This is a genomic window from Bradyrhizobium sp., assembly GCF_035570375.1.
GTDB lineage: Bacteria > Pseudomonadota > Alphaproteobacteria > Rhizobiales > Xanthobacteraceae > Bradyrhizobium.
The window spans coordinates 1-57,671 of record NZ_DATMLW010000030.1 but is presented as its reverse complement, the minus strand read 5'-3'; the positions used below and the strand labels follow the sequence as shown (position 1 = coordinate 57,671).

Here is a 57,671-nt window from a genome sequence, read left to right as displayed (position 1 = left end):
TCTTGGGCAAGAATCCCGACTTTCGGATGACTGGGACGTGGTGGCGATACCTGGCGGCCGCCGTCTTGTTCATGACGCTGGAACCCATGTTGTGGGGGTACGAATGTTCGGACCAGTTCCCCTCGGGAATTTCGTACCACAGTATCACTGCGGCGCTGCTGTTCACGACGTCGATCACCTGGGCAATGGGGCCCGTGGCCTTCTTGATTGCCCTGCCGCTGGCCCGGCGATTCGAATGGTTCTGGGCGGATATCCCCGGTCGTGTCAGAGAACGCGCGATTGGGAGCAGCGAATGGGTCTGGGAATCAGGTCGTGGCGAGGCGCCGGGAAACGCCGGCCCAGTGCAGGAAGGCCTGCCGATCCGGATCTTCATCTTCGCGCCGTTCATCGCACTGGTGCTCGTGATGGTTGGTGCCACGGCGATTGTCGCGCTTCAGACCGCAGACGACGACGCGCAGATGCTGGCGACAAGGCTCCATCAGGCAATGTCTGCGAACATCCGCTTGCAGCTCGACGATTACCTCGCACGTTCGCCGCCGCCGGCGGGCGTCCAGCGCGAAGACGCTCTCGACTCCCTGCTGCGAAGCCAGGCCGTCGGCACCAACGGTCGGGCTGTCATCCTTGACATGACCGGCAGGACGGTCGCCTCGTCCGCTTCCGCCGGCGATCCGGTGGTAGCGAACGCAATTGCCGCTCTCGCGAAGCGCACCGGCCCATCGGGGCTGTCTGCAGGGACGACCGAGTTCCAGTTCGATCACGTCACGGCGAAGCCGCTCTCGCGCGAAACGTGGTTGACCTATGCGACCGCCTATCGCGATCACGGCGCCGGCCATGATTGGATTCTGATGACGGCCATGCCTGAAGCGTTCTATCTGGCAGGCTTGCGCAAAGCCAACAGCCGATCCGCGATGGTGCTCGCCCTCGCGCTGGTGCTCTCCCTTGTGCTGGGCGCGGCCCTGGCGTCCATGGTGACTGCGCCACTCCGGCAGATGGCCCACGCGACGCGGACGATGGCCGGTGGGGATCTGAGCGTCCGGGTACCAGGCACCAAACTGGAGGAGCTGGATGCCCTCGCGGAATCATTCAACGCCATGGCGGCCAAGCTCAAGAAGTCGTTTGACGACCTGATCGGAGAAAATTCAACGCGGAAGAGTCGCGAGCAGGAACTGAAGGAAAGCGAGACCCGCCTGCGTTTGAGCGAAGAGCGGCTAAAGCTCGCTATCAACGCGGCGTCGCTCGGTATCTGGGACTGGAACGTCGAACAGGATCGGCTGGTTTGGGACGACTCGATGTTCCGGCTGTACGGCGTTCGCAAGGAAGAGTTCAGTGGCGCTTCCGAAGCCTGGTCGCGCTGTCTTGTTCCGGAAGACGTCGCGCGAGCCAAAGCGGATGTCGTGGCGGCGCTTCGTGGCGACCGCGAATTCTCGTCCGAGTTCAAGGTGCGGCGGGCCGATGGCGCCATCCGCATCATTCGCGGCGTGGCGCAAATCATCCGAAACGCGGACGGCAGGCCCGTGCGCATGGTCGGCATCAATCGGGATATCACGGACCTCATTAACGCTGAGCGGGAACGCGTCCGCGCCAACGAAGCCGTGCACGCGGCCCAGGCGGAGCTCGCGCAAGTGGCACGGCTGACGACCATGGGCGAACTCGCAGCATCTATCGCCCATGAAATCAGCCAACCGCTCGCTGCGGTCGTCAGCTTTGGAAATGGGGCGCTCCGATGGTTGGCCCAGGACCCACCCAATCTCGGGGAGACCAAAGCGGCTCTCAAAGGCGTCGTCGAGGCGGGCAATCGCGCAGGAGAGGTGTTAGTGCGCATTCGGGAGCTGCTCAAACATCGCAAGCCGGAATACGCTTCGCTCGATGTTAACGAGGCGATCCGGGATGTGCTGGCGCTGACGGGGAGCGCGCTGCGGAGCCGCTCGGTGGCGGTTCAAACGATACTGGCCGCGGACCTTCCTCTCGCGTTGGGCGATCGCGTCCAGCTGCAACAGGTCATCATGAATCTGGCCATGAACGGGGCGGACGCCATGGGCTCCGTAACGGATCGACCTCGCGTGCTGCGGGTCGAATCGAAGGTTAACGGCGAAGGCAGCATTGTGGTGAAGATCGAGGATTCGGGCACTGGCATCGAAGAAGCGATCCGTCATCGCATCTTTGATCCACTGTTCACGACCAAGCCCGCGGGCATGGGCGTGGGGCTGTCGATCTGTCGAAGAATTATCGAGGCACACGGCGGCCGACTCTGGGCTGCGTCGGGCACGCCGCACGGCACTGAATTCCAGTTCACGATTCCCGGTTCGAATCGGCCCCCGATGCCTGCATAACCGGTGGGGAAATCAGGACTGCTCTTCGCCTGCTTATGCTGTGGACGTGGCCGACGGCTTACCGTGGAGCCTTGCGAACGATATAGTGCAGTGTTCAAGGTCGCTCTACCGTTCTAGCGCCAGGGGCCTGTCGGAATGAAGAACGATAATTCCGGGAAATCGATCGTATTCGTCGTTGACGATGATCCGTTACTACGTGGATCTGTCTCAAGTCTCCTTCGATCGTTCGGCTTGCAGGTACGGGTTTTCGCCTCCGCGTCGGAGTTTTTGCAGGAAAAGCGGCCGCCGCTCCCGAGCTGTTTGGTGCTCGACATCAGACTTCCTGGCGAAAGCGGACTGGATTTTCAGGCCGAGCTGTCGAGCCGCAATATTCATATCCCTATCATTTTCATGACTGGTCACGGGGATATCCCGATGTCGGTAAGGGCCATGAAAGCCGGCGCGGTGGAATTTCTAACCAAGCCTTTTCGCGAACAGGACATGCTGGATGCCGTGAAGCTTGCGCTGGAACGGGATCAAAGCCGAATCGAGTCCGAGAATGCTTCCTCCGGATTGAAGTCGAACTTCGAGACCCTGACCCCGCGTGAGCGGGAAATCATGGCCCTGGTTGTGTCAGGACTGATGAACAAGCAGGTCGCCGGCAAAATCGGGCTCAGCGAGATCACGGTGAAAGTCCATCGCGGTCGCATCATGCAAAAGATGGGAGCCAGGTCGCTGGCGGATCTCGTGCGGATGGCTGAAGCCCTGGGCATCCGCCCTTCGACGTCGTAGCACGATACTCAAGTATAATTACCTCGGCTTTCTTTTTCACAATGATAGTGTTCTCGTACCAAGGCTCGGTCAATTTGGCAGAGGTTCCCCTGATCTCAATCGTCGACGATGACGGATTCGTTCGAGAATCCACAAGTGGTCTCATTCGATCGATGGGGTATGCTGCGGAAACATTTGCTTCCGCCGAGGAGTATCTGCGGTCGAATCGCGCTGCGGACACAGCTTGTTTGATCTCCGACATACAGATGCCCGACATGGACGGTGCAGATCTGCAGGATCGGCTGATTGCCGCCGGGCTTCACACGCCGATCATTTTCGTAACCGCCTTCCCTGACGAAGGTATGCGTGCGCGCGTCTTGAAGGCCGGCGCCTATGGTTTCCTGACCAAGCCGTTCAGCGACGAAAGCCTGATGGACTGCCTGGACAGGGCGCTGCTCGGCAGCAGGACTGATCCAGCCCCATAATCATAGCTCTCCGATGACATACCCATTGCGCTTTCTGAAGCGGCGCGAAGGCGCGTGCTCGGCCGGGTTCAACAAGCGGACTATACACAAGTATCGCGTTATATCTCTTCAGACAATGAGAGTTGCCGAACGTGCGATATACGCTCGCTCGCATAATGCACCTTTGGCCCAGGGCTTCGTAATAGCCCGCTTCGCTTGGGGAAGAGATCATGCCTCATGCCGCCTCGATCTACAGCAACGGCTACAACGAGCCAATCACGCCCGAAGTTCTCCACGGGATTTCGCGCCAGCAAGGACGGCTGCCCGGCACGATCGTGAACCCCGCGCCATCTCAGCGTGAGATTGACGCCAAACTGATAATGGATCGGCTCTTGCGCGAATGCCTCACACGCAAATCGCCGTGGGAGTAAGCACAGCTTCCTGGCGCCGAGTGTCTTTTCGCCAGGGGCACCGGTTTGAATAACACGATGGGGTAATGTGAAGGGGCGTGGAGGGCATATGCCGGGCTTGGTGCATGTTATCGATGACGATGTGTGCTTCCTGACGGCGATGGAGCGTCGCTTGAAGTACGCCGGTTACGAGGTGGCGACCTATGTTTCGTCCCGGCACTTTCTGGATCGATTGCCGAGCGAGAGTGTCCCGAGCTGCGTTCTCCTGGACGTGCAAATGCCCGGATTGGACGGTCCGGCACTGCAGTCACGGCTGAGTGAAGCCGGCTCGACCCTGCCAATCATCTTCCTCACTGGTCATCCTGATATCCCGACCACGGTGCGGACCATCAAGGCGGGTGCGAATGATTTTCTCACCAAGCCCGTATCATCGGATGAACTGCTTCGTGCAATTGAGCGAGCGATTGCGCATCATGAAGTGACATTTGGCCGGAAACGCAAGCTGGATATGGTTCGCGATCGTATCGCAACATTGACGCCGCGCGAGCGGGAAGTCTTCGAACTTGTTATTCGCGGCGACACCAACAAGCAGGCCGCCCGCGCGTTAGGTTGTACCGCACGAACAGTCAAAGCGCATCGCCACAGGGTGATGGAGAAAACACAGGCCCAATCGCTGGTGGAACTCGTGTCCCTTGCCGAGCGGGTCGGCGTTTTCGAGTCAACCGCACCTCGCTCGTTGATGGCTGGTCCCGTAAATAAAGCCGTCACCGAAAATTTGCGGAATTTGCATATTGCCCGGTGTCCGGCCGGCGCAGGCAAGTTCGAGAAGGTTGCGCCCGCGCGTGAGCAGAAGGACGAGTTTGAGCTCCTTGCTGCCGGTCAGAGCAGCCAAGGGACGTCCATTTTGGCCCGACACATCATAACCGTTCGTCGCTAACACCACGGCGATTTAGGACCTATGCCACGCAGACCAAAACGTTCGCGACGGAGGGCGAGGCCAAGCAATTTGCGAAGGCGATGTTGACCCACGAGTAAGACGCTAACTACTCTGACTTAATTTCCGTTCCGCAAGAGACGGGCAAGCTCGTTGATGTAGCGCGAGGCGCTTGTGGCTTCTTTCGTCCGACCGCCATGCCGGAAATTGCCGTTCTTCTTTCCTTTCGGCGCGCCGCCGCGGGCGCCGTGCATCCTACAAACACGATAGCCCCTCACAGCCGGCGATCGGCAGGGCAGACCAGTCCGTTTCGATTTGGCTGCGCACCGAGGCGCGTCGTGGGCGCTTTGCATGGAGTTGATGGTCAATTCGATTTGGTACCTCCCCCCACCCCAACTGGATCAGGCTGCCTTGCCTCGCCGAGGATCGGCATAGGCCCCTCTGAATTAGCTGCCAGCAGAGCAGGAGCCGCGACATTGCGAGCGCCGCCGGTGGTGACGCTATCGGCAATGATCGCCTGATCCGCGGTGACGTTGTTCGTGGTGACGTGCTTGACGGTGATTTGTTGCTGCCCTCGGCCTCGGTGGTGATCGAGCCGTTCCGTCAGCATCATAACGGTGCGGGCAGCCTTATCCGCCAGCTGCAAGTATTTCGTCCGCGTCTCGAAAAACTCCGGCGGCTGCCCCCAGCCCTTCCGATACATTTCGAGCGCAGCCTCGTTGGCTGCCATCAACTGCGCAATCAATATTCCCTCGATCGGATCCGCAGGCGAAATATCTGCAACTCCGTACGAAACAGCCAAAGCAGCTTCGGTGATTTGATCCCCATTCGAGCGAGGTAGCGCATTAATGGTCAGGTTATTGAGCCTGCCGTTCCATTCGTCCGCCTGGCTTCCGCCAAGCTGCTTAAACTCGCCCTTTGACGAATTAGGATCGAATGTCAGCAAGATGGCTTCCGACGCGTTGTTAGGTTTCTTCGCTTTCTTCTTCAATTTAACATCCTCGCGCTATTGTGATTGTGGTTCGCCGCTAGGCCCTCTTTGAAGGGCGCGCTTCGCTCCACTACGCCTATGGTAAACTATATGTGTGCCCTGAATTGATACCGCGACCATGAGCTTTCGGGCCCTCACGGTACCAATCGACGGCACCGTGAGGTTCTTTTCGGGTTGTTTCACGCGGCGCGGTGGATCTGATTTGATACCGCGACGGGATATTTTGATACCGCGTTTTGTTTTTCGCGGCCCCAGCTCATGAACTTCTTGCTCGGAAGTTCTCCGGTGACATCGCAGCCCCACCACGTCAAACGCCATTCGGTGGCGTGCAGCGCCTTTCGGCTGAACGCTCCCTTCGACATGCAGTCGATAAAGCCGCGCTCCTGCAATTCGGCAAAGGCGCGCTGAGCGGTGCCTCGTGCGATATTGCACCGTTCGGAAGCCCGACGGATCGAGAGCCCCAGCCTGCCGTTGTTGGTGCCGTCATGGCCCCTGGCGATTTCGACCAGGACGGCGCGGGCTTGGCAGGTCAGGGACAGATAGGCGGGCGAATCCAACATCCACCGATACAGCCGCACGTGGGGGGCATCGAGGCGCTTATTCATTCTACGGCGCTTTGGCATGACATTCCCCTACAATGGCCAGAACCCCGTTCGTGATTGTTCGCGACATTGAGAGGGCTGTGATTTGTAGGCCAGCAATCGCCATCACGATCCGCCGCCTTTCTTTTCGAGGATGCTAATCAGACTTCGCAGCACATCGCGCGCGTGCTGGCCGGAAAAGGGGCCACCGTGCTTTTCCCGGATAGTCTCGACGATGATGCCCGCCCTGCGAAGTTTGTGCACGTAGCCACTCCAGCGAGGTCCCGGATGATCGATTGGGGTGCATCCGTTCTCGTTGGCGGCCTTCAACTCCAGCAATGCCCATGCGTCACGTCCGCGCACGGTCACCACCGGTCCGGTTTCGCCGATTTGAGCTTTCACAACGAGAATCATTGGCGGCCCTCCCCATCAGAGAAGCCAGCGTTTGCAATGATGGCTTCTGCGGCGGCGAGGGATACGCGGCACCGACTGACAACCCATCTGACGCGGAAGTCGGCAAGGGCAATCGCGCCACTAGCGGTCCGGTTAGAGAGCTCCGGGAGGTGGTTTTGTTTCCGAGGGTGTGTTAGAGACTTCACTGTCAATTTTCCTTTGCAAGAGGGGCTTTGGCGATAGCTGCGGAGCGGTGCCGACCACCGCTCCGCAGCTTTTTCGTTTCATAGCGTAAACTCATGTGGCACCTGGGAGTGCCGCCAGGAATTCGCGGAGGTCTTGACGCAGGACGAGCGTTCGCTTCCCGCACTTGCGGGCCTTCAGGCTTCCGTCGCTTATGGCTTGGTAGATTTTCGTGCGGCCGATGCCGGCTATAGCGCAGGCTTCCGCAATCGAAAGCCCTTCGCGCTGCAGTTCGATAATATTTTCGAGCATTTTGTCATTCTCCACTTTCGTTCACGGTGAATCGTGCGAACGGATGAAGAATGGCTGGTAAATTCCGACACTAAAACCTAATGGCTTAATTTCGTCGCCGACGAAAATTGGATGCTATGAGTTTTCGTCGGCTCTCAGCGAACCGATCGCGCCCAATAAACCGGCGCCCATGACTGGCGTTGTGCCGGTGTTGGCAAGGGCCTTTGCCAAAAGGCGACGTTTGGCCTCTGCCCGCCGGGCCTCACGATGACGCGTTATGAGGTTTGGCAATGTGTATCGTTTCCAAATCTTGGATTTGTCCGCTCTCAGTTCCCTTATTGCAGCTTCATAGCTATTGTGGCCCGGCCGGAGCGCCTTCACCTCGTTCAAAACCTCATTAGCAAGGCCATCTTTCCAACTTGGTTTGCGGCCACGCTTACCTTTCGGCTCGTGAATTACTTGCATTCCTGGCACGTGGGTCAGCGCCAGAAAGATTGCTAATTTCTCCCAAGCATTTGGAGCGTCAGGGTCGATTTCATACCAAACGAAAAGTGATTGAAGCTTTACGAGTCGCTGTTCATTGGCTCGTTTCTCAGCTTGCGGCCTCGCCAGTTCGGACAGGAGGCCGCCGAATATCGGCTCGTAAATAGGATTGGCGAGTTTACCGGTATATTTTCGGTGACTGAAGGTCTTTCTCTTTTTTGGTTTCATCGACACAATGGACCCCCGAAGCACCCCAAGGCACCTCGATGGAATGCGCGGAAACCGGTGGTGCTGCCGGCTTGTCGGATGGCCGTCCTTATCCGCGCTTGCCGATCTTACAAGCGAGTCGGCAAACTAGCGCAGCTTACGTTTACGCGCAGCTGCCTTTGCCGACTCAAAACCCCAAACTTCGGAATCCAGCAGTCGAGTATCTACATGAGGGTACTCGGCCTGAAGTATACGCGCCGCACCTATGGTAGCTTCCTTGGCCTCTCGCGGAGAAACACTATCTACACCAGCAGCCTCAGCGACGAACCGCACAATCATTCGATCTGCCTTGACCATTTGGTTCCCAGCTAAGAGCGTAAAATAATCAAACGATATTCCTGATGACTGGCCCTTGATTTTCCTGATCCGGGCCTCTGCCATTTCAAGGTGTTCTGATTTTTGAATGTCCGAAAAACGTTCAATACCGGTCTCCCGCAAGGCTAGTGCGAATTGTCTGACGGCCTCAGCTTTCAATATCCCGCCTTTGGTTGAAGTCCTTTGCCTGTTCTCAAAAATAGTTTCCGCGAGCGCTTCGGCGGTAAAAGGTCGCACAGCCTCGACGAAATCCGAAACGGTATGTTCAAAGGACACACCTCGCTCGTACAACGGCCATTCTGGATTTTGCGCCTTAGCCCAACGGATTACAGTTTGGGTCGTACCCGTGTACTTCACACCTATCGAAAACACGGCGTCCACTATGCATAGCGGCAGGCTTGCGTAGAAATGCTCGGGCCGCAATTTAGCTTTAGCAAGATCAAGTTTATCTCGGGCGGACTCCGCCACCAGCTCGCTTAAACTCGCCATCCCTTCTCTTTCCACCTTTCGCGATTACCCCAATTTTAATCGGCCGCCACCGCAACTGCTTCATGGTAGTCTTTCAATATTTCTTCTCCGGATTGCTTAGAAAAGGCGGCAGCTCCCATCGCGGTGACGCAAAGTATCGAAGGCGCCGACTGCCACTCGGAACATATTGGCAATTTGTATTGGAGCTGCGGTCACTCCCTCCACGTTTACAGCCCATCGCCAAATAAAGTTTCCGCTGTCCTGAATTGCGAGATTGCCGTAACCCATAGCGTTGTTAAGGCCATTCACCAGGAAGGATGCCTCTTTCCCTCGTGATTTTGGAACAACTATCGGAGAAGTCATCGCAACTCGCATCACATGATTATTTTCATCAGTCAAAAGCATCAAGGAATGTATTTGCCCATCTATATAGATTTGAGTATCAACGAAATCAGTGTCGTCGGAACTGTCGTGATAAATCTCGTCTTCCCATTCTTCGATTTTCAAAAATTCCTGAAGTACCTCTTTGAGGCTCATGTCTTGTCCCTTTCGGTCGGATTATTTGTCGGGGGCGGGATCGAAGTGTCGATTTGAGAAAAGCGCATTCTAAGATTGCGTTTTTCTCGAAATTAAGTCTAGTGCCCTGGGCGGAAATAGGCTCAGCTAGTGGTTATGAGTTCCTGCGGCTTTTCTTCCGCAACTGCACAACGTTTGCCGTTGCGTTCGGCTCGCAATAAGCGGCCCACGCATCCATTAGTTTGCGCCGCTTATCCAGCGCATCGCTACGTCTGTACGCTTGCTCCGCCTTGTCGCCGATAACGTGAGCCAAGGCAGTCTCCGTTACTTCGCGCGGGAAGCTGGTTACGTTTCCGGCCCAGTCGCGGAAGCTGGAGCGGAAACCGTGCACCGTTGCATTCTCAATCTTCATCCGACGCAAAACCATCTCCATCGCCATGTTCGACAGCGGCTTATTGCGAGTTTGACCGGGAAACACGAACTCGCCCGTCTTCAGCTTCTCAAGTTTGCGGAGAATAGCAAAAGCGCGCGGCGACAACGGTACGCGATGCTCCCGGCCTGCCTTCATCCGGTCGGCTGGGACAGTCCAGATTTTTCTATTAAGGTCTACTTCAGACCACCGTATCCCCAATATTTCCCCGGATCGGGCCGCGGTCAGGATGCAAAGTTCAAGCGCCAGCGCCGACGTGGCGTCCCGCTCCCTTAGCTTGGCAATGAATGGCGCTACATCCTCATAGGGCATCGCGGCATGGTGGCCCCGTGCCAGCTTAGAGGGCCTGGGCAACAGATGATCCAGATGCCCGCGCCAGCGAGCGGGATTCTCGCCGTCGCGAAAACCCTTTGCTTTGGCCGCGTCCAAGACCTTTTCAATCCGACCGCGCAGCCGTGAGGCGGTTTCTGCCTTCATCGTCCAAATTGGCTTTAGTACTGCCAGCACGTCGTCGGTGGCGATGGTATCGACCGGCTTGGCGCGCAAGGGCGAGGCGTAGGTCTCCAGCGTCGATTTCCATTGAGCCTTGTGCTTCTCGTTCCGGAAACCGGCAGAAAGCGTCTCCCGGACGTCGTCGGCCATCTCGCCGAACGTGGGAATGCCGCCGTCGCGCTTGCGTTCATCGATGGGGTTGAGGCCCTGAGCAATCTTCCGCCGGGCACCGGCGGCCTTCTCGCGGGCATCCGCGAGCGGAACGCTGGACGCGCTGCCAAGCCCCATCTCTTTCGCCCGGCCGCGCCATGTGAACCGAAGCACCCATTTGCGGGCACCGGTTTCTGAAACGATCAAATAGAGGTTGCCACCGTCGCTGTATTTCCCCGGCTTGGCAGTTTCGACTTTACGCGCAGTCAGTTTGCTTGCCACGTCGGCCCCCGATCTGGCCCCCAAGTCAGTCCCCAAAAATAGCACGGCTTGGGGCGGGCGGGAATAGACGGTGGCGAACAAGAGCGAAAGATTAGTCTATATTTAAAGCGGAGTTGGAATTATAGGCGGGCAGTGGCGAACGTCAAAAATCAATAGTTAGTCGGACACTCTCTCCGCCAGATAGCGACGGCACGTCAGATTTGCGTCGCAGGAGAGGCTCCCGCCCATCCCGCGCCGCAGCCCATGCCGTCTGCTATGTCATGACCGGAACACGAACGAGTAGGGGTCCCTGAAAGGGCCAGTTGGCAGGCCATCAATGCCTGAATCGGTGCGCAAATCCGTCGACGCCACCCGGGCTTTATGGGCGATGAAACATTCATGGTCGCAGTAAAACCGCCGCGGCCGAATTTCATGCAGATAGCCGACGCCTATCGGTTTGGCGCACTGCGCACATTTTTCTGCGTGGGCCACTCTATCATTAACGATCACGAATTTCATGGACCATCTCCGATTTTAACGTAAGCACACTTTGCGCGAATCGAGCCTGCAATTGCGTATTCGAACGACACTCCTCACCCGGATCGAGCCTCTGGCCGGCTACCTGTTGTCAGATGTTGCGCGGACAAGTCAGTGAGCACCCCCGGCACTGGATCCCTGGGGTTTCCCCGTCAACATGATTGCGATGCCTGCCAGAACCAGTACCAGCGCTATCACGGCAAAGGCGTCGCTGAAGCCGATCACCAAGGCCTGGCGTTTGACGGCGTTGCCGAGTGCCACGATCGCCTGGTGCCGGGCATCGTTCGGGTCCGGCACGCCATGGGCCACGAAGTAATCGGTCAATCGTGCAATTCGTTCGCGAACTTCTTCGCGGCCAAGATGAACGGATTGACCGATGATGTTGGAATGAAATTGCTCGCGCTTGGTGACGATCGTGGCCAATACCGCCGTACCGATCGCGCCGCCGAGATTGCGGATCATGTTGGAGATGCCGGAAGCGGCGGCTGCATCCTGCGGCGCGACGCTCCCGAGACTGAGGGCGCTCAGCGGCGCCAGCGTCAGCGCTTGCCCGACGGCGCGGATGACATTGGGGATAAAGAACTGATCGCCGGAATAGTCGAGCGACATCGTCGTGTTCATGAATGAGCTATAGGCGAACAGCATCAGGCCGGTGAACGCAATGTAACGGGCGTCAAATCGCTGCATCAGCTTCGGCACCAGTGGAATCAGGATCAGTTGCGGTAATCCCGTCCAGGCCAGAACGCTGCCGATCTGCTCGGCATTGTAGCGCTGCACCTGACCGAGATAGGCCGGCAAGAGATAGACCGAACCGAACAGGGCAAAGCCGAGAAAGAATGCGGCGATGGTGCCGATGCCGAAGCTGCGCTGAACCAGCAAGCGAAGCTGGAGCAGCGGCTTTTCGACCAGGAGTTCATTTGCGATGAAAAGCGTGAGGCTGATGGCTGCGATGACGGCAAGCGTCACGATGAAAGACGAGCCGAACCAGTCATTCTTGTTGCCCTCCTCCAGCACCGCCTGGAGCGAGGAAAGGCCGATTGCCATGGTCAGGATTCCGAACCAGTCGGCCTCCCGTAGCAGTTCGAGCCGCACCGGATTGCGCTCGAGTGTGAAATAGAGTGCGCCGACCATCACGGCAGTCGGGATCACGTTGACAAAGAAGATGGTCTGCCAGCCGTAGTTCTCGGTGAGATAGCCGCCGATGGTCGGGCCGATCGCGGGCGCGAAGGTGACGGCAAGCGCGAACATCGCCAAGCCAATCGGCTGCTGCGGCTTCGGCAACTTGGTGAAGACCAGCGTAAACGCCATCGGGATCAGGACGCCGCCGAAATAGCCTTGAAGGCCGCGCATCGCAATCATGGTTGGAAGATCGTGGGCGAAGGCGCAGGCGACCGAGAAAGCGGCAAACAGCGTTGCATGCGCTTGGATGAGTTTGCGGAAGGAAAAGACCCGGCTGAGATAATCGGTCAGCGGAATGACCACGATTTCCCCGATCAAGTAGGAAGTCGAAATCCAGGAACCGTTGTCGACGCCGGTGCCGATGCCGCCTTCGATGTCGAGCAGTGAGGCGTTGGTGATCTGGATGTTGAGGATCGCCATGAAGGCGCCGATCATCGCCGCCATCACCGAGATCCACACCGCGACGCTGGCGCGATTCGGAGCGGCAGAACTTACGGCAGCGGCTGCAGTGCGGCGCGGGGAGGTTGCGGGAGAGGTCGAGAGCGCGAGGTCTGGCATGGCATCACCTTTGGTCTCTTTTTTCACATCCTCTTTCATCACTTCTGTGATTCGAGCAGCGCGATGCTGGACCGCGTGCCGGGATGCGGCACAGTTACGGATGCCGGCTGACGCTTTTGCGTTTGAATAGTCGGGATCACCGACATGCCCGGTCGAAGCTCGACGCTCGATGCATCCAGCGTGATCTTGACGGGGATGCGTTGCACGACCTTGGTGAAGTTGCCGGTAGCGTTGTCGGGCGGCAGCAGCGCGAATTCCTGGCCGCTTGCAGGCGCAAGGCTGTCGACATGGCCGTGCACGGGCATGCCAGGAAACATATCGACGTTGATGTCGACCGCTTGGCCGGCCTGCACGTTTGTGAGCTGCGTCTCCTTGAAGTTCGCAATCACATAAGCGCCGCTCGCGGGCACCAGCGACATCAGCTGAGTACCGGCTTGCACGAACTGGCCAGGACGAAGCGTCCGGTTTCCAACCACGCCATCGATCGGTGCGATGATCGTGGTATAAGAGAGATTGAGTTCGGCCTGCTGTCGCAGCGCGTTGGCGCGCGAAGCGGCGGCGATCGCTTGCGCGATTTCAGCCTTGAGCAGGTCGACCTGCTTCAGCGCCGAGGCGAGGTTGGCCTTGTCGCGCTCGATCGCAGCGAGCGCGCTGGCATCGCGTGATTGCGCGGCCTGGGCGTTCTGGACGCTGCCGTAGCCGGTAGCGGCAAGGTCGCTATAGCGCTTGTTCTCCTGCTTGGCGAAGGTCGCGGACGCCGTGTCGACGTCGAGCGTCGCCCTGGCGGCTTCGATGATCGACTGCTGCACTTCGAGTTGAGCCCGTTTGCTTGCAAGCGCGGCCTCCGCGGCCGCCACATCGGCTTTCGCCTGATCGAGCGCGACCCGGTAGTCGCGATCATCGATGCGGGCGAGCACCTGACCGGCTCTCACGCGCTCATTGTCGCCGACCAGGACTTCGTGAAGATAGCCGGAAACCTTCGGCGCGACGGTGGTGTTGTCGGCCTTCACATAGGCGTCATCGGTCGAAACGAGGAAGCGGCCGACCGTCCAATAATCCCAGCCGTACCAGGATGCGCCGGCCAGCACCGCAACGGCGACCCCCGCCAGCAGCAACCGGCGGAATCCACCGCTTTTTGGGGATTTTGCTGCCGGTAGAGCGGCTTCGGGCGCTGAAGGTGGCGAGGGGAGCAGTTCCTGGAGCGTGTCGGCGGGAAGCGCCGTTTCGGCTTCGAATTCAGTGGAATGACGGGTCATGGCAATCCTCTTCGGCTTAACCCCCTGCCGTAACTGCGAAATTCCCTTCGGCTCACGGCAAAGTGAATTAGGAAACTTGACGTTTTCCAAAATACAGCGCATATTGGGACTGTCAATGGAATGACAGTCATCATCTAAAAGCATGGCTCGATATGACGACGATGAAGAAGACCGAGGCAGAACATGAGAAGCCGTGCGCCGAGGTGCGGCGCGGCCGCGGACGGCCGCAGGCGCGATGCGACGAGGAAACGCGCGCCATCATCTTCGAGGCGGCAAGGCGCGAATTTGCGGCCGGCGGCTATGCCGCAACCAGCATGGACGGCGTGGCGCGGCGCGCCGGCATTTCTACCAAGACGCTGTACCGGCTGATCCCCAACAAGGCCGCGTTGTTCGAGGCGATGGTGACCGATCGCCTGGACAAATTTGTTTCAAGGATCCGGCTGCGTCCCTGCCAGGGTGCCAAAATCGAGCTGGCGTTGAAAGAGGCGCTGCTCGCCTGCGCAGAGCTGGTGCTCAACAGTGACGTCGTTGCGCTTCAGCGCATGGTGCTTGCCGAAAGCGAGAAGTTCCCGGAGATCGCACAAACCTTTTACACCAAGGCCATGCGTCGAACGGTCGCGACACTGGCAAACTGGCTCAGCATCGAAAAGGAGAGGGGATTGATCGCGATCGATGATCCCGAGATCGCTGCCGGTATTCTGCTGGGCATGCTCGCTTTCGAACCCCAGCGCGCCGCCATGTTTGGCCAAAAGCCATTGCCGGGCCGGAACGATCTCGAGAAGCGCATCCAGATCTGCGCGAAGCTTTTCCTGGACGGTGCGCTCGCGAACGGAGCGGCACCTTGTTTGGAAGGGCAACCGGTTCAATGATGGACAAAAACCGCGCGCGACGTCCCCGCGGGAAAATAGTTGTTAAAACAGCCGCGCTATTTGAAGACGTTCCTGTGCCACTTCGTCAAAAGGGAGGGTTTTGGCGCGCACGCTGTTCCTTTGCTGCGTCTGCCCACCAGGCAAGATCATCGGCAAAGCGTGGAAAGCTTCGTTCAAGCAGCGCTCCGCCGTCTCCGGTGGGCTTGCCGAATTCATCCAGCGCTTGCGAAATCTGTCCTACCGAAATGATGCTCGAGATCACGATCATCCCCATCTCCGACAATGTTCCATGCCAGAGCAGGCCGGCCCTCGCGCCGGCGAACCGACCGGCGGAGTAGCTCGCAATCGCGGCCGGACGCCAGAACCACTCTTCGAGAAAATGATCGGTGAGATTCTTCAGGCCAGGCTGGACACCCCAGTTGTATTCGCCTGTGACAAACACGAATCCGTCGGCGGCCCTGATCTTTTTCGCGAGCTCTTCAAGCACTGCCGGCGCTTCACCTTTCGGATATTCCTTGAACATTCGATCAAGCATCGGCAGGTTGATCGCCTTGGCATCGATTAGCTCGACGTCGTCGCCACGGCGCCGCAGCCGATCGACAATGAACTCCGCCAGGCGGATGCCCATTCGATCGGAACGATAGGAGCCGTAAAAAACAAGGATACGATTGCTCATCTAAGCCGCTCCATGACCAATCCAGGCGTCTGCGGTTCGCCTGCCCGGCGGCGCAAGAGTGAAAGGCGCCGCCGCAAGCTTACTACGGCAACGCCTTGCCTGCCTGCTCGTTGACGTGTATCCGGCATATCATTCCGCCCACTCGACGATCGGCGGGGCCGGCCGATGAACCGATCAAGACATGGGGGATTTCGGGGCTGGTTTGCCGAAGGACGTCGGCGTCGAACCTCGAATAGGGTTCCCCAGTTTTTTCTGCAGGGGAAGCTTTTGAAAAGACGCGAATTTGTTTTCGTCGGCGGCAAAGTTGCATCGTGGCCAGGCGTCTTTCGTGGGCAGCAGCCGAGCGGTCCACACCGAAACGCAAGGGTCAGCAAAGTCTGGTTTCTTGGCCTCGCTCCGAACGTCGCAGTGCCCTGGAACCCGACGACACCGTCGCACGCCCAGGTCGGGCTATTGCCACTTCGAGCATCGGCGGTCATGCTCATCGCCAACCCGTCGCGCGCTGGCTCTGACCCGGTGGTGGGCCAGGCCCGGCGCGTGCTTACGAAACGCGACCGGGCTGCCCGTTACCGAGGGATTGGTGCTGCTTTCGATGAATGACTTCGCGCGATCGCTCGGCGCCGCTCTCTCCCTCATCGGCTCTCTCGATCCAGAACTGCTGAACGTTGTTGCCTTGTCGCTGCGTATCAGCCTGAGCGCAAGTGTCGTCGCTCTCCTGATCGGCGCGCCCATCGGCGCCTGGCTTGCGATCTCCCGCTTTCCGGGGCGGCAGGCGATGATCGTTCTGACGAACGCGCTCCTTGGACTCCCACCCGTGGTGGTGGGTCTCGCGCTTTATCTCCTGCTTTCGCGGTCGGGACCCCTTGGGTCTGCTGGCCTATTGTTCACGCCGACAGCCATGGTCATCGCACAGACCCTGCTCGCTGCGCCGATCGTGATCGCGCTGGTGCACCGGCCGTCCACGCTGCTATGGGCGGAATACGGCGAGCTCGCACGCACCGACGGGTTGTCAACCGTACGCAGCATCGCGCTCCTATTCGCGCTCGGGCAGACGTCGCTGCTAACCGCCTTTCTCGCCGCCTTCGGGCGGGCCATCGCAGAAGTCGGCGCAATCATCATCGTGGGCGGCAATATCCGCGGCTTCACGCGGACGATGACGACGGCGATCGCGTTGGAGACCAGCAAGGGGGATTTGCCGCTGGCGCTCGGACTCGGACTGATCTTGCTGGCGCTGAGCGTGGCGGTCTCTGCCGCCGCCTTCCTGCTAGCGGGACGCGTTGGGGAAAAATAGCTGCTCGCCGCCGATCTTATAGCCAGCGATGGTCTCCTGGCCTTTCGGCGAGATCAGCCAGTCGATGAAGGTCTGGCCGTCCTGCGACTTCACGTTCGGATGCTTCGCCGGATTCACCAGCATGACACCGTATTGATTGAATAGCCGCTTGTCGCCTTCGGTCAGGATGACCAGATCGCCTCGATTCTTGAACGACAGCCAGGTGCCGCGGTCTGATAGCAGGTAGGCATTCGTTGATGAAGCCATGTTGAGCGCCGGCCCCATGCCCTGACCGATCTCTCGGTACCAGCCGCCTTTCGCAAGCCCGACATCGATATCGGCCTCTTTCCACAGCCGCAGTTCGGCTTCATGCGTGCCGGAATGATCGCCCCGCGAGATGAACGGCGCCTTCGCTGCCGCAATCTTGCGTAGCGCGTCGACGACGTCCTTGTGGCCGCCGATATGCGCGGGATCGCTCTTTGGCCCAACGATTACGAAGTCGTTGTACATGACGTCGAAGCGCCTTACGCCTTGCCCTTCGGCCATGAACTTATCTTCAGCGGGCCGATCGTGAACCAACACTACGTCGGCATCGCCCCGCCGTCCAATATCGAGTGCTTGGCCGGTGCCGACGGCCACGACCTTCACGTTGATGCCTTCAGCCTTCGAGAATTGCGGCAGCAGGTAACCGAACAGACCCGACTGTTCCGTGGAAGTCGTCGACGCGACTATGATGGTGCGGTCCTGTGCAAGGGCTGCGGCCAAGCAGATCAGAAATGTCCCGATTGCGACGATTCTTTTCATTCGCGGACCTCAAATCAGATGGCCAATAGAGCACAACCTGTTGCGCATCCGACAGATTTCCACCGCTGAGGGCATCGGCCAGTTGTTTGAATAGTTGTCTGAAATTCGACGGATTGGCGCTGGTCTCTGGCCAAGGGGGCGTCACGTCACCCGCGTCGTCGAACTTCCAGTAGCCTCCTCTCTCACCGACATTTGTAAATATACTTTAACTGTTACGTAACCATAGCGCAGCCATGCTCCAGCAAACGTCTAGGTTGAATAGTGGCGGGGGAACTACCTTGCTGAAACACCTGAAAATCTCGCAACGTCTGGCTCTTGTGGTCGCGATGCCGCCGCTAGTCCTGCTTGTGGGCCTTGCGGCATATATGGTTGAGGCAGCTTGGGCGGAGCGCCAGGAAATGGAAGTACTGGGCGAATTCGTCGGCGACGTCGCCAAAATCAGCCGGTTCGTTCATGAATTGCAGATCGAGCGCGGCCTATCCGCGATTTTCCTCAGCAGCAAGGGAGCGCAGATGCGCTCCGAGCTACTGGATCAGCGCAAACGTACCGATAGCGAGCATCAGGACACGGTAGCCGCCATGAAGTTACTTGCGGCAGTGGAATCCCGCGAAATACGGGACGCTATTGCGAATATAGAGGTTGTCCTTAAGTCTCGCGATAGTCGTCGAAATGCTGTCGATGGGCAGACAACGGCAGTCGGCGATTCGTCTGCGTATTATACGGACACAATTGCAAAGCTGCTCAGTCTAGCGAAAATGGCGGTCAACATGAGCAGCAAAGGTGATGTAACTACGGCGCTGTCGGCTTATCTGAATCTGCTTCAAGGCAAGGAGCACGCGGGGCAGGAGCGCGCGCTCGTCGCAGCTGGCATCTCAGGTGGACGTTTCGATTTACTCTCTTATCGAAAAGTTCTTGGGCAACAAACCGCGCAAGATATTTATTTGGCGGATTTTCTGTCTGGTGCGAAGGCTGAGCAACGCGATTTTTACAAGAGAACGCTGTCAAGCGAGGTTGTCGAAAGCGTCAATAAAATGCGGGACGTGGTAGTCAACGGAAGCCTCTCCGGCAATATGCCGGGCATCGACAGTTCCGCCTGGTTCCGGGCTGCGACTGGGAGAATCGACCTTCTCAAGAAAGTCGAAGACAAAATCGCTAACGATCTATCGTTATTGACATCCGCAAAACATCAGGAAGCCACACGAACATTGATCCTGCTGGCGTCAATCATTGTGGTTGGAACCTTGCTCACCGCCGTAGTCGTCCTTCGCATGGCCCGCAGTATCATACGACCCGTAGCCGTGTTGTCAGGTGCAATGAGGCTTCTTGCGAACGGAAACATGTCTGTGTCGATCGAAGGAGCAGATCGCCGCGATGAGATCGGCGGTATGGCCGCGGCAGTCGAGGTCTTCAAACGCGCCATGATCGAGGCGGACAAGCTGCGCGCCGAACAGGCTGCGGCCGAATCTCGCCGGGCCGCTGAACGGAAAGCTGACATGATGAAACTGGCGGACCAGTTTGAACAGGCCATCGGCGGCATAATCAGCTCGGTGTCGACCGCGTCGAACCAGCTCGAAGCTTCCGCGCGAACGCTCACCGCCACCGCCAATCGTGCCGAAGAAATGACGACGACGGTGGCTGCGGCATCCGAAGAGGCATCCACGAACGTCCAATCTGTCGCTAGCGCAACGGAGGAGCTGTCGTCATCCGTCAACGAAATCAGCCGCCAGGTGCAGGAATCGGCGCGTATCGCCGCCGACGCCACCGGCCAGGCGCGCTTCACCACAGAACAGGTCGGCGAGCTCTCGCAGGCTGCGGGCCGGATTGGGGACGTCGTCGAACTGATCAATGCAATTTCCGGTCAGACCAATCTGTTGGCCTTGAATGCGACGATCGAGGCAGCCCGGGCTGGTGATGCCGGACGTGGATTCGCAGTCGTAGCGTCCGAAGTGAAAGCTTTGGCCGAACAAACGGCCAGGGCGACTGGTGAGATTAGTCAGCAAATCGCGGGCATCCAGGCCGCTACCGGAGAATCGGTCAATGCGATCAAGGCAATCAGTGGTACGATTGAAAAGCTGTCGGAAATTTCCTCGACGATCTCAGCCTCTATAGAGGAGCAAGGCGCGGCAACGCAGGAAATTTCTCGCAACGTCCAGCAAGCGGCTCTTGGCACGCAGCAGGTCTCGTCCAATGTCATCGAAGTTCAACGTGGGGCAAATGAGACCGGCTCGGCCTGCTCGCAAGTTTTCTCTGCCGCCCAGTCGCTCTCAGGCGAAAGCTCGCGGCTGAGGGACGAAGTAGGCAGGTTCCTGACAAATGTTAGAGCGGCATGAAGCTTGATGGCGCTTGAACGAGCTGCCGCGCGTAAAGTCCCAACGCCAGCGAGCTTAAAATCTCAAGCAAATCAAAGGCAAAGTACGAGACTGGGGCTCGTTCCCACTCTCCCTCCGCATCATCCTTATCCCATTCAAATATCTAAAGTCTTCGTCGAAGCATCTGGCCTCGATCCGCAGGCTTCGCGCCAAGCGCGTCTGGGTTGAAGGTCAAGAAGTCTTAGACTCAGGTTGTATCCAGAAATAGACTCGCCGCAAAGTTGAGGAGGGCTGGTCATGAAACGCTGCGCGGCTGCGGTCGGAATTCTGCTGGGTACGATTTTGGCGAACCCGAATGCAGAAGCCGCCGGGCCCTATGGTTCGATCAATGTTGGAAACTGGAAGGGCGGGGCATACACAAACGACCAAGGGGATTTTTCGCATTGTGCCGCAGGCGCTTCATATCTCAGCGGCATCTATTTTGTGGTCGCGATCGACAGCAAATCCGGCTGGAGCTTGAGATTCGCCCATGAAAAATGGAATCTGGCGGCCGGACGAGCCTTCCCGATTGAGCTGACGTTTGACGGTCAGTCGCCCTTCAACGTCCATGGCGTTCCGGTCAACGACAAGATGGTCGTGGTTCCCATGCCGATCAACTCGGCGCTCATCGCCCAATTCAGAAAAGCGAAAGCCATGACTGCCTTCACGCAGGGGCAGCTGTTTCAGGTCAACCTGGACCAAACCGCACAACTGTTGCCAACCTTGGCAAATTGCGTGGCCAAGACCAAACAATTCGGCATCACCAATGCCGGTGATTTTGCCGTTGTCCTTCCCAAGCCACCGACCAAGCCGGTAGTCGCGGCCACAACAGCGCCATCAGCTCCCTCGGATGCAAAGCCCACCAAAACCATCGATCAGGCCGGGACCGGCTTCGTGGTCAGCAGCAACGGGCATATCGTAACAAACCAGCACGTGGTGGAAGGATGTGTCGGGGATATTCAGGGCAACTTGACCGGCGAGGCACCCGTCAAGCTGCGACTCGTTTCAAGCGACGAAACCAACGATCTTGCTTTGCTTCAGGCATCCGGCTCGTTCAAGGACGTCGCCACCATCAAGGACAAGGCGGTTCACTCCGGCGACAACGTCGTGGCGATCGGCTTTCCATACCATGGGCTGCTCACATCTGATTTTACGGTAACCACCGGAAAGTAAGCTCATTGAGCGGTATCTTTAACGACACGCGTTTTTTGCAAATAAGCGCGGCCGTCCAACCCGGCAACAGCGGCGGGCCGCTCTTTGCCTCCAGCGGTGAAGTCGTAGGAGTGGTTGCGGCAAAATTGAATGCGTTAAAAGTTGCCAAGGCTACGGGCAGCATACCAGAAAACATCAATTTCGCGATCAAAACGGGAGCGCTGAGAGACTTTTTGGATAACAGCGTGGTGCCGTACCAAACCTCTGACTCGAAGAATGACTTGAAGACCACGGACATCACGCGCAACGCGAGAGCATTCACCCTGTTGATTTCCTGCAAGGCAGAAAAAAAAGAGAGTGCGAAGAATTAGACCCAAGAATTGAGCAGGCCTCGGTCTTGCGCATGAAAGCATCTGCTTCTTTGCCGGCGAGTTTTTCTAATTTGATCTAAATCAAAACCCGCAACCCCAATCGATCCCAACCTCACGATGCCTCGTTCGGCAGGATGCGCTCCTTTTGGCCGAATGAGGGCAGAAGAATATTGGGTCGACGCGCAATTGCATGACCGAAAGGGCAACGTGTCTGCCTGGTCCCATTCAGCCTGTCCCAAAGCTTCGGTCGCAGCGAGTCCTGAATATGACGGCATTCGGTCGAACGGTACTGGCGCTTGTTCTTGCTCTGACATCATTGAGCGCCATCTCCCAGCGGGCCCGCGAACAAGGCGTGACCGACACTGAAATCCGCATCGGCAATATCATGCCGTATACAGGGGCGCTGGAGACCTTCGGCGCAATCGGAAAGGCCGAAGCTGCCTATTTCGAAATGATCAACCAGCGAGGCGGGATCAACGGCCGGAAGCTGCGCTTCATTTCATACGACGACAATTCCAACCCTTCCACCGCGCTGGATCTGACGCGCGAACTGGTCGAAAAGGATGGCGTGCTGTTGCTGTTCGGCTCCTTCGGAACGCCCGGCAATCTTGCGGCGCGCAAATACCTGAATGAAAGGCAAATTCCCCAACTTTTCGTTGCCTCGGGTGACGAGCAGTTCAGCAATCCGACGCTGTTTCCCTGGACAATGGGTTGGCAACCTTCATTCCGGGCAGAGGGGCGGGTTTACGCCAACTACATTCAGGCACTCTACCCCGGGCGCAAGATCGTTGCCCTTTGGCAGAACGACCAGTTCGGTCGCGACCTGTTCAAGGGACTGGAAGAGGGGCTAGGCGACCTCGCCAAGATGATCATCGTCGACATCGCCTACGATATTTCAGATCAGTATCTGGAGACGCACGTTTCGATCCTGAAGAGGTCAGGTGCCGACATATTGGTTTTTGCGGGCGTTCCGGCTAATGCAAATCAGGCAATCCGGATAGCGGCAGACCTCAACTGGCACCCCGTGTTCATTGTGAACGACATGGCCGCGTCGATCGGCACCGTGCTGAAGCCTGCGGGGCTGGAAAATTCGGTGGGCGTGATCGCGGCCACTTTCCTGAAGGACGGAGACGATCCAGCGTGGAAAGATGACCAGGCGATCAAGCAATGGCTGAGCTTCAAGGATAAATACTTTCGCGATGCCGGCAAGGATGACAGCGCGGCGCTTTATGGCTATGCGGCCGCCGAGACGCTGGTTGAGGTACTCAAGCGGTGCGGTGACGACCTGTCCCGCGAAAACGTCATGCTGCAGGCGTCAGCGCTCCAGGACTACAAGCCATCGCTTTTGCTGCCGGGCATCGGGATAAGCACCGGGCGTTGGGACTTCCAGCCGATCAAGAACCTGCGACTGGTGCAGTTCGATGGTCGGACGTGGCAACCGATCGGTGACGTGCTCGAAAATGCTTTTTCGGGTTCCAAGAAATAGTTTCCGCCACACTAGCGCTTCGGCTTCCAGTCTTTCGCCAGTTGCTGCGCTTCGCCGATCTCTGCGGCGCTCATGTGCTGCACGACCCTCTCCCTGTTTTTGATCGCATCCGGGTTGCCCTGCATTGCCGAGAGGTTAAACCATTTGAATGCCTGGACGTGGTTTTGCGGCACCCCTTGTCCCTGGGCATACATGAGACCGAGATTGTTCTGTGCCGCACGATCGCCTCGGTCGGCAGCGAGCTGAAACCATTTGACGGCCTCACCATAGTCCTGCGCCACGCCGTCACCGTCGTAGTACATCAAGCCGAGATTGAGTGGCGCCTTGAGACTGCCGTGAGCAGCGCCCAGTCGATACCACTTCAGCGCCTCTTCGTAATCTCTGAGCAGGCCCTGGCCGTGGACGTACATGAAGCCGAGGTTGTTTTCTGCGTCTGCAAATCCTTGTTCGGCTGCGAGGCGGTACCACTTCGCCGCCTCGGTGTAATTCTGCTCAACGCCTTGGCCGTGGTCGTACATGAATCCAATGGTGTTTTGTGCGTAGGCGAAGCTTTGATCGGCTGCGAGACGAAGCCATTTCATGGCCTCGGCAAAATCCTGTGTCACGCCTTGGCCCTCCAAGTAAACTAGTCCAAGATCGTACTCGGCGCCGGCGTGACCTTGTGCAGCGGCGAGCCGGTACAATCTGATCGCTTCCGCATCGTCCTTCGCAACGCCCCGGCCCCATCGATATCTGACGCCGAGACTGAGTTGGGCCTCGGCGTAGCCTTGGTCTGCGGCACGGCGATACCACTTCGCGGCCTCCGTGAAATCCTGCGCCACACCCAAACCAGCATCGTACATCATGCCGAGGTAGAATTCGGCGGCAGCGTTGCCCTGCTCCGCCAGGGGACGAATGAGTCTGACGGCGGTTTCGTCGTCGCCGCGCTCGTGGGCCGCTTTGGCATCCTCCAGCGGCCCGGCATTGCCGGCCGCTGCTGCGGCGGCCAGCATCGCCAACGCCGCGAACGTTGAGTTAATCCGCCTTGAATTGCGCTCCCGCATGTTGATCTAGATGAACCTCCGGGCCGCGGTCGCCTGCGCGGCTCAATTGTTGCAGGTATTCTCTCTAGCTCTGCAGGAACTGCAAGGGGAGGCTCAAGTTGATCGTTCAGATTTATGAAGTCTCGAGTCCGGAAGAGGCGGCTGTCTTGTGCGGTATTGGCGTCGACCACATCGGCGTGCTGGTAGGGTCCGGCGCCTTTCCCCGCGAGCGATCCATCGCACGGGCCCGCGAAATTTTTTCGACGATTTCGGCGCCGTCGCAAGCCTCGGCGCTATGATTCAAAGACAAGGACGGACAAGACCGATGGGAGCCATAGCAAGGACCTCGACAAGGTCAGGCGATTCGTCGAGCTCGCAAAGGCGTTCTAGAGCGAACGTGGCCGATGGCGCTCCGGCAGCCGCGCGTCAAGCGCGGTCGAAATACTTATTTCGCCCTTATACCGCAAAGACGCTGTTCGTCTGGAATTCCTATGCTGCGCCTTTCATATTGAAGCCAAATGGCTGAGAGCCGAATTGAGCGCCGGCGCAAACGAAATTCTAAAAGTCATGGGTGCGGACATGGAAGATTATTCTCGGGAGAATAGCCAGAATCCGTATTCCCCGCTGACCTGCATCGTGCTGCTTCTGGCAGTCGTTGCGGCAACCCAGCTTAATATCCATTCCCTGTTCTAGACCGGGGGAGGCGACGCGCCGCGGGCGTTGAACCGCCTGCTCAGCTGATCCAGGCCGCCAAACCGCCAAAACACCAATGCAGCGCTCAGTAGCGGGGCTCGAACATCTGTGACTCGATAAAGCCCATCATGTTGTTCGGTGGCGGAGCGGTGGCAAGTCCACGCTTGAAGGCGACCTCGGCAACCGCGGCCGCTATATGGGCCGAGGCTTCACGGATTCGCGGCAGTGCCGGATACAGGCTGCCCTGCTCGATATCGTCGGGGTTCACAAGGCAGGCAAGCGTTCGCGCCGCCGCCATGAACATCTCGTCGGTCACGAGTCTTGTTCCGCTGGCGATCGCGCCGAGACCGACGCCCGGGAAGATATAGGAATTGTTGCCCTGACGCGGCACGAAGGTCTTGCCGTCGAGTTTCACCGGATCGTAAGGGCTTCCGCATGCGAACAGCGCGCGCCCGTCGGTGTGCCGATAGGCTTCCTCGGCCGAGCATTCCGATTTCGATGTTGGATTTGACAGGGCAAAAACGATCGGCCGCTCATTGATCTCAGCCATCGTCTGCAGCACTTCGGGTGTGAAAGCGCCGCCGACCGCCGCCACGCCGATAATCGCACTCGGCCTGAGCGTTCGGATCGCAGTCAGGAAGTCGCCGACCTGCGCATGGTCGTGGGCGTAGCGCAGCTTGTGCTCGGTGAGGCCCGCGCGGCTCTTCACCACAAGACCTCGCGAATCCACGAGCCAGTTGCGCCGCAGAGCTTCGGCTTCCGACATGCCTTCCGCCATCATGGCGGAGACCACGAGGTCGGCGATGCCGGTCGCAGCTTCGCCTGCGCCTAGGAACAGCACTTTTTGCTGGCTGAGCTTGCCGCCGCTCACGCGCAGTGCCGACAACAGTCCGGCGAGCGCCACCGCGGCCGTTCCCTGGATGTCGTCGTTGAAGACGCAAGCCTTGTCGCGATATTTGTGCAGAAGCCGAAACGCGGAGTGATTGGCAAAATCCTCGAACTGGATCAGGACGCCCGGAAAAGCCTCGCGCGCCGCGTTGATGAACTCGTCGACAAACTCGTCGTAAGCGGCGCCCGTCAGGCGCTTCCGGCGCAAGCCGATATAGTAGGGGCCCTGCAGGAATTCCTCGTTGTTGGTGCCGACGTCCAGCATCACCGGCAGACAGTTTTCCGGGTGCACGCCGGCGCAAGCCGAATAAAGCGAAAGCTTGCCGACCGGAATCCCCATGCCATGGGCGCCGAGGTCGCCGAGGCCAAGGATACGCTCCCCGTCGGTGACCACGATCAGTTTGGCCGGGTAAGGCCAGTTGGCGAGAAGCTCGGCGATACGCCCGCGATCGTTGGCGCTGATGAACATGCCACGCGGCCGCTGGAAGATGAGGCCGAAACGCTGGCACGCAAGACCTACCGTCGGGGTGTAGATCAATGGCTGGATCTCATCGATATTGTCGCACACGACCCGGAAGAACAGCGCCTCGTTGCGATCATGCAGCGAATTGAGCGCGATATATTTTTCCAGATCATTGGGCAGGCTGCGCAGATTGGTGAGGACGCGCGCCACCTGCTCCTCCATCGAGAGCACGTGCGCCGGCAAGAAGCCGCGCAATCCCAGCTCGTCCCGCTCCGCTTCCGTGAATGCCGTTCCCTTGTTGAGCAGCGGGTCACGCAACAACGCCAGGCCGCGCGGTGAATCAACATGTTTCGAACTGGGCAGGGCCCGGACAGGTACGCTCATAATTGTTTCCCCCAGGGGCGGTTTATTTTAGTTGACAGCATCCGCCGGTTCGAGCCGGAAGCAGTTGACCAAAATCAAGGAATTGAACTCGATTTTGTTTCGAAGCTTCAACACCATTTGGCCCGAATTGGCAATTGAAAGCAACGCAGGCTTGGTAAACTCTTCCTTCCGGCTGGAAACGACATGAGGCGGGCATTATCGGGACAGTAACGCTCAGAATTTTCGCGCTGCGGTCGCTCTTCCCACCCGCACAGGGTTTTGCTGCACAGCACAGTGTGCCCGACAATGCGCGGCCAAATTCGGCTTGCGATATTTTCACCACATTTGACTTGCCTTTTCGATGTCGATCGCGGATGCGAGAGCATCCATGCACATTTCGTGCTGATCTGGCTCTTCGTTGTGCCAGGCGCGATGATTTCCGATCCGAGCGGGGGGTCCGATGAAAAAGCCGGTTGTTCTCTGGCTGTCCGTGGTCGGGTTGACCATGCTGCTGGTGGCGAGGCCGGCATTCGCCGCCGACGTGCAGGTGATGATCTCTTCGGGTTTTTACGGCGCCTATTCCGAACTCGGTCCGGCCTTCGAACGCGCGAGCGGTCATCATCTGGTCACGACACGCGGCCCATCCATGGGCGATTCTCCGGAAGCCATTCCCGCTCGCCTCGCGCGAGGGGAAGCTGCCGACCTCGTGATCCTGGATGGAAACGCCGCCGAGGAACTCGGCCGGAAGGGTCTGGTGCGTGCGGACGGCAGAACAGAACTCGCCCGCTCGCTGATCGGCATGGTGGTGCGGGAAGGCGCCGCAAAACCGGATATCGGAAGCGTCGAATCGTTCCGGCAAACGCTGCTGGCGGCAAAGTCGATTGCATATTCCGACAGCGGCAGCGGCACTTATCTTTCGACCACACTGTTTGCGAAACTCGGCGTTGCCGAACAGGTCGCGCCCAAGAGCCGGAAAGTGCGGGGCCCACCATCCGGGGAGCCGGTGGCAGCGGTTGTCGCGCGCGGCGAAGCCGAGATCGGTTTCCAGCAGGTGAGCGAGCTGATCCATGTTGGCGGTGTCAGCTTCGTCGGCACGATTCCGGCCGAACTTCAGCCAAGATTTTCCTTTGCCGGTGCGCTGACGAGCACGGTGCGCCAACCAGAGGCCGCGGCCGGGCTGATCCGGTTCCTCGCTTCGCCCGAAGCGGCGCCGGTGATCCGGAAGGCCGGTCTGGCGCCGCCTGGTGGACCATAGGATTCGATCTGTTTTGATCGCCGTAAACTTGTCGAAACCCCAGTCATGACATTCGCGCTCGACCATCTCGTCGTCAACGTCCTGTTCGACATGGATCGCGCAGAGACAATGATGTCGCAGCTCGGTTTCACGGTGACGCCGCGAGGCTATCACTCGCTCGGCTCGATCAACCATTTGATGATTTTCGAGGGCCATTATCTCGAGCTGGTCGGCCTGCCTTCGGCAGCGGATGTTCTGCGCAAGGACCTGCTCGACAGCCCGCGCGGTGTTAACGGCCTGGTGTTCAAGGCGAACGATATCGATACTTGCGCAAGCAGCTTGCGGCTAAGCGGCCTTGCCATGCTCGAGCCGCAGAGCTTTTCCCGCCCCGTTACCATCGATGGCGTCGAGCAGCTTGCGCGATTTCGGACGGTTCGGACGGCGCCGGAGCTTTTCGAGGCGGGGCGGGTTTATTACTGCCAGCATTGCACGCCGGAACTGGTCTGGCACCGGCCGTGGATGACGCACGTCAATGGCTGCTCGGCCTTAAGCGAACTTGTCGTGGTGACAGACGCGATCGAAGCCGATGCGTCGCGCTATGCAAAGGCGGCTCAGGCCCGCGCAGAAAAGCAAGGCAGCGAGGTCTGGACCATTGATCTGGCGAGCGGCTTCCGCCTCACCTTGATGTCGCCCGCGCGCTACGTCGAACGTTATGGTGAGTGCGGTGTCAACGGCAACGGCCGGCGCAGCTTCTTTGGCGCCGTCGTGTTTAAGACCCCCGACGTTGGTCGTGTCGGCGGTATTGCCGCGTCCATTCCTGGACTGCGCATGGGCGAGGGCGCAAACTCGCTGCTCTTGCTTATTCCCTTCCTCAACACGTTGTTCGAATTTCGAAGCGATCGTTAGCGAATGATGAAATTGGGTTGCGCTGTAATTACGACGAAGGTGCGCTCCCTCTCTCCCACGCAACCGGGGTTTACCCCGGTTGCGCATTGTGAGCTGGCGCAAGTCGGGCAAGCCACGACTTGCGGCGGGAGAGGGTTGGGGTGAGGGGGTGCGGGCGCTCGTAAGGGCATGGCCCCTCACCCGATCTGCACCGGACGATGCTTCGCATCGCCAGGAGCAAATCGACCCCCCCACCGGGGAGAGGTGAATCGAGTCTGCGGCACGAAACGATTCAAGCTCAATCATCCCGTTCCAGTTTGGACGCGCCCACCTGATCAGGCTAGGGCGCACTTGCGCGCTTCGACTTGCTTGCCGCCAGCTTTCGCAACGCGTTGCGGTCAAGCTTGTTGGTCGAAGCCAGAGGAAGGCTGTCGACGAACCAGATCGAGCGCGGGTGTTGATAGGCGGGCGCGTTCGCGAGCGCGTAGGTCTTCAGCGTGCTCTCGTCAAGGTGGCTGCCTTTGCCTTTGACCACGAACGCCACGGGCCTGGTGCCCTTGATTTCGTCGTCCACCGGCACGACGCAGGCCTGGATGACGTCGGGATGGGTTTCCAGCATCTTCTCGACTTCGCTCGGAAAGATATTTTCGCCGCCGCTGACGAACATGTCGTCAGTGCGCCCGACAAAAAAATAAAAATCGTTCTCGTCGCGGCGAAACACGTCGCCGGTGACGTAGAAGCCATCGCTGGTGATGGGCGAGGGCACATCGGGACGATTGTGATACCCATTCATCAGCGCCGGGCTTTTCATTTCGAGGATGCCGAGATCGGAAGGCTGGCTATCCTCTCCGACCAACCGCAACTGCACTTTGCGATGCGGATAGCCGACCGACATTTCCGGCTGCGGCAACCCTTTCGGATGCGGCCCAAACACAACCGGGCCGGCTTCGGTCGTACCGTAGGCGTTGGTGACGGCCGCCTTCGGAAGCACGCGGTGGATCGCCGCCATCAGGCTTTGATTGACCGGAGCCGAACCCATGCGCAGGAACTCCACGCTGGAGAGGTCGGTTGCGGCGAGCCTTTCCTTGTCGTTGAGCATCATCGCGATCATCGGCGGAACGGCGGTAAGCCATGTGCAGCGATAATCCTCGATGGCTTTCAGGTAGAGCCGCGTCGTGAACTGCGGCAGCAAAATCACGGTAGCGTGCGACGCGTGCGCGAACTCGCTCATGGCAAGCGCGTTCATGTGGTACAGCGGGGCCGCGATCAGGAAGCGATGGCGGCTCAGATCCCGATCGGCCATGCGTGTCTGGACCACCCAGATATGGCTCTGGTGCGAAAGCACCACGCCCTTGGGGCGCCCTGTCGAGCCTGACGTGTAAAGAAACATCGCCGGTTCGCCGTTCGTCGCCGTGACCGCAGAGAACGGTCCCGGCTTTACGAACTCGGTAAATTCTTCGGCATCGAAGCGAATGCGCGGCAAATCCGTTGGCGCGCTGTCGAAGCGTTGCGCGTCGCAAAAGACGAGCTTGGCGCCGGAATCGCGAATGATGTAATCGATGGTGGCGGGCGGGAATTTGAAATTGACGGGAACGGCCACGAAGCCGGCGCGCATGATGCCGTGCAGGGCTGTAAGGTATTCGAAGCGATTGGCCGACAGGATCGCGACCCGATCCCCGCGCCTCACGCCCCGCACCGAGAGAGACCGCCCCACCGCATTGGCCTCGCCTTCGAAATCGCGGTAACTGAAGCGACGCTCCCGCCCGCTGCCGAGGTCGACGATGGCGACCTTGTCGAGATCGCGGTCGGCCGCAGTCAACGCTCCCAGATTCGAAAACGCGGGGATACCGGACACGACCCTTATCTCTGTCAGGCTGGTGGTGTTGTCAGATAGGTCCCCCGCCCGCTGGCCAGCAGACGCCCCTCCTTGTCGAACACGCGCGCTTCCGCCACCGAGAACTGCTTGCCGAAATGCACGATTTGCCCACGGATCGTCAGCACACCGGGCATGGCCGCGCGATGATAGTCGACGCGCAAATCGACCGTCGGAACGCCGCGGCCGGTCCTGGAGACCATGGCCCAATCAGCTGCGAGATCGACCAGCGCCGCGAGAATGCCGCCATGGGTGTAGCCGCGCTCCGGGTTGACGACCCATTCCTCGCGCCACGCCGCCGTCAGTTCGATGCTGCCCTCGCCCACGGCAATCACTTTCAAACCCAGCCATTGATGATAAGGAGCGCGCGACAACAGCTTTTGGACGTTTTCGATGCTCGGAACTTGGCTCATGTGTTGAAAAAACCTCGTTTGACTTCGAAGGCTGCGGACGCAACCATGGTCACCCCGGCCATCACGGCACGACGACGACCTTGCCGATCACCTCGCGATCGCGGATCAGTCGTAGCCCCTCCGCCGCCTTTTCAAGCGGCAGCACCTCGTCGATGACAGGCCTGATCTTCTTTTCCACGATCATGTTCATGAGATCGGTCAAATTATCCTCGTAAAAACTGTTCGAGCCGATCACCTTTAGCTCAAAACTCCAGATATAACGCAGATCCTCCTTCGGATCATGACCGGCGGTCGCACCGCAGACGAGCAGGCTTCCGCCGCGCTTGAGGCATCGCAGCGACGGCACCCAGGTTTCTCCGCCCGTGAAGTTGATGACGACGTCGACGCCGCCATCGTAGCTGCGCCGTTGCGGCTTGCCGTATTTCTCGATCGCCCATTTCGAGAAATCGACTTCCTTGTAGTTGATGGTCTCGTCGGCGCCGAGTGCCTTGAGCTTTGCCATTTTCCCGGCGCTGCTCGCGCAGGCGATGACTTCGGCGCCGAGTAGCTTGCTCAGAATGACGCAGCCGGTGCCGACCCCGCCGCTCGCGCCCAGAATCAGAACGCGATCGCCCTTGCGGATCGTCTTGTGGGTGATCAGCATGCGGTGGGCGGTGCCGTAGGCCACCGGCAGAGAGGCTGCTTCCTCGAAGCTGACAGCGTCAGGCATGGCAATGAGCTGGTCGGCATCGACAAGGCAATATTCGGCCATCCCGCCGTCGAGCATCTCGCCCATCAGGCCCTTTTTCTTGTTGAGCGGATTGACGAGGACGCGGCTACCGATCTTCCACCCCGATACGCCGTCGCCGATTTCGACAATCTCGCCCGCCATATCGAGACCAATCACGACAGGCAGCGGTACCTTGATCCCCGGCATGCCCTTGACCGTGAACACGTCGTGATAGTTGAAGGAGGAGGCGCGGACGCGGATCACAACCGTTCCAGGCCTGGCCTTCGGCTTCGCGTGATCTTTCACCAGTTGCAGATTTTCCAACCCGCCATGTTGGCGCAGAACCAGCGCCCTCATCGTTTCTGACATTATCTCTTCCAGTTCAATATCTCTTGCTGTTCAATGACAGGCCGGCCTTCGGATTCGGCGCGAGTCCATGCAAGTTCGGGCCCCGCCGACACGCCACTTTGCTGAGAGAACCCCTAATATCAAGCGGAGTTCATCGCAACCCTCCCATTCGGGTGGGCTCAGCGTGCCGCTTGCATCGCGGCGTCGACGATTTTGTCGATCGGCGGAAAAAGATCGGCATTCGGCTTGCTTGCGCGCTTGTCGACAAAGAGCGTAACGACGCAGCCGAGGACGGTATGAACTTCTTCCGCCGTCACGACGTGGGCCTTGGGCGGTCTCTGCGGCAGGCGCTCCACCAGCAGCTGGTTCTGCAACCGCTCGGCCGCGAGCTCGACCGTCTTGATCTTTGAGCGGAATTGCTCGGTCTCTCTATTTGGCGCCGGCAAGGGACCGGACTTCAATCCCGAACGGATCGCACGGAGTGGCCAGACGATCTGCTCGCGCCAGTGACGGCAAGCTTCATCCAGCTCGCGGATTTCGGCAGGCGTCAGCAGAAGGCGAAGCTTGACGGCGGTGAAAGCGATCACGAGCAGCATCATGACGTCGACGCCGGCCTCGTTTTGCAGGTTCAAACAGGCGTCGGCGACCCCTGGCCTGGCGTAGATGTCGACGGCGAAGGCCCAGCTGTCCGCTTCCAGTTCGGACCGCGACGGCCTCATGAATCGCCGTTCTTGATCGAATGCAATCCGCTCCAGCGACTGACCGCCCCCGTCTCGATGTCGAACAGGTCGAGCACCCGTCCGAGCGTATGGTCAACCATCTGTTCCAGGCTTTCGGGGCGGGCATAGAATGCTGGCACGGGCGGATAGATGATCGCGCCGATTTCAGTGGCCGCGGTCATGGAACGGAGGTGACCAAGGTGGAGCGGGGCTTCGCGAACGATCAGGACAAGACGCCGCCGTTCCTTGAGCACGACATCAGCGGCACGGGTGAGCAAGGACGAAGTGACGCTTGAAGCGATCTCGGCGAGGCTTCGCATCGAACAGGGTGCGATCACCATGCCCATGGTCCTGAACGAACCGGAGGATATCGACGCGCCGACGTTGTCGACCTGGTGCACGACATCGGCCAACGCTGAAACATCCGCGACGCCAAGATCCGTCTCCTGGGTCAGCGTGATCTTCGCCGAGCGGCTCATCACCAGATGCGCCTCGACGTCGGTTGCCTGCAATAACCGCAACAGCCGGACGCCATAGATAGCTCCGGATGCGCCGGTCATTCCGACAATCAATCGGCGCGGATGCGAGTTCATCGGAATAGCCAGTTTCTGACCAAACAGACGTTGGAGGCTTCGATCGCAATAGCACAAACTCAAAGTGCCGTTGAGTTCCGATTGCACCGGCCGCCATTTTTTTACTTCCTGCCCGCCGATTGTGGTTAACTCATCATGCCGCCGATTGAGCACAAAGAACGAAATCATGGACCTTTCGGGAACGTCAGGTTGAAATTCCGCATACCGGTCATCGGCAATTCAGGTTATCCTCCGCGCTGGTTACGGGAACTTCGCCGAACCAATATCGGCGTGTGATGGCCGATCCCGGCTGATCAGCGCCGCCAAGCCGCATCGCGAAACAATCCCGGCGCGACGGAGCAGGCGATGGAAGCAAGACGTGCCAATACGGACACGGGCGGTCAGAACAGCCATCCGGATTTGCGTGGTTGGTTGCAATGGCTGGCCGCCACAGATCGGCTTGCGGTCGCCCGCAAGGGCATCTCGCTGATCGACGAGCTGGCGGCGGTCGCCAAGAAACTGGAAAACGATCGCGCCGTGCTGTTTCCCGCACCCGGTCAGCATTCGATTCCCGTCGTGGCGAACCTGTTTGCGAACCGCGACTGGATCGCCGATTCGCTTCAGGTTCCCACCGCCGAACTGCTCTCGCGATTTCAGCACGCTGTTCGTCACCCGTTGCCGTGGGTCGAGGTGATGGCCGCGCCGGTGCAGGAAGTCGTTCACCGGAAGATCGATCTGCTCGCCCAATTGCCGATCCCCAAACACAACGAACACGACAGCGGGCCTTACATCACCGCAGCGCTTCTGATCGCGCGCAATCCGAAGAGTGGGATTCAGAACGTCTCGATCCACCGCTGTCAGGTCAGCGGTCCCGACCGCATCGGCGTGCTGCTGTTGCCCCGGCACACGCTGCACTATTTCAAAATGGCCGAAGAAAGTGGCGAAGCACTCGAGATTGCGCTTGTGATCGGCGTGCATCCTGCCTGCATTCTGGCTTCGCAAGCGATCGCTGCGCTCGACCAGGACGAAATGGAGATCGCCGGCGCGCTGCTCCGCCGGCCGGTGGAAATGGCGAAATGCCTTACCAATCGGGTACGCGTGCCTGCGCACGCCGAAATCGTCATCGAGGGCCGCATTCTGCCCAAGGTTCGCGAGCCCGAGGGGCCGTTCGGCGAGTTTCCGCAATATTACGGGCCGCGCGCCAATCGTGAAGTGATCCAGGTCGATGCGATCACGCATCGCAAGAATCCAATTTTCCATACCATCGTCGGCGGCGGAACAGAGCATCTTTTGCTTGGCGGCATTCCCCGCGAGGCAACGCTTTTGGACCATCTGCAGCGCAGCTTCCCCTCGGTGCGCGACGTACGCCTCACCCGCGGCGGAACGTGCCGCTATCACCTCGCCGTCAAGATCGAGAAGACGAGCCAGGGTGAGCCGAAGAATATCATCGTGGGCGCGTTCGGCGGCCATTACGACATCAAGCAGGTCGTCGTGGTCGACATGGATGTCGATATCGACGATGAAAGCGAAATCGAATGGGCGGTTGCGACCCGCTTTCAGGCCGATCGCGACCTCGTCATCGTCTCGGGCGCGCAAGGCTCGAAACTTGATCCATCGTCGGATGACGGCATCAGCACGAAAATGGGAATCGACGCGACCAAGCCGCTTGCGACCGAGCCGATGGAATTCAAGCGCATTCACGTCAAGGGCATCGAAAACGTCGATCTCGCTTCTGTGCTCGAGGACGATCCGAAAGCCGCTTTTACGCGAATTATCGCGGGCTAGAACCAGACGGGCGTCGCTGCCACGGAGAATTTTAAGGATGTCGACAGCGCTACGAATTGCCCATGGAGCCTTTGGCCGGGTCGCGCTTCTCGACATGGACTGGTCGCTGGTGCGTCATGCCCATCCGCATTGCCATGTGCTGTTGAAGGTCGAGGGCGCCGATACGCAGTTCGTCGTCGGCGACACGGTCTGTCCGCTCACCAACGACACAGCGGTTCTGGTCAACGGCTGGCAGCCGCATTCATATGTCCACCATCTCGAACGGCCGCGTACCGTCATCCTCGCACTTTACATAGAGCCGGAATGGTTGGTGGCATTTCGGCCGGGCTGGGCCGCAAGCGGCGCACCCGGTTTCTTCAGTGAACCTTCCGGCGCTATTTCGCCGCGCATCCGCACGCTGGCGATGAATCTCGCCGCCGACATGATGGCCCACCCCGAGGCGCGAACCGCCCATGAAGCGATGCTGTCGGATTTGATGATTTCGGTAATCGAGCGATTCACGCCATGGCGAAGCTTTCCGCGCTCGATCAGGGAATTGAACGCGCGCTCTGCCGACTGGCGCATCCGGAAAGTGGCGGCATCGATGCGAACGCATGCCGGACCAGGGGCCGCACTTGAAGTCTTTGCCCGGGAAGCGGGCCTCTCGCGAGCGCATTTTTTCCGATTGTTCGAAGCTTCGATCGGCGTGCCGCCAAAAGTCTTTCTCAACGTCGTACGCATGGAGAAGGCGGTCGACGCCGTGCTGAATCAAACCTCCAACCTCTGCGACATCGGCAGCCGGCTCGGCTTTGCCGAGCCCGCGCATTTCACCCGCTTCTTCCGCAACCACACGGGTGTCAGTCCGCGCGAGTTCCGCAACGTTTCCCGTCTTGCGAGCTGATGCTGCGGCGCACTCGCTCAACAATGAGACGGGATGGTAAGTTTCGAGACCGGCTGACATTGCGGAATACGATTGCCGCCGAATAGCTTTTCCTCGACGCGGGTCGACTGCGCTGGGAGAACTTTTGGATGGCAGAAGCCGCCGGCCAAGCCACGACCAATCGCAAGACCGGATCGCCTTGGGTCGGGCGGTCGATCCCTCGCGTCGAAGATTCGGCACTTTTGACCGGAAACGGGCGCTTCATCGACGACCTCGGCATTCGTCCCGGCACCCTCCACGCTGCGTTCCTGCGTTCGCCGCATGCTCACGCCGATATCGCGTCGATCGATCTGTCATCGGCGAAGCAGGCGCCGGGCGTGGTCGCGATCCTTGTGGGCGAAGACGTCAAGGCGCTGACGTCCAGCCTCGTGGTCGGGGTCAAGGCGCCGGTCGAGTGCTGGCCGATCGCGATTGGGCGCGTGCGCTATGTCGGGGAGCCCGTTGCCATTGTCGTTGCAAGCGATCGCTACCTCGCCGAAGACGCCGTCGATCTCATCGATGTGGGCTACGAGGTGAAGCCAGCCGTAGTCGATCCGGTTCACGCGTTGGCGCCTGGCGCGCCCGTCCTGCACGACGGCTTCCCGGGCAATGTCGCCAGCGACCGGACCTTTCGCTACGGCGAGCCGGAGCAGGCGTTTGCGAGCGCGCCGCATCGCATCAGCATCGACGTTCGCTATCCGCGCAACTCCTGCACGCCGATCGAAACCTATGGCGTGGTCGCCGAGTATGAGCCGGGCGAAGACGCTTACGACGTGCTGGCCAATTTTCAGGGGCCGTTCAGCATCCATGCGGTGCTGTCGCGGGCGCTGAAGGTTCCGGGCAACCGGCTGCGGCTGCGCACGCCACCGGATTCCGGTGGCAGTTTTGGCGTCAAGCAAGGCGTTTTTCCCTATATCGTTCTGGTCGCGGCGGCGGCGCGGGCCGCAGGTCGACCGGTGAAATGGATCGAGGATCGGCTCGAACATCTGACCGCATCGGTTTCCGCCACGAACCGGGCCATCACGCTTGCCGCGGCGGTCGATCATGATGGCCGCATCCTCGCGCTCGACTGGGACCAGGTCGAGGATTGCGGCGCGCATCTGCGCGCGCCGGAGCCGGCGACGCTCTACCGGATGCACGGCAACCTGAACGGCGCCTACGACATCCACCATCTCAAGGTCCGCAACCGCGTCGTCGTCACCAACAAGACGCCGACGGGATTGAATCGTGGATTTGGTGGCCCGCAGGTATATTTTGCGCTGGAGCGGCTGGTTCAGCGCATTTCGGTCGAACTTGGCCTTGATCCGCTCGACGTCATCACGCGCAATCTCGTTCCCGCAGACGCCTTTCCATACCGGACTGCGAGCGGCGCATTACTCGATTCCGGAAATTACCAGGAAGCGATCCGCCGCGGAGCTGCCGAAGGCCGGCTAGCCGAGCTCAAATCCCGGCGCGACGCGGCACGCGCGCAGGGAAAACTTTATGGCATCGGCTACACCGCCGTGGTCGAGCCCAGCGTTTCCAACATGGGTTACATCACGACCGTGCTCACGCCCGCCGAGCGCCGCAAGGCCGGCCCCAAGAACGGCGCGCAGGCGACCGCGACGATCGCGATCGATCCGGTCGGCAGCGTCATGATTCACGTCGCCTCGGTGCCGCAGGGGCAGGGCCACCGCACCGTTCTTTCGCAGGTCGTGGCAGATGTGCTTGGCCTCAAGCCCGCCGATATCAGGGTCAATACCGAAATAGATACCGCCAAGGACGCCTGGTCGATCGCCTCTGGCAACTATGCCAGTCGGTTTGCGCCGGCGGTCGCGGGCACTGCGAGGCTTGCCGCCGAGCGCATCGCGGAGCGCCTGGCGCGGGTCGCCGCCAGCCAGTTGAACACCGAGATCGAGGACATTGCGTTCGCCGGCGGACAAGTTGGATCGAAGCGCAACCCCGACAACAGACTTTCATTTTCCCGCGTGGCCGGATTGAGCCACTGGTCGCCGGCTGCACTGCCAGACGGCATTGGGCAGACCATCCGGGAGACGGTGTTTTGGACCCCGCCGGAACTGACCGCCCCGGACGAAGAGGATCACATCAACTCCTCGCTCTGCCACGGCTTCATCTTCGATTTTTGCGGCGTCGAGGTCGACCGCGCGACCCTGCAGACGCGGATCGACCGCTACGTCACTTCGCACGACTGCGGAACCATCTTGCATCCCGCCATGGTCGACGGGCAAATCCGCGGCGGCTTTGCGCAAGCCCTCGGCGCCGCGCTTTACGAGGAATATGCCTATGACCGCGACGGCAGTTTTCTGACCGGAACATTTGCCGACTACCTGCTGCCGACCACGGCGGAGGTGCCTGACCCCGTCATCGTCCACATGCAGACGCCTTCGCCCTTCACGCCGCTCGGCGCAAAGGGCGTTGGCGAAGGCAATTGCATGTCGACGCCGGTCTGTATCGCAAACGCCGTCGCCGATGCGCTTGGCGCAAAGGACCTCGAATTGCCGCTGGTGCCGGCGAAACTCGCGCAACTCGTGCGCGGTGCCGAACCTGCGCCGCCCGCGAGCCGGGCTGCAGACAGAGATCAAAAGCGCTCTCGAGGTCTGCGCGGTCAAGGCGAGGCGATTGTTGACGCGCCGGCCGAGCAGGTCTGGAACATGCTGCTCGACCCCGCGACGCTGAAGGCGGTGATCCCGGGTTGTCACGCCGCTCAAAAAATCTCGGACACCCATTTCCGCGCCGACGTCACGCTCGGCATCGGCCCGGTCAAGGGACGATATCGTGCGGATGTAAAACTTTCCGATCTCGATCCGCCGCATGCGGTGACGCTCGCCGGATCGGCCGATGGCGCGCTCGGGTTCGGCAGCGGCGAGGGACGCATCACCCTTGGCGCAATCGAGAACGGCGGCAGCGTGATCCGCTATGAGTACGAGGCAGCCATCGGCGGCAGGGTCGCAAGCATCGGAGGCCGGCTCCTCGATGGCGCCGCGCGTGTCATCATCGGGCAATTTTTTGCAAGCCTGGCGCGCCAGGCAGGCGGCGGCGCTTCAGATCAGACCAAGGCTTCCCTTGTCGTTAGGTTGCGTCGTTGGTTCGGAGGACGCCGATGAAGCCGGCTGTCTTCGATTACGTCCGCGCCGAACATCTCGACGAAGCGCTCGAGGTGCTGGCGAATGAAGGAAGCGACGCGCGCATCATCGCCGGCGGGCAGTCCTTGATGCCCATGCTCAACATGCGCCTGGCAAAGCCGAAAACGCTGATCGACATCATGCGTGTTTCCGAGCTCGCGCGGATCGAACGCAAGGCTGGCACGATGACGATCGGGGCGGCGGTGCGCCAGGCCGCATTGCTGGATTGGCCCGGGCTCGACGAGAGTTTGTCCCTCGCCGCTCTGGCTCTCCCCTGGACCGGCCATGTTCAGACCAGGAGCAGGGGCACGGTGTGCGGCTCGATCGCGCATGCCGATCCGAGTGCCGAATTGCCGCTGGTCTTGTGCGCGCTCGACGGGGAAGTGCACTTGCGCAGCGCCCGGCGCCGGCGGCGCGTTGCAGCAAGGGATTTTTTCACCGGGATGATGGCGACGAACCGTGCCGATGACGAACTGATCGAAGCGGTGTCGTTTGCCGCGGACCAAAAGCGCTGCGCGTTTCGCGAGGTCGCGCGCCGTCACGGCGATTTCGCCATCGTGGCCTGCGCCGCGGTAGCGAAAGATGACGGCGTTCGCCTCGCCGTCGGCGGCGTCGCCGACATGCCGGTGGCGCTAAATTTGCCGCGGCTCGAAGCAAGCGCGCTCGACGATGCCCTGAATGCCTTTGCCTATGATCTAGACGCGCGCGACGACATTCATGCCACGGCGAGATACCGGCGCGACCTCGTGCGGATGATCGGCCGCGATCTGGTGCGGGAGGTACTTCAATGAGCCGATGGCAGGCAAACCGGCGGCACGCCGTTCGCTTCAATCTCAACGGCAAGCCATGTGCCGGCGAAGCCGAGCCCCGCATGCTGTTGACGGATTTTTTGCGCCATCAGATCGGCATGACCGGCACCCATGTCGGATGCGAGCACGGCGTCTGCGGCGCATGCACCGTCGATATTGACGGCAATCCGGCGCGAGCCTGCCTCACGCTCGCGATGCAGGTAGATGGCAGCAACGTGCGAACGGTTGAAAGCCTTGCGCCAACGGCAGACCGTCACGGGATTCTGCAGGCGGCATTCAAGCGCAATCACGCGCTCCAGTGCGGGTTTTGCACGGCCGGCATTTTGATGTCGCTCGATGGATTCCTGCGGAAATATCCGCATGCCGACGAACAAGCCATCCGCAATCTGCTGACCGGGCACCTGTGCCGCTGTACGGGTTACACGCCGATCGTGCGCGCGGCGCTCGAAGCGGCTGCCGAAACGAGGGATGCGTTGAGCAGGGAGAAATCCGATGCTTGATCTTGGAACGAGCTTCGTTGCGAGCGTGGCGCGTGATCCCGACGTGCTTGCAATCGTTGATGACGGTCTTCGCCTGACCTACGCGCAATGGTACAGGCGTATCTCGTCGCTCATCGCCTCCTTCGATCGGATCGGCCTGAAGCCGGGCGATCATATCGTCACGGTGCTGCAGAATTGCGAGCCGGCCGCGACACTGCACTGGGCCTGTCAGCTCGCCGGTATCGTGATCACGCCGATCAACTGGCGCGCCAACGACGATGAACTCGACTTCTGCATCGCGAATTCCGAAGCCTGCGCGGTCGTGTATCAGGACGTGTCGGCGGAAGCCGTCAAAGAGTCAAGGCACGCGGCGTCCTTGCCGCGAATTTGCGTGGGCGATGAGCGATCCGGTGAATTCTCCTTCGAGCAACTGGTGGCGGGGTCGGCGACGGACGTGGCGCCGCGCGTCAGCGCCGAAGCCTGGTCGATCATGCTCTATACATCAGGAACCACGTCGCGGCCGAAGGGCGTGCCGCGACGTCATCGTGCCGAGCGCGCCGCCGCAATCGCCCATGTCGCGCAAAATCTCTATCGGCGAGGCGAACGCACCCTCGGTGTGATGCCGCTTTACCATACCATGGGTGTCCGCTCGCTGATCGCGATGTCGATCGTTGGCGGCACTTTCGTTTGCCTGCCGCGCTACGATACGAAAAAGGCGCTCGCGCTGATCGCGGCTGAAAAGATCAGCAATCTCTACCTGGTACCGACGCTCTACCACGAACTGGTCCATGCGAGCGAATTTGCCTCGACCGACGTTTCGAGTGTGCGAAAGCTGGGATTTGCCGGTGCGCCGATGACGGACGGACTGCTGAAGAAACTCGATGCGGCGTTTCAGCCGGACCTATTCGTCAATCACTACGGCAGCTCGGAGATCTACACCTTCACCATCGATCAGAACGCGCCTGCGAAGCCGGGCTCCGCCGGCAAGGCCGGGATCAACCAGGAAATCCGGGTGGTGAAGCTGAACGCCAGCTCGGCGTCGGATCTCGCAAGTCCAGACGAGGAGGGCGAGATCATTGCCTTGCTTGCTGGCGATGAGTCATTCGAAGGTTATTGGCGCCGGCCGGACGCGGACGCCAGGGCGCTTCGGGAGGGCTGGTATTTCACCGGCGACACTGGATACGTCGATCGCGATGGCGACCTGTTCGTGACCGGCCGCGTCGATGACATGATCATTACCGGCGGCGAGAACGTCTCGCCGGTCGAGATCGAAAGTTGCCTTTCGCTGCATCCTTCCGTGCTTGAGGTCGCGGTCGTTGGTCTGCCCGACGAGAAATGGGGAAAAATCGTCGCTGCCTTTGTCAAGCGCAAGGGGCCGGTGGGCGAGCAGGAACTCGAGCAGTTCTGCCGGACATCGGGATTAGCCAATTTCAAGCGGCCTCGTCGCTTCATCTTCGTGGATTCCTTGCCGAAATCCCCGGTCGGAAAATTGCTGCGCCGAATGCTTGTGGCGGGCGATTACCAGCTTGAACGCGCGCCGCCCTCAAGCGCCGCCTGACACAGAAAGGGAATAACCATGCCATCTCCTTACGCTTTTGCGGATTCGCGGCTTACCGGGCTCGACGGCTTTCAGGTCGAAATCGACGTGGCGCGCGAGCGCGCCGACATCATTCTCAACCGGCCACCTCTCAATGTCGTCTCAATGCCGCAGCGCGATCAATTGCGGCTGGTGTTCGAGGCGCTCGATGAAGATGGGCGCGTGCGCGTCATCGTGGTGCGCTCGATCGGCGAGCACTTTTCCAGCGGGGGCAATATCGGCGGCTTCATGGAAGCAACGCCCGAGAAGGTCTCCCAGCTTGCCTGGAACATTGCATCTCCGACGCGCTGTTCGAAGCCGGTGATCGTCGCCAACCGCGGTTATTGTTTCGGGGTCGGTTTTGAGTTCTCGCTTGCCTGCGATTTCCGGATTGCGTCCGAGACCACGCTTTATGCGCTGCCGGAACAAAAGCTCGGCCAGATTCCCGGTTCGGGCGGCTCCGCACGGCTGCAGAAGATGATCGGAATCACCCGCACCAAGGACATTGTGATGCGCTCGAAGCGGATCACCGCAAGACAGGCGTTCGACTGGGGCATCGTCACCGAATGCGTGGCCGATGGCGAACTCGAGAATGCGACCGACAGGCTCGTGGACGAGCTTCGCACCTTTGCGCCGCTCGCCCAGCGGACGGCGAAAAAGCTTTTGAACGATACCGAAGATTCAACGCTTGCGATCGCGATCGAACTCGAAGGCCACTGCTACAGCCGGCTGCGCCAGTCGGAAGATTTCAGGGAAGGAGTTGAGGCGTTCAACGCGAAGCGCCCGCCGAAATTCATCGGGCGCTGAAACAGGAAATTATTGGGGGTGAGACGGGCCCAACATTCCCGACGATCATGATCGCGGAAAAGATCGGCGCCAGTCCTGTTGTCATGATTGCTAGAACCAAAATACATGTGAATGCGTTATCGAATCCTGAGGAAGCGGATGGACGGTAACCGGGCCAGTCCGCGAAGATACATGTCTATAGTAAGGAGATGCGAGATGAGGCGCCGTGCAGCCGTCTAAGCAGCACAAGAAGTCCTTTCGCGCGAGGTCGCTTGCGGACCTCTGGCGCCGCGTCAAGAAACATCCTCTGGCAAAGATCGGTCCGGGCCTCATCACCGGCGCCGCCGATGACGATCCCAGCGGCATTGCGACCTACTCCCAGGCGGGGGCCCAATTCGGCCTCGACATGCTCTGGACCATGCCATTGGCCTACCCGCTGATGTCCGCGATCCAGTCCCTGTGTGCGCAAATCGGGCGGGTCACCGGCAAGGGGCTCGCGGCCAACATCAAGGCGGCGTTTCATCCGATCGTGCTCAAGGCCGTGGTGCTTCTGTTGCTGTTGGCCAACACGCTGAATATTGCAGCCGACGTTTCGGCGATGGGAGAGGTCGCCGAACTCGTCAGCGGCCTCGACCGGCACGCGATGACCGCTTTCTTCGTGGTCTTGACGCTGCTGCTTCAGATTTTCGTGCCGTATCACAAATATGTATTCCTGCTGAAGTGGTTGACGCTTTCGCTTCTCGCCTATGCCGCCGTCCTGTTCACCGTGCACGTACCCTGGAGCGAGGTGGCGTTGAGGACGGTGTGGCCGAGGCTGAAGCTCGATTTCGACACCGCGGCGGTGGTTGTTGGTGTCTTCGGCACGACGATCAGTCCATATCTCTTCTTCTGGCAGGCGTCGGAAGAAGTGGAAGACATGCACGCCAAGCGCGCCGGTGCCCTGCTGCGAAACGCCGCTGCCGCGCCGGCGGAACTCCGGCGTATCAAGTGGGACACCTGGAGCGGAATGCTTTATTCCGATGTCACGGCGTATTTCATCATCCTTGCGACGGCCGTCACGCTCCATGTATCGGGGGTCACCGATATCCAGACCGCGGCCCAGGCGGCGGGCGCGCTGCGGCCGGTGGCCGGCGATTTTGCGTTTCTCCTTTTTGCCATCGGAATAATCGGCGTCGGCCTGATCGGTGTGCCGGTGCTCGCCGGCTCTGCCGCCTATGCGGTGGCCGAAGCGATGGGCTGGCAATCGGGCCTTGAACGAAAGGCCGGCGCGGCGCGCGGATTCTATGCCGTGATCGCGGTCAGCGTGCTGGCCGGCCTTTTCATCCAGTATTCGCCGATCGGTCCGATGAAGATGCTGTTCTGGAGCGCCGTGATCAACGGCATCGTGGCGGTGCCGCTGCTGGTCGTGATCATTCTGCTTGCCTCCAGCAAGTCCGTGATGGGAGCATTCACGGCAAGTCGGCCGATCTTGGCCCTCGGCTGGATCGGGGCGGCGATCATGGGTCTTGCCGCCGTGCTGATGTTCATTCCCGGCTAGGCCGCCGCGCGCGGAACTTTCGGGCGCGTGATCAGGGCTTGACGAGTTTGAGGCGCGGGAGCGCCACCCGAGCGTTGCCGGCAAGAAAGCAGAGCCAGTTGCGGAAGAAGGGTCTTCTCCGGGAGCTATCCATGCCGGTCAGTCGCCGAGCGCGCGCCTGACCTGCTCGCCGATCTGGTGAAGGGCCAATCTTCCTTGCAGAAGGAGGGCGCCGATTGCATGGAAATTGTGAATCATGCCTTCGTGGCAGACGTGATCGACCGCAACGCCCGCCGCAATCAGCTTGGCGGCATAGGCATTGCCTTCGTCGCGCATCGGATCGAATTCGGCCGTATGTATGATGGCCGGCGGAAGGCCTGCAAACCTTGTGGCGCGCAACGGCGAGATTTGCGGATCGGCGAGGTCTGCATCTCCCTGCAGATAGTCTTCGAGGTCGGCCTGCAACGTGATGCGGTCGGGCAAATGCTCCTCAGCGAATTCCTGGCGGGATGGTGATTCATCCTCGAAATCGAGTACCGGGCAGATCAGGCATTGCGCCGATATTGCAGGTCCGGCGTTCCGCAAGCATTCCTGGCAGACCACGGCGGCAAGCGTGGCGCCGGTGGAATCCCCGCCAACCACAAGCCGCGCCGCATCGATGCCGAGCGAGGCGGCCTCGCCCGAGATCCATCGAGTCGCCGCCATCGCGTCCTCGATCGCGGCCGGGAACTTGTGCTCGGGCGCCAGGCGGTAGTCTATAGAGACAAGCCGGCAGCCCGTCGTCTGCGCCAGCGCCGCGGCAATAAGGTCATGGGTCTCGATACTGCCGGCAACCATGCCGCCGCCATGGAAAAAGATGAAGCCAGGCAAGGGTTCGCCCGTGGCATCCGCGGGCGCATAGAGGCGGTAACGAATGGCGCCCGCCGGACCCGGCAATGCGCCGTCGATTCCGCTCACGGCCGTTACGTCGGCGCGGGCAAACTGCATCAGTTTGGCGAACGCCTGGCGGCGGGCTTCAGCGCTCGGCCGCGATCGATCGCGCGGCGCTTCGGCGGCCATCATGGCAAGAAAAGCGCCTTGCCAGGGGGTCAAGGGGCATATCGGCTCCGCTATCGGAAGACGGGCGCGACTGTGGGCTACCAGGTATGAGTGGAACGCGCTCGCGGCAAATCCCGCAAGGAAATCCTTAGGGATTTCCGAGATACCAGCGCGAAGGCGCCGCTGCCGGCGAGAACGAGGGCGGCCTGCGCGCACAGCCAGAACAACGGATATTCCCAGCCGCCGCCCGGGTTCGAGTAGCCCCAGCCGACCGGCCATTTGATCCAGACGACAACCCCCAAGAAAATCAGCAAGAACGCCGCCCATTGCCTGGTGTACCAGCCAAGCAGGATGGCGATGCCGCCGATCACCTCGACGCTGAAAGTCGGCCAGGCGAGCAGGGGAGGGATGCCGTTTTTCGCCAGCAGCGCTTCATGCGTGTGCATGCCGCGATAGATCTTCAGGAATGCATGGGCAATCCAGTCGATCCCGATCGCGACGCGCAAAAGCGCCAATCCATAGGGTGCCCAGGCTGAGTCCACGGTTGGGTTGCTGAAGAATGCGGCGAGAACGCCGGGCATGTTGGCACGGTTATCCCCCGCTTGGTCGATGCTCATCTGTTCCTTCCCTGTTTTTTCAAGCCAGCCAAGGCGTGATTGCGAAAACGTACCATAGGGATCGGCCGATCACCTAGTGCGGTGGTCGTGACATTGCTTCCGCATTACCGCGAGTCCTCGAGGTGAACGTCAAAAGAACCAAAACCGCACCAGAATCCATATTTTCTGGTGTTCCTTTGATTCTGAAATTCGTAAGCCAACCGCCGCGATGTGATCCGAATGTCAAAGCCGGGACACTGGTTTTCCGCAGTCCTGCCCTCTACACTCCGCCGCAAATAACAATAGGCAAAATCAGGGAGAGCCGTTCATGCCGCGCCTTTGTGTTGTTGCGAGCGCAAGTTGTCTCGTCATGGCCACGTGGCTTGGGAGCACTGCCCCGTCGGCGGCGCAGGGATCGGTTGTGCTCGCCGGCAAAGTCACCGTCGGGCAGGAGGCGCTCGAGGGCGTCCTGGTCAGCGCCCGGAAGAGCGACTCCAGCATCACCGTCACGGTCGTGAGCGGCAAGGATGGCAGCTACAGTTTCCCGGCAGGCCGGCTCGAGCCGGGCCAGTATTCCCTGCGCATCCGGGCGATTGGCTACGATCTCGATGGTCCCGATCGGGTCATGGTCGCGTCGGACAAGGCAACGATGGCCGGCCTCGCATTGCGCCCGGCAAAAGATATCGCCTCGCAACTGACCAACGCCGAGTGGCTCGCAAGCATGCCGGGCAGCGATGCCGAGAAGGGACAAATGCTCAATTGCGTCGGCTGCCACACGCTGGCACGCCCGCTTAATTCGAAATACAGCGCCGAGGAATTCCTGACCATCGTTCTGCCGCGCATGCAGGGCTATGTGAACCAGAGCATCCCGGCGCACCCGCAATTGCGCCATGCCGAGCGTCTGATGGAAGAACGCGGCGATCAGCGTGTGCAGGTCTATCGAGGCGCGGCCGAATACCTCGCCAGCGTCAATCTCTCTTCCCGCCCGAGCTGGAATTTCGAATTCAAAACCCTGCCGCGCCCGACCGGGGCGGCGACGCGAGTGATCTATACCGAATACGATCTGCCGCGCGAGACGATCGAGCCGCACGACGTCATTGTCGACGGCCGCGGCATGGTCTGGTTCTCCTCGTTCGGCGAGCAGAATCTCGGCCGGCTGGATCCAAAAACCGGTGACGTCATCGAATTCGCGATTCCGGAGCACAAGCCGGGCTTCCCGACCGGGTTGCTTGGCCTGCGCGCCGACGGCGAAGGCAATCTGTGGTTCGGCAACATGTATCAGGCCACGATCGCCAGATTTGATCCAAGGACCGTAACATTCAGGTTCTGGCCGCTGCAGGGTGAAGAGAACAGCGACGCGGCCCAGATCAACATGGCCAGCCCGCAAAGTTCGCACGTCGACGGCAAGGTATGGGCGCAGAACAACGGCTTTGCCGGGGTTCATCGGCTCGATATCGCCACGGGGAGAATCGAAACGTTCCTGCCGTTCAAGGGCGTGAGCGGACCGCACAATGTCTATGACGTCGTTCCGGATTCGAAAAACAATGTCTATTTCACCGATTTCCGCCAGCGTCATATCGGGCGGATCGACGCCAAAACCGGAGAGATCAGGCTTTACGAAACGCCGACGGCCAATTCGGCGCCGCGACGCGGCAGCATGGACGCACAGGACCGGCTGTGGTTCGGTGAATATCGCGCCGACCGCATCGGCATGTTCGACACCAGGACCGGGCAGTTCCGGGAATGGCTGGTCGAACCGAAATGGTCGGCGCCTTACGACGTCACCACCGACAAGAACGGCGAAGCCTGGACCGGCTCGATGTTGACCGATCGAGTCACCAGACTCAATCCTGCAACCGGCGAGGCGATCAATTATCTCCTGCCGCGCAGCACCAACATCAGGCGTGTATTCGTCGACAATTCCACGACGCCGGTCACCTTCTGGGTCGGCAGCAACCACGGCGCCTCGATCGTGAAGGTCGAGCCGCTGGAATAGCGGAGCGAAAGTGCGAACTGGTTCGCCTAAGGAAAACGCGTCAAACAAGGGGCTAGAGCTTCGGTTCCGATTCAATCAGAACCCATCATGCTCTGGAAACGCGTCAGTGCGGCGGCGTGTACGGGTCCGGCGTGCCCATGGCGATCAACGGATACTTCTTCACGCTGGCCTCGAATTCACCCACCATCTTCAGCACAGGACCGAACACCCAGCTATCGGTAATCACCTTGTCCTGATCCTCGCGCGGGTTGGTATAGAGATTGAACAGCAGCGGTATCGCGAGCTTGATCGGCGGCGAGACCATCGTCTCCTGTTGGTAGAAATGCACCTTGAAATTTTTCCATTTCACAGCCTGAAGGCGATCCGCGCACCAGATCAGGATTCCCTCACGCGCCGATTTATCGGTTCTGCCGAGGAAGAAATCCGACTGATCGACACCATCGATGGGGCGATCCTTCGGCACCGCCGCGCCGGTGATACCAGCCAGTGTCGGGAAAAGATCGACGGCGTGAACAATCTCGTCGCTCACGCGACCGGCCGGCACCTTGCCCGGCCAGCGGATCATGAAGGGAACGCGGATGCCGCCTTCCCATGCTGTGAAGTACTGGCCGCGCCACGGCCCCGCCCAACCGTCCCACGGCTTGATGAATTCCGGCCCGTTGTCGCTCGCAAAGATCACGACGGTGTTGTCGCGGATACCGAGCCGGTCCACGGCATCCAGCATCTGGCCGACGTTGTGATCCATCTCGGCCAGCATGTCGGCCCAGTCGCCGTTTCCGGTCTTTCCCGCAAATGCCGGATTCGGCAACGTCGGCAAGTGCGGCTGCGTAAGGGTCGCATAGGCGAAGAAGGGTCTCCGTGCCTGCGACTGGCGTTCCATGAACGCGATTGAACGCCGGGTGATCTCGGCGTCGATCAGGCGGCGCTGCTCGAGGTCGTACACCTTGACGTCGCGGCTCGCTTCGCCCTTGCGGCCCTCCATGATCTGTTCCGGCGGCATGATGCTTGGCGAATAACCAGGCGAGCCGGGCCACAACGCCTCATCCGTGGTGCGCGGAATGCCGTACCACTCGTCAAAACCCTGGTCGTTCGGCAAGCGGCCATTCTGGCTGCCGAGATGCCATTTTCCGTTGAGCGCCGTCGCGTAACCGGCGGCCGACAGCGACTCGGCCATCGTTACTTCCCACTGTGTCAGACCGTCCGCGACACCGCCAAACGGCACTGAATGGGTGCCCGAGCGGATCGCATAGCGCCCGGTCAGGATGGCGGACCGGCTCGGGGTGCACTGCGCCTCCATGTTCATGTTGGTGAGGCGCAGGCCCTCGGTTGCAAGTTTGTCGATGCGCGGCGTCGGCGCACCGCGCGTCGCGCCGCCACCGTAGATGCCCAATTCGCCGTAGCCGAGGTTGTCGACGAGGATGAACAGGATGCTTGGCTTCTGGGCCGGCGGCGTCTGGGCCTGCGCGCTGGCGCCAACCACGGATGCTAAGGCAAACGTCGTAATGCCGAGCAAGATACTGCGGCGATTGAGGATGCGGTCACACGAAGTATTCCGCGGCATCTCACTCTCCAATTACACCTGTTCGAAATCCGGCAACGGCCAGGACCGATCGAAGTAGGCTTCGGTCGGCTGGTAGAACCGGAAATACGCAAACCAGTTTTTGCCGGGAACGGTTGGAATCCAGTTCTTCTCGAAGCCGGCTGGCGCCGTGGGCCCGCAACAGATATCCACCGAACCGTCCTCGTTCTTGCGCAGGTCCATGCGTGACGAGCGGTCGGCGGTTTTCTGCTCGTTCAGGATCAGTGCACGCGTACCGACATCATAGACCGTAACCGACCAGAACAGCTTGATCGGCGGATTGGGCGGAACGCGCAGGCGATACGACCTGCCGCCATCCAACCACTGCCCGGCCCTGTCCTTGTAGGCGCTGAGATAAGCCGATGAAGGTCCGGGCCGCTTAGGCGCCATCGCCGCGCCCGCACCCACGGCCTCGTAGAACCAGGAGGCGCGCTCGTCGAGCAAATTCCAAAATGTGTCGGGATCGTCGGCGTCCAGTTGCAGCGCGAAGTCCCAGTGCGCATCGGACCGATACCTGCCGCCCGCGAAACGCCGATCCGCGGAGTTGGCTTTTGCCATGGCCTCTCCAATCAACGCGGCGTCGGTCAGAATTTTCGTTTGCCGTGCATCCGGCTTGAATGGCTTGCCCTTTTCCAGGCCGAGCGGCCGCAACATCGCATGGAAAAAGATATCGTGCGGCTCGACCGGTTCGCGCTGGATCACGTCATCGAGCCGCTCCCAATACTCCATTCCGCGCGGCGGCAGGCCACTCCATGCCTTTGTGCCGACGTCGAGAATCTCCGTCTTCGGCGCATTGTCGCGTTGCGCGTAGGGATACATCTGCAATTGCGCCAGTGCCTCCTTCGCTTGCTCGCGATCTGCATCGGTCAGTCGCGCACCGAGAAAAATGTTGAAGGTCGGGGACTGGCGTACGGTATAGCCGGCGACGTTGTCGGGCACCTTCTGCCCGGGAGCCAGCAGGAGGTACGTGCCCGGGGATTCGGTGCCCGGAATAGTTCGTTGCCAGGCGTCACTGATCCCACCTTGCACGCCACGCGGCGGGATCACCATGACCAACGGCCCGGCGGAGAGATCGGCGAACCCGAGATAGTACGGCGTCGTGGCATTGGCGGTCAGGATGCCGCGCCTCGCCTCAAGCGACAGGATGGCGACGATCTGTCCGTTCCTGGCGCCGAGTCCTTTCGTAATGCCGCGCTGCCACGACGTAAACGAGACCGCCGGAAGAGACCAGAGATAGGCCTGGCAGCCGCGTTGAAAATCGCGCTCGTCGTAAAGCTTCTCGATCGCCGCGTCGCTCGGATAGCCGTTGGCGAAGTCGTGGGTGAAGTCGAGCGTGCCGATGCGCGTCTCGATCTTTTGCAATGAGTCCGGCCCGGTCGATTTCACTTCCTGAGCTTGGCTGGGGTTTGTCATGCCGGCGATAGAAAGTGCTCCAAGGGCAGCAGGGGCTGCGCTCGCCAACAACGATATCGTTTCTCGACGATTCGGGCTCATCGCATCTTTCTCCTCGCTCACCGGGCCGCAATCCGTTCGATGTCCGGCAGCGCCCACGTTTTGTCGAATACCGATTTTTCTGGTCCGTAGAAGCGGAACAGAACCTCGAATTGCCCATTCGCATCGGTCGGCACCCAATTCGATTCCTTGCCGGCCGAAGCCCGCGGCCCGAACCAGATCTCGACCGAGCCGTCCGCGTTCGCTCGCAACCCCGGACTCTGCGATGAACGTCCCGACCGGGGCATTTCGCGAATGAGGGCATGGGTCGCGCGGTCATAGACCGTCGCCGACCAGTATTGCCGGACCGGTGCATTCGCCGGGATGGTCAGGCGATAGGTGTTAGCACCAGTAAAGCTCTGCCCGTCCTTGTCCTTGATCGTCATCAGATAGAACTGGCCGGTGCCCGACCGCTTCGGACTGAAGAACGCCATGGTGTAGGCGACGCCGCGGCTGTCGACGGGATAACTGTCTGGATCGGCAAATTGAGTCTGAAGACCCTTGATAAGCTCGGGCGAGAGTGGAATCGCCCATCGGTGCCCGTCGTAGTAGGGCGTGAAGGTAGTTTCGTATCTCAGATCGAGCCACGCATGGGCTTCGGCTGCCGCCGCATTCAAAATGTTCTTCATCCTTTCATCGGGACTAAACGGTTTGCCCTTCTCGATGCCCCTTCAATTGATCGATCATGGCCTTGTCGCGGGTAAGCCAAGGCTCCCGCTGCACGAAGCGATCGAGCGATTGGAAAAAGCGGAGGTCGTAGGGGATCGTGGAATCGTAGACGGCGCCGATAGCGTCGATGAATACGGTCTCGGGCGGATTGGCGGCCTGGCTCAGCGGATAAATCCTGATCCGTTTGCCGTAGGCGACGGCTGTCTTGACGTCGGCGTCGCTGCCGCTCTTCAGAATCGAACGGAGCAAGGCGTAGCCCTGGTAGTTGCCGCACGGCAGGACGATATAGCCATCGGGCGTGTTTGCTTGATAGCCCGGCGGCGTTATCAGATATTTGCCGCCCGAGCCCTTGTCCGCGCCAGCCGGGCCGACGTCCTCCAATGCGGCCTGCCAGGGGTCCATAATGCTGCCATTGATGACGCCATCGTCGGCCGGCGGAATCTCGATCACAATCGGACCGTCTTTGGTGTTGAAGAAGGCCACGAAGTAGATGACGTCGGGGTTGGGTGTCAGCGTCTGGTTTCGCCAGTCGAGCAGACCGGACCAGTAGACGATCTGGTTCGGCTTGCCGCCGAGCCTGAGCATTGCCTGATACATCAGATCGGTGTTGACCGCGGGCATGCCCCAGATGACAGCCTCGACCGCACGCCGTTCGATGGCGCGGCGCTTGATATCGTCCGCCGAGGGCGTCTGAGCTTGCGCTTGCGTGCCGAGACCGGCGGCAGCGATCCACAGCATAGCAAGGAGCACTTTCGATTTCATAGTGACTCCAGCCCCGTCTTCTCCTAGTGGGCGACTACTGCCGTTGCGGCGTCGCGTCGAACTGAATCTTTTCGATCGTACCCGTGAACGGGAAGGCTCCCTTCGATTTGTAGTCCGGGCTGACCGGCGAGATGGAATCTCGTCCGATCTCGAAGGGCTCGATGCCCTGTCTGACCATCGCCGAGCCGACGGAGCCCTCCCCAGCCAGCGCTCCGTTGACAAACAGCCTTATCGGCGCCCCATTGTTGAGCGTGCCGCCCGGCTTGAGCCCCTTGGAGGCATACTCCAGCTTGACGACGACCTTGCCTTTGCGAAGCGGGGCCTGCGCTTGCACCGTATTATGCTCGAAGTCGGCGAGGCTGTAGTGATAGGTGAGCTTCCCATCCTTGACGTACAGGCTCCATCCGCCGTTGAGGCCGCCAGCGGCTACGATCACTCCCTCGACACCCTTGTCCGGGACGAGCAGATCGGCGGTGATCGTGTGCGAGTTCGGATAAATCACAGGGCCGATCTGCTCGGGCAAGCGAACGTTGTTTCCGTAGTAAGTCCAGCTTGTCTGCAACTCGCCTGCGGTTCGATTCCGAGGATCGATTCGCTCGGCGAAGCGTGGATCGAGCGGGAAGACGTCATACTTCTTCGCCTCCTCCACGAAGAGCGCCTGTAGTTGTTTGAGCTTCTCCGGATTCTTGGCGGCGAGGTCGTCGGCCTCGCTGAAGTCGTTCTCGATGTTGTATAGTTCCCACGGCGCATCGAGGAAGTTGCCTTCGCGTCCAAGCGTGGTCCACGGCACACCGAAGCGGCTGCATGCGATCCAGCCGTCGTTGTAGATCGCGCGGTTGACGAACATTTCGAAGTATTGCGTCGTCCTTCTGCTTTTTGCCTTTGCGTCCTCAAACGAGTACATCATGCTCGTGCCCTCTATCGGCTTTTGAGCGAAACCGTTGACGACGCTCGGCGCTGAGACGTGCGTCGCTTCCAGGATCGTCGGCACGATGTCGATGATGTGGTGGAACTGGGGGCGCAGTTCTCCCTTCGCCTTGATGCCATTGGGCCAGTGGATCACCAACGGATTGCGCGTGCCGCCGAAATGGCTGGCGACCTGTTTGGTCCATTGCAGCGGCGACGCCATCGCCCACGCCCAACCCACGGGAACGTGGGGTTCGGACTCCGGATCGCCGATTTGGTCGATCCGATTGACGATGGCGGATAATCCGGGATTGTACCCGACCAGGCTCGCCACCTCGCTGAACGTTCCTTCCAGGCCACCCTCGGCGCTCGGTCCATTGTCTCCGACGATGTAGAAAATGAGGGTGTTGTCGAGTTCTCCGGCCTTCTGGATCGCGTCGATGATCCGGCCAATCTGATCGTCGGCATAGGCCAGATAAGCGGCATAGTTCTCCATCAATCGGGTGTAGACGCGCTTGGCATCCGCGGACTGGTCGTCCCACGCGGGGATTTCCTTCGGTCGCGGAGTCAATTTCGTGTCCGCCGGGATAACCCCGAGGACCTTTTGTCTTGCGAACGTAGTCTCGCGCTGCTTGTCCCAGCCGTAATCGAACTTGCCTCTGAACCTTTCACGCCATTCTCTGGGCGCGTGGTGTGGGGCGTGGGCTGCTGGCGATGAGTAATAGACAAACCAAGGCTTGGATTTATCGGCTGCCCTTGTGTTTCCGATCCACGCGATGGTCTCGTCCGTCATGTCCGGAATGAAATGATAGCCTTGCTCCGGCAAACTCGGCTGCGGGACCGATGTGGTGTTGCGGTAGAGCACGGGATACCACTGGCTGGTCTCGCCTTGGTTGAAGCCATAGAAATAGTCGAACCCCTGGCCGGTGGGCCAATGGTTGAACGGGCCGGCCGGGCTGATCTCCATCTCTGGCGTGTTGTGCGCCTTGCCGAACATCGCGGTGGCGTAGCCGTTGGCCCGCAGGATTTCAGGCACCATCGCTGCACTCTGCGGAATGACCCCTGTGTAACCCGGAAATCCGGTGCCAAGCTCGATGATGACGCCTGTGCCCACCGAGTGATGGTTTCGGCCGGTCAGCAAGGCGGCGCGCGTCGGCGAGCAGAGCGCGGTGGTGTGGAATGTGTTGTACATCAGCCCGTTCTTGGCCAACCGGTCGAGGGTCGGCGTCGGGACCGGTCCGCCGAACGTGGTTGTATGCCCGAAGCCCACGTCGTCGAGCAGGATGACAAGTACGTTTGGCGCGCCCTGTGGGGCCTTGAGCGCCGGTGGGTAGCTCGGGGTCGAATCCGCCAGCGTTTCCCCGATCTTGCCCTTAAACTCCGGGTCGGGTCTCGGGATCGAAAGCGGCGATTGAGCCTGCGCGCATGTCGCAAACATAACGGTCGTCAAGAGTGCCGCAGCCGCGGCCCTTGTTACGATTGCGGGCGTCATGATGGACTTTTTTCGGTTACTCGGCGTTGTGGCCGAGGCAACGTTTGAGTTCGGTTTCATGACCTACTTCCTTGCGATGGTTTTCCTTCCTTCAGGTATCGAGAGCACGCGTGGACAGCGTCACTTCAGTTCAACGGTTACCCTTCCAAGCTTTCCCGCGAATTTGAATGGCGGTGCGTAGCTGAAGTCGACGGGCGAGCCGGTGTCCTCGCCGATGTCCTGGCCCTCATACAGCGAGTATTTGAACGGTGTCGTCTTTTCGACGCGGCCTTCGCCGAGCTTCTTTCCGTTGGCAAACAAAGTAATCGTGCCGCCCTTGGCCACGCCGCCGCCATCATATTTGAAATCCATCGCCAGCGTGACCTTGCCGGTCGGCACCGGTTCGGTGGAGACAACGCGATAGCGTTCGAGCGCGACGTGGCTGTGCAGGCCTACGAGTTTTCCCTGCTGGATGTAAAAACCCCAGCCGCCGGTGAAGCCGCCCTGGGTGAAGATCATGCCGTCCGCGCCGCCCGCCGGGATATCGGCCTCCGCGGTGATGGTGAAGGACTTGTTCTTCAGGTCAGGAGAGGATGCTTCAGGCAAAGCCGCCAGCGGCGTCTCGTAAACGAAAATCTTGCGGCCGGCGGCAAGGCTCGGCTTGCCGGTCAGCTCGACCGACATACGCTCGGGACCGCGCCAGTCGAGCGGCAGGACGTTGTTGCGCGCCGCTTCCGCCCACCACAGGTCTTGCAAGGCCCGCAATTTTTCCGGATTTTTCATGGCGAGGTCGTCTCCTTGCGAGAAATCCTCGTCGATGTTGTAAAGCTCCCACTTTGCCTTATCGATATCGAAGCCGGTGCGGACCGGTTGCCACGGTACGAAGGAGAGCGACGAGGCCATCCAGCCGTTCTGGTACATGCCGCGGTTGACGCCCATCTCGAAGATCTGCGACTTGCGGCGGTCGGCCGCCTTGGCGTCTGAAAAGGTGTAGGCGAGGCTTGCACCATCCAATGGCTTCTGCGGAATGCCGTTGAGCACGTCTGGCGCCTGCACCCCGGCCACTTCGAGCAGCGTCGGCATGATGTCGATCACGTGGTGAAACTGGCTGCGGAGCCCGCCCTTGTCGGTGATCTTTGCCGGCCAGGATACGATCATCGGATTGCGCGTGCCGCCGAAGTGGGAGGCGACCTGCTTGGTCCACTGGAAGGGTGTGTTCATTGCCCAGGCCCAGGCGGATGGAAAGTGATTGAAGTGTTTCGGGCCGCCGAGTTCGTCGATAACCCTGAGATTGTCCTGCCATGTCTCAACGATGCTGTTGAAAAAGGCGTTCTCGTTGGTCGAGCCTTCCGGGCCGCCTTCCGCCGAGGAACCGTTGTCGCCGATGATGTAGAAGATCAGCGTGTTGTCGGCGTCCGGTAGCTTTGCCACGGCTTCGAGCACGCGCCCCATCTCGTTCTCGACATGGGCGCCGTAGCCGGCGAAGATTTCCATCATCCGGGCGTAAAGGCGCTTTTGGTCGGCGTTGAGCGAGTCCCAGGCCGGGAGGCCGGCGGGGCGCGGCGTAAGCTTGGCCGTCGCTGGTATAACGCCGAGCTGCTTCTGACGCTCGTATGTCACTTCGCGGTATCGGTCCCAACCCATGTCAAACTGACCCTTGAACCTGTCGATCCACTCCTTCGGTGCATGATGCGGGGAGTGGGTGGCGGCCGGCGCGACGTAGAGGAAAAACGGCCGATCAGGGTCGATAACCTTTTCCTTCTGCATCCAGGCGATCGCATGGTCGGCGATATCGGTGGAGAGGTGATAATTGGGATCGCTCGACCGCTGCACGCGGTTGCGGTTCTCGTAAAGGATCGGCTCGTACTGGCTGGTGTCGCCTGCATTGAAGCCATAGAAATAGTCAAACCCAAGTCCGTTGGCCCAGCGGTCGAAGGGACCAATCTCGCTGGTTTCCCAAACGGGGGTATTGTGGTTCTTGCCGATCCATGCCGTGGCGTAGCCATTCTGGCGCAGGATCTCGGCTATCGTTCCGGTACTTTTCGGAATGATGCCGGTGTAACCGTCATAACCCGTTGCCGCTTCGGTGATGCTGCCATTCCCGCTCATGTGGTGATTGCGGCCGGTGATTAGGGCCGCGCGCGTCGGCGAGCAGAGCGCGGTGGTGTGGAAGCGGTTGTAGCGCAGGCCTTGTGCTGCGAGCTTCTCCATGTTCGGCGACGGCACGCCGCCACCGAACACGCTGAACTGTCCGAAGCCGACATCGTCGAGCAGGATCAGAACAATGTTGGGCGCGCCTCTCGGCGGGCGCACGATCTGCGGGAAGGTGGCGGGATCGGAGTCCTGGTAGGTGCGGCCGACCTCGCCCTTGAAGTGGAAATCGGGTCGCGGAAGGGAGAGCGAGGCGGCAGGCGCCGTTGTGGTTGGATTCTGCGCCGAGGCTGCTTGCGAAAGCGTCGCGATGACGACGGTCGCCAACACTGTCGCAAAGCCGGAAATAAAACGCGTACTCTTGATCGACATTGCCTTTACCTCCCAAAAAGGTAGCGGCGCATTCCACCGTTTCTTCAGGTTTCCGGCCTCAATGGCCCCCGCATGATATCGGTCAGCACCTCTTACCTGTGCATTAGCTCGGCGGAGCAAAGGTCCTGCGCTTGATTCCAAAGGTCAGCCGGGAGCTGCACGCAAATCTGAGTCGGATTTGGTCCGCATCTTGTTCAAAATTGTTCACTCGAAATGAAAGTGCTCGCGCAGCGTAGGCGAGACCGCCACGCAGCAGCCGTGATTTCCAAATA

The 57,671-nt window shown here is 60.0% G+C and carries 51 protein-coding genes and 1 pseudogene (1 of these 52 running past the window's edge); 24 read left to right on the top strand and 28 right to left on the bottom strand.

What is annotated here, in order from left to right; translation table 11 throughout:
- The 5 genes from VNX23_RS03885 to VNX23_RS03865 form a co-directional block, all read left to right on the top strand.
- Positions 1–2,330 carry the 3' portion of an ATP-binding protein gene (locus VNX23_RS03885; RefSeq protein WP_325627862.1) on the top strand. Its footprint begins 460 nt before the window's first position, so the window shows 2,330 of its 2,790 coding nt (coding positions 461–2,790); its start codon lies off the left edge, out of view; it ends in the stop codon at positions 2,328–2,330.
- Between the two features lie 135 nt (positions 2,331–2,465).
- Complete coding sequence (locus VNX23_RS03880; RefSeq protein WP_325627861.1) at positions 2,466–3,101, top strand: response regulator transcription factor; 636 nt, start codon at positions 2,466–2,468, stop codon at positions 3,099–3,101.
- Between the two features lie 41 nt (positions 3,102–3,142).
- Positions 3,143–3,565, top strand: coding sequence for a response regulator transcription factor (locus VNX23_RS03875; RefSeq protein WP_325627860.1), 423 nt, complete (start codon positions 3,143–3,145; stop codon positions 3,563–3,565).
- 209 nt (positions 3,566–3,774) lie between these two features.
- On the top strand, positions 3,775–3,975 hold the full coding sequence (locus tag VNX23_RS03870) for a hypothetical protein (RefSeq protein WP_325627859.1): 201 nt from the start codon (positions 3,775–3,777) through the stop codon (positions 3,973–3,975).
- A gap of 88 nt (positions 3,976–4,063) precedes the next feature.
- Entirely contained in the window at positions 4,064–4,891 is an 828-nt protein-coding gene (locus tag VNX23_RS03865) for a response regulator transcription factor (RefSeq protein ID WP_325627858.1), read from the top strand.
- 361 nt (positions 4,892–5,252) lie between these two features.
- On the opposite strand, the gene VNX23_RS03860 is transcribed toward VNX23_RS03865, so the two are convergent.
- The 11 genes from VNX23_RS03860 to VNX23_RS03810 all read right to left on the bottom strand — a co-directional run bounded on the left by VNX23_RS03860 (position 5,253) and on the right by VNX23_RS03810 (position 14,239).
- Positions 5,253–5,879 carry a hypothetical protein gene (locus VNX23_RS03860; RefSeq protein ID WP_325627857.1) on the bottom strand — a complete coding sequence of 209 codons (627 nt, stop codon included), beginning with the start codon at positions 5,877–5,879 and terminating at the stop codon, positions 5,253–5,255.
- Between the two features lie 179 nt (positions 5,880–6,058).
- On the bottom strand, positions 6,059–6,502 hold the full coding sequence (locus tag VNX23_RS03855) for a hypothetical protein (RefSeq protein WP_325627856.1): 444 nt from the start codon (positions 6,500–6,502) through the stop codon (positions 6,059–6,061).
- Between the two features lie 84 nt (positions 6,503–6,586).
- Positions 6,587–6,874: a winged helix domain-containing protein gene (locus VNX23_RS03850; protein WP_325627855.1), complete on the bottom strand. Its 288-nt coding sequence runs from the start codon at positions 6,872–6,874 to the stop codon at positions 6,587–6,589.
- Positions 6,875–7,150: 276 nt separating this feature from the next.
- The gene (locus VNX23_RS03845; RefSeq protein WP_325627854.1) at positions 7,151–7,348 is read right to left on the bottom strand and encodes a helix-turn-helix domain-containing protein; all 198 of its coding nucleotides are present in this window, start codon (positions 7,346–7,348) and stop codon (positions 7,151–7,153) included.
- Between the two features lie 114 nt (positions 7,349–7,462).
- Positions 7,463–8,044, bottom strand: a complete 582-nt coding sequence (locus tag VNX23_RS03840; protein ID WP_325627853.1) for a hypothetical protein — start codon at positions 8,042–8,044, stop codon at positions 7,463–7,465.
- 120 nt (positions 8,045–8,164) lie between these two features.
- Complete coding sequence (locus VNX23_RS03835) at positions 8,165–8,881, bottom strand: hypothetical protein (RefSeq protein WP_325627852.1); 717 nt, start codon at positions 8,879–8,881, stop codon at positions 8,165–8,167.
- A 96-nt stretch (positions 8,882–8,977) separates the two neighbouring features.
- Positions 8,978–9,397, bottom strand: a complete 420-nt coding sequence (locus VNX23_RS03830; RefSeq protein WP_325627851.1) for a YbjN domain-containing protein — start codon at positions 9,395–9,397, stop codon at positions 8,978–8,980.
- Positions 9,398–9,530: 133 nt separating this feature from the next.
- Positions 9,531–10,730 (bottom strand): tyrosine-type recombinase/integrase, encoded by a 1,200-nt coding sequence (locus VNX23_RS03825; RefSeq protein ID WP_325627850.1) that lies wholly within the window; start codon positions 10,728–10,730, stop codon positions 9,531–9,533.
- Between the two features lie 258 nt (positions 10,731–10,988).
- A complete protein-coding gene (locus VNX23_RS03820; RefSeq protein WP_325627849.1) occupies positions 10,989–11,228 on the bottom strand; it encodes a hypothetical protein in 240 nt (79 codons plus the stop codon).
- Positions 11,229–11,357: 129 nt separating this feature from the next.
- On the bottom strand, positions 11,358–12,983 hold the full coding sequence (locus VNX23_RS03815) for a DHA2 family efflux MFS transporter permease subunit (RefSeq protein ID WP_325627848.1): 1,626 nt from the start codon (positions 12,981–12,983) through the stop codon (positions 11,358–11,360).
- 38 nt (positions 12,984–13,021) lie between these two features.
- Positions 13,022–14,239: an HlyD family secretion protein gene (locus VNX23_RS03810; protein WP_325627847.1), complete on the bottom strand. Its 1,218-nt coding sequence runs from the start codon at positions 14,237–14,239 to the stop codon at positions 13,022–13,024.
- 152 nt (positions 14,240–14,391) lie between these two features.
- On the opposite strand from VNX23_RS03810, the gene VNX23_RS03805 reads away from it, so the two are divergent.
- Positions 14,392–15,108: a TetR/AcrR family transcriptional regulator gene (locus VNX23_RS03805; protein ID WP_325627846.1), complete on the top strand. Its 717-nt coding sequence runs from the start codon at positions 14,392–14,394 to the stop codon at positions 15,106–15,108.
- 85 nt (positions 15,109–15,193) lie between these two features.
- On the opposite strand, the gene VNX23_RS03800 is transcribed toward VNX23_RS03805, so the two are convergent.
- Positions 15,194–15,784, bottom strand: coding sequence for an NADPH-dependent FMN reductase (locus VNX23_RS03800; RefSeq protein WP_325627845.1), 591 nt, complete (start codon positions 15,782–15,784; stop codon positions 15,194–15,196).
- A gap of 592 nt (positions 15,785–16,376) precedes the next feature.
- Between VNX23_RS03800 and VNX23_RS03795 the strand changes: the two genes are divergently transcribed.
- Positions 16,377–17,075: an ABC transporter permease gene (locus VNX23_RS03795; protein WP_325627844.1), complete on the top strand. Its 699-nt coding sequence runs from the start codon at positions 16,377–16,379 to the stop codon at positions 17,073–17,075.
- On the opposite strand, the gene VNX23_RS03790 is transcribed toward VNX23_RS03795, so the two are convergent.
- Positions 17,049–17,858 (bottom strand): substrate-binding domain-containing protein, encoded by an 810-nt coding sequence (locus VNX23_RS03790; protein ID WP_325627843.1) that lies wholly within the window; start codon positions 17,856–17,858, stop codon positions 17,049–17,051. The genes VNX23_RS03795 and VNX23_RS03790 overlap by 27 nt on opposite strands.
- A 278-nt stretch (positions 17,859–18,136) precedes the next feature.
- Between VNX23_RS03790 and VNX23_RS03785 the strand changes: the two genes are divergently transcribed.
- From VNX23_RS03785 to VNX23_RS03770, 4 genes are all read left to right on the top strand, one after another.
- Positions 18,137–20,188: a methyl-accepting chemotaxis protein gene (locus VNX23_RS03785; protein WP_325627842.1), complete on the top strand. Its 2,052-nt coding sequence runs from the start codon at positions 18,137–18,139 to the stop codon at positions 20,186–20,188.
- A 276-nt stretch (positions 20,189–20,464) separates the two neighbouring features.
- Positions 20,465–21,379, top strand: coding sequence for a trypsin-like peptidase domain-containing protein (locus VNX23_RS03780; protein ID WP_325627841.1), 915 nt, complete (start codon positions 20,465–20,467; stop codon positions 21,377–21,379).
- Between the two features lie 5 nt (positions 21,380–21,384).
- Complete coding sequence (locus VNX23_RS03775; protein ID WP_325627840.1) at positions 21,385–21,729, top strand: S1C family serine protease; 345 nt, start codon at positions 21,385–21,387, stop codon at positions 21,727–21,729.
- Positions 21,730–21,994: 265 nt separating this feature from the next.
- Positions 21,995–23,215: an ABC transporter substrate-binding protein gene (locus VNX23_RS03770; protein ID WP_325627839.1), complete on the top strand. Its 1,221-nt coding sequence runs from the start codon at positions 21,995–21,997 to the stop codon at positions 23,213–23,215.
- An 11-nt stretch (positions 23,216–23,226) separates the two neighbouring features.
- Here VNX23_RS03770 and VNX23_RS03765 read toward each other — a convergent pair whose 3' ends face one another.
- Positions 23,227–24,207 (bottom strand): tetratricopeptide repeat protein, encoded by a 981-nt coding sequence (locus VNX23_RS03765; protein WP_325627838.1) that lies wholly within the window; start codon positions 24,205–24,207, stop codon positions 23,227–23,229.
- 149 nt (positions 24,208–24,356) lie between these two features.
- Here VNX23_RS03765 and VNX23_RS03760 point away from each other — a divergent pair, with 149 nt between their 5' ends.
- Both VNX23_RS03760 and VNX23_RS03755 read left to right on the top strand, forming a co-directional pair.
- Positions 24,357–24,536 carry a hypothetical protein gene (locus VNX23_RS03760; protein WP_325627837.1) on the top strand — a complete coding sequence of 60 codons (180 nt, stop codon included), beginning with the start codon at positions 24,357–24,359 and terminating at the stop codon, positions 24,534–24,536.
- 235 nt (positions 24,537–24,771) lie between these two features.
- A complete protein-coding gene (locus VNX23_RS03755) occupies positions 24,772–24,930 on the top strand; it encodes a hypothetical protein (protein ID WP_325627836.1) in 159 nt (52 codons plus the stop codon).
- 85 nt (positions 24,931–25,015) lie between these two features.
- On the opposite strand, the gene VNX23_RS03750 is transcribed toward VNX23_RS03755, so the two are convergent.
- The gene (locus VNX23_RS03750; protein ID WP_325627866.1) at positions 25,016–26,608 is read right to left on the bottom strand and encodes an NAD-dependent malic enzyme; all 1,593 of its coding nucleotides are present in this window, start codon (positions 26,606–26,608) and stop codon (positions 25,016–25,018) included.
- Between the two features lie 496 nt (positions 26,609–27,104).
- Here VNX23_RS03750 and VNX23_RS03745 point away from each other — a divergent pair, with 496 nt between their 5' ends.
- Both VNX23_RS03745 and VNX23_RS03740 read left to right on the top strand, forming a co-directional pair.
- Positions 27,105–27,899 (top strand): substrate-binding domain-containing protein, encoded by a 795-nt coding sequence (locus VNX23_RS03745; protein ID WP_325627835.1) that lies wholly within the window; start codon positions 27,105–27,107, stop codon positions 27,897–27,899.
- A 45-nt stretch (positions 27,900–27,944) separates the two neighbouring features.
- Entirely contained in the window at positions 27,945–28,784 is an 840-nt protein-coding gene (locus VNX23_RS03740) for a VOC family protein (RefSeq protein ID WP_325627834.1), read from the top strand.
- A 319-nt stretch (positions 28,785–29,103) separates the two neighbouring features.
- On the opposite strand, the gene VNX23_RS03735 is transcribed toward VNX23_RS03740, so the two are convergent.
- From VNX23_RS03735 to VNX23_RS03715, 5 genes are all read right to left on the bottom strand, one after another.
- Complete coding sequence (locus VNX23_RS03735) at positions 29,104–30,618, bottom strand: class I adenylate-forming enzyme family protein (RefSeq protein ID WP_325627833.1); 1,515 nt, start codon at positions 30,616–30,618, stop codon at positions 29,104–29,106.
- Positions 30,619–30,632: 14 nt separating this feature from the next.
- Positions 30,633–31,049, bottom strand: coding sequence for a PaaI family thioesterase (locus tag VNX23_RS03730; protein ID WP_325627832.1), 417 nt, complete (start codon positions 31,047–31,049; stop codon positions 30,633–30,635).
- Positions 31,050–31,110: 61 nt separating this feature from the next.
- Entirely contained in the window at positions 31,111–32,127 is a 1,017-nt protein-coding gene (locus tag VNX23_RS03725) for a zinc-binding dehydrogenase (RefSeq protein ID WP_325627831.1), read from the bottom strand.
- A gap of 158 nt (positions 32,128–32,285) precedes the next feature.
- Entirely contained in the window at positions 32,286–32,825 is a 540-nt protein-coding gene (locus tag VNX23_RS03720; protein WP_325627830.1) for a TIGR02444 family protein, read from the bottom strand.
- Positions 32,822–33,418 carry a UbiX family flavin prenyltransferase gene (locus VNX23_RS03715; protein ID WP_325627829.1) on the bottom strand — a complete coding sequence of 199 codons (597 nt, stop codon included), beginning with the start codon at positions 33,416–33,418 and terminating at the stop codon, positions 32,822–32,824. The genes VNX23_RS03720 and VNX23_RS03715 overlap by 4 nt, the downstream gene beginning before the upstream one ends.
- A gap of 345 nt (positions 33,419–33,763) precedes the next feature.
- On the opposite strand from VNX23_RS03715, the gene VNX23_RS03710 reads away from it, so the two are divergent.
- From VNX23_RS03710 to VNX23_RS03675, 8 genes are all read left to right on the top strand, one after another.
- Complete coding sequence (locus VNX23_RS03710; RefSeq protein WP_325627828.1) at positions 33,764–35,182, top strand: UbiD family decarboxylase; 1,419 nt, start codon at positions 33,764–33,766, stop codon at positions 35,180–35,182.
- Between the two features lie 37 nt (positions 35,183–35,219).
- A complete protein-coding gene (locus VNX23_RS03705; RefSeq protein WP_325627827.1) occupies positions 35,220–36,062 on the top strand; it encodes an AraC family transcriptional regulator in 843 nt (280 codons plus the stop codon).
- A gap of 128 nt (positions 36,063–36,190) precedes the next feature.
- On the top strand, positions 36,191–39,184 hold the full coding sequence (locus VNX23_RS03700) for a xanthine dehydrogenase family protein molybdopterin-binding subunit (protein WP_325627826.1): 2,994 nt from the start codon (positions 36,191–36,193) through the stop codon (positions 39,182–39,184).
- Positions 39,181–39,993 (top strand): FAD binding domain-containing protein, encoded by an 813-nt coding sequence (locus VNX23_RS03695; RefSeq protein ID WP_325627825.1) that lies wholly within the window; start codon positions 39,181–39,183, stop codon positions 39,991–39,993. The genes VNX23_RS03700 and VNX23_RS03695 overlap by 4 nt, the downstream gene beginning before the upstream one ends.
- Positions 39,990–40,511 carry a (2Fe-2S)-binding protein gene (locus tag VNX23_RS03690; protein ID WP_325627824.1) on the top strand — a complete coding sequence of 174 codons (522 nt, stop codon included), beginning with the start codon at positions 39,990–39,992 and terminating at the stop codon, positions 40,509–40,511. The genes VNX23_RS03695 and VNX23_RS03690 overlap by 4 nt, the downstream gene beginning before the upstream one ends.
- Positions 40,504–42,048 carry an AMP-binding protein gene (locus VNX23_RS03685; RefSeq protein ID WP_325627823.1) on the top strand — a complete coding sequence of 515 codons (1,545 nt, stop codon included), beginning with the start codon at positions 40,504–40,506 and terminating at the stop codon, positions 42,046–42,048. Before VNX23_RS03690 ends, VNX23_RS03685 begins: the two co-directional genes overlap by 8 nt.
- Positions 42,049–42,066: 18 nt before the next feature.
- On the top strand, positions 42,067–42,873 hold the full coding sequence (locus VNX23_RS03680) for an enoyl-CoA hydratase/isomerase family protein (RefSeq protein ID WP_325627822.1): 807 nt from the start codon (positions 42,067–42,069) through the stop codon (positions 42,871–42,873).
- Between the two features lie 205 nt (positions 42,874–43,078).
- Positions 43,079–44,389, top strand: coding sequence for a divalent metal cation transporter (locus VNX23_RS03675; protein ID WP_325627821.1), 1,311 nt, complete (start codon positions 43,079–43,081; stop codon positions 44,387–44,389).
- 138 nt (positions 44,390–44,527) lie between these two features.
- Here the strand turns inward: VNX23_RS03675 and VNX23_RS03670 are convergent.
- Both VNX23_RS03670 and VNX23_RS03665 read right to left on the bottom strand, forming a co-directional pair.
- Positions 44,528–45,467 (bottom strand): annotated as a pseudogene (locus tag VNX23_RS03670) (alpha/beta hydrolase).
- Positions 45,468–45,504: 37 nt separating this feature from the next.
- On the bottom strand, positions 45,505–46,023 hold the full coding sequence (locus VNX23_RS03665) for a DoxX family protein (RefSeq protein WP_325627820.1): 519 nt from the start codon (positions 46,021–46,023) through the stop codon (positions 45,505–45,507).
- 349 nt (positions 46,024–46,372) lie between these two features.
- Between VNX23_RS03665 and VNX23_RS03660 the strand changes: the two genes are divergently transcribed.
- Entirely contained in the window at positions 46,373–47,998 is a 1,626-nt protein-coding gene (locus tag VNX23_RS03660; RefSeq protein WP_325627819.1) for a virginiamycin B lyase family protein, read from the top strand.
- A gap of 103 nt (positions 47,999–48,101) precedes the next feature.
- On the opposite strand, the gene VNX23_RS03655 is transcribed toward VNX23_RS03660, so the two are convergent.
- From VNX23_RS03655 to VNX23_RS03630, 6 genes are all read right to left on the bottom strand, one after another.
- Positions 48,102–49,559, bottom strand: a complete 1,458-nt coding sequence (locus VNX23_RS03655; protein ID WP_325627818.1) for an arylsulfatase — start codon at positions 49,557–49,559, stop codon at positions 48,102–48,104.
- A gap of 12 nt (positions 49,560–49,571) precedes the next feature.
- Positions 49,572–50,990, bottom strand: coding sequence for a DUF1254 domain-containing protein (locus VNX23_RS03650; RefSeq protein WP_325627817.1), 1,419 nt, complete (start codon positions 50,988–50,990; stop codon positions 49,572–49,574).
- 98 nt (positions 50,991–51,088) lie between these two features.
- Positions 51,089–51,697 (bottom strand): DUF1214 domain-containing protein, encoded by a 609-nt coding sequence (locus VNX23_RS03645; RefSeq protein WP_325627816.1) that lies wholly within the window; start codon positions 51,695–51,697, stop codon positions 51,089–51,091.
- Positions 51,698–51,710: 13 nt separating this feature from the next.
- Positions 51,711–52,499 carry a DUF1254 domain-containing protein gene (locus tag VNX23_RS03640; protein ID WP_325627815.1) on the bottom strand — a complete coding sequence of 263 codons (789 nt, stop codon included), beginning with the start codon at positions 52,497–52,499 and terminating at the stop codon, positions 51,711–51,713.
- Positions 52,500–52,533: 34 nt separating this feature from the next.
- Positions 52,534–54,897: an arylsulfatase gene (locus tag VNX23_RS03635; RefSeq protein ID WP_325627814.1), complete on the bottom strand. Its 2,364-nt coding sequence runs from the start codon at positions 54,895–54,897 to the stop codon at positions 52,534–52,536.
- Positions 54,898–55,017: 120 nt separating this feature from the next.
- On the bottom strand, positions 55,018–57,399 hold the full coding sequence (locus tag VNX23_RS03630; RefSeq protein WP_325627813.1) for an arylsulfatase: 2,382 nt from the start codon (positions 57,397–57,399) through the stop codon (positions 55,018–55,020).
- Between the last annotated feature and the right edge of the window lie 272 nt (positions 57,400–57,671).

Bases quoted from the DNA above. Each gene is read 5' to 3' on its own strand.
- VNX23_RS03880 (WP_325627861.1), top strand. From the start codon at position 2,466: ATGAAGAACGATAATTCCGGGAAATCGATCGTATTCGTCGTTGACGAT.
- VNX23_RS03875 (WP_325627860.1), top strand. From the start codon at position 3,143: ATGATAGTGTTCTCGTACCAAGGCTCGGTCAATTTGGCAGAGGTTCCC.
- VNX23_RS03870 (WP_325627859.1), top strand. From the start codon at position 3,775: ATGCCTCATGCCGCCTCGATCTACAGCAACGGCTACAACGAGCCAATC.
- VNX23_RS03865 (WP_325627858.1), top strand. From the start codon at position 4,064: ATGCCGGGCTTGGTGCATGTTATCGATGACGATGTGTGCTTCCTGACG.
- VNX23_RS03855 (WP_325627856.1), bottom strand. From the start codon at position 6,502: ATGCCAAAGCGCCGTAGAATGAATAAGCGCCTCGATGCCCCCCACGTG.
- VNX23_RS03850 (WP_325627855.1), bottom strand. From the start codon at position 6,874: ATGATTCTCGTTGTGAAAGCTCAAATCGGCGAAACCGGACCGGTGGTG.
- VNX23_RS03845 (WP_325627854.1), bottom strand. From the start codon at position 7,348: ATGCTCGAAAATATTATCGAACTGCAGCGCGAAGGGCTTTCGATTGCG.
- VNX23_RS03835 (WP_325627852.1), bottom strand. From the start codon at position 8,881: ATGGCGAGTTTAAGCGAGCTGGTGGCGGAGTCCGCCCGAGATAAACTT.
- VNX23_RS03830 (WP_325627851.1), bottom strand. From the start codon at position 9,397: ATGAGCCTCAAAGAGGTACTTCAGGAATTTTTGAAAATCGAAGAATGG.
- VNX23_RS03820 (WP_325627849.1), bottom strand. From the start codon at position 11,228: ATGAAATTCGTGATCGTTAATGATAGAGTGGCCCACGCAGAAAAATGT.
- VNX23_RS03815 (WP_325627848.1), bottom strand. From the start codon at position 12,983: ATGCCAGACCTCGCGCTCTCGACCTCTCCCGCAACCTCCCCGCGCCGC.
- VNX23_RS03810 (WP_325627847.1), bottom strand. From the start codon at position 14,239: ATGACCCGTCATTCCACTGAATTCGAAGCCGAAACGGCGCTTCCCGCC.
- VNX23_RS03805 (WP_325627846.1), top strand. From the start codon at position 14,392: ATGACGACGATGAAGAAGACCGAGGCAGAACATGAGAAGCCGTGCGCC.
- VNX23_RS03800 (WP_325627845.1), bottom strand. From the start codon at position 15,784: ATGAGCAATCGTATCCTTGTTTTTTACGGCTCCTATCGTTCCGATCGA.
- VNX23_RS03795 (WP_325627844.1), top strand. From the start codon at position 16,377: ATGAATGACTTCGCGCGATCGCTCGGCGCCGCTCTCTCCCTCATCGGC.
- VNX23_RS03790 (WP_325627843.1), bottom strand. From the start codon at position 17,858: ATGAAAAGAATCGTCGCAATCGGGACATTTCTGATCTGCTTGGCCGCA.
- VNX23_RS03780 (WP_325627841.1), top strand. From the start codon at position 20,465: ATGAAACGCTGCGCGGCTGCGGTCGGAATTCTGCTGGGTACGATTTTG.
- VNX23_RS03770 (WP_325627839.1), top strand. From the start codon at position 21,995: ATGACGGCATTCGGTCGAACGGTACTGGCGCTTGTTCTTGCTCTGACA.
- VNX23_RS03765 (WP_325627838.1), bottom strand. From the start codon at position 24,207: ATGCTGGCCGCCGCAGCAGCGGCCGGCAATGCCGGGCCGCTGGAGGAT.
- VNX23_RS03745 (WP_325627835.1), top strand. From the start codon at position 27,105: ATGAAAAAGCCGGTTGTTCTCTGGCTGTCCGTGGTCGGGTTGACCATG.
- VNX23_RS03740 (WP_325627834.1), top strand. From the start codon at position 27,945: ATGACATTCGCGCTCGACCATCTCGTCGTCAACGTCCTGTTCGACATG.
- VNX23_RS03730 (WP_325627832.1), bottom strand. From the start codon at position 31,049: ATGAGCCAAGTTCCGAGCATCGAAAACGTCCAAAAGCTGTTGTCGCGC.
- VNX23_RS03725 (WP_325627831.1), bottom strand. From the start codon at position 32,127: ATGTCAGAAACGATGAGGGCGCTGGTTCTGCGCCAACATGGCGGGTTG.
- VNX23_RS03720 (WP_325627830.1), bottom strand. From the start codon at position 32,825: ATGAGGCCGTCGCGGTCCGAACTGGAAGCGGACAGCTGGGCCTTCGCC.
- VNX23_RS03715 (WP_325627829.1), bottom strand. From the start codon at position 33,418: ATGAACTCGCATCCGCGCCGATTGATTGTCGGAATGACCGGCGCATCC.
- VNX23_RS03710 (WP_325627828.1), top strand. From the start codon at position 33,764: ATGGAAGCAAGACGTGCCAATACGGACACGGGCGGTCAGAACAGCCAT.
- VNX23_RS03705 (WP_325627827.1), top strand. From the start codon at position 35,220: ATGTCGACAGCGCTACGAATTGCCCATGGAGCCTTTGGCCGGGTCGCG.
- VNX23_RS03700 (WP_325627826.1), top strand. From the start codon at position 36,191: ATGGCAGAAGCCGCCGGCCAAGCCACGACCAATCGCAAGACCGGATCG.
- VNX23_RS03695 (WP_325627825.1), top strand. From the start codon at position 39,181: ATGAAGCCGGCTGTCTTCGATTACGTCCGCGCCGAACATCTCGACGAA.
- VNX23_RS03690 (WP_325627824.1), top strand. From the start codon at position 39,990: ATGAGCCGATGGCAGGCAAACCGGCGGCACGCCGTTCGCTTCAATCTC.
- VNX23_RS03685 (WP_325627823.1), top strand. From the start codon at position 40,504: ATGCTTGATCTTGGAACGAGCTTCGTTGCGAGCGTGGCGCGTGATCCC.
- VNX23_RS03680 (WP_325627822.1), top strand. From the start codon at position 42,067: ATGCCATCTCCTTACGCTTTTGCGGATTCGCGGCTTACCGGGCTCGAC.
- VNX23_RS03665 (WP_325627820.1), bottom strand. From the start codon at position 46,023: ATGAGCATCGACCAAGCGGGGGATAACCGTGCCAACATGCCCGGCGTT.
- VNX23_RS03660 (WP_325627819.1), top strand. From the start codon at position 46,373: ATGGCCACGTGGCTTGGGAGCACTGCCCCGTCGGCGGCGCAGGGATCG.
- VNX23_RS03655 (WP_325627818.1), bottom strand. From the start codon at position 49,559: ATGCCGCGGAATACTTCGTGTGACCGCATCCTCAATCGCCGCAGTATC.
- VNX23_RS03650 (WP_325627817.1), bottom strand. From the start codon at position 50,990: ATGACAAACCCCAGCCAAGCTCAGGAAGTGAAATCGACCGGGCCGGAC.
- VNX23_RS03645 (WP_325627816.1), bottom strand. From the start codon at position 51,697: ATGAAGAACATTTTGAATGCGGCGGCAGCCGAAGCCCATGCGTGGCTC.
- VNX23_RS03640 (WP_325627815.1), bottom strand. From the start codon at position 52,499: ATGAAATCGAAAGTGCTCCTTGCTATGCTGTGGATCGCTGCCGCCGGT.
- VNX23_RS03635 (WP_325627814.1), bottom strand. From the start codon at position 54,897: ATGACGCCCGCAATCGTAACAAGGGCCGCGGCTGCGGCACTCTTGACG.
- VNX23_RS03630 (WP_325627813.1), bottom strand. From the start codon at position 57,399: ATGTCGATCAAGAGTACGCGTTTTATTTCCGGCTTTGCGACAGTGTTG.